Origin of the sequence: Rhodococcus sp. FH8 (assembly GCF_019266085.1) — a bacterium.
Lineage (GTDB): Bacteria > Actinomycetota > Actinomycetes > Mycobacteriales > Mycobacteriaceae > Rhodococcus_F > Rhodococcus_F qingshengii.
In genome coordinates, this window is record NZ_LPNQ01000080.1 from 575971 (window position 1) to 633641 (window position 57671).

General features: G+C 63.5%; 50 protein-coding genes and 2 pseudogenes (2 of these 52 only partly in view). 24 read left to right on the plus strand and 28 right to left on the minus strand.

Annotated elements, in window-relative coordinates:
• On the minus strand, positions 1-218 hold the beginning of the coding sequence (locus tag ATN38_RS29320) for a bifunctional 2-polyprenyl-6-hydroxyphenol methylase/3-demethylubiquinol 3-O-methyltransferase UbiG (RefSeq protein ID WP_003945692.1). Its footprint begins 553 nt before the window's first position; only the first 218 of its 771 coding nucleotides appear in the window; its start codon is at positions 216-218; its stop codon lies off the left edge, out of view.
• A 173-nt stretch (positions 219-391) separates the two neighbouring features.
• On the opposite strand from ATN38_RS29320, the gene ATN38_RS29325 reads away from it, so the two are divergent.
• Positions 392-1606, plus strand: coding sequence for a glycosyltransferase family 4 protein (locus tag ATN38_RS29325; RefSeq protein ID WP_218749209.1), 1215 nt, complete (start codon positions 392-394; stop codon positions 1604-1606).
• On the opposite strand, the gene ATN38_RS29330 is transcribed toward ATN38_RS29325, so the two are convergent.
• Complete coding sequence (locus ATN38_RS29330; RefSeq protein WP_218749211.1) at positions 1553-3292, minus strand: hypothetical protein; 1740 nt, start codon at positions 3290-3292, stop codon at positions 1553-1555. The two genes, ATN38_RS29325 and ATN38_RS29330, sit on opposite strands and share 54 nt — an antisense overlap.
• Before the next feature lie 33 nt (positions 3293-3325).
• Here ATN38_RS29330 and ATN38_RS29335 point away from each other — a divergent pair, with 33 nt between their 5' ends.
• Positions 3326-4552, plus strand: coding sequence for a lipopolysaccharide biosynthesis protein (locus tag ATN38_RS29335; protein ID WP_064688524.1), 1227 nt, complete (start codon positions 3326-3328; stop codon positions 4550-4552).
• Here ATN38_RS29335 and ATN38_RS29340 read toward each other — a convergent pair.
• Together ATN38_RS29340 and ATN38_RS29345 are read right to left on the minus strand one after the other, a co-directional pair.
• Positions 4533-5489: an ABC transporter substrate-binding protein gene (locus ATN38_RS29340; RefSeq protein ID WP_218749213.1), complete on the minus strand. Its 957-nt coding sequence runs from the start codon at positions 5487-5489 to the stop codon at positions 4533-4535. The genes ATN38_RS29335 and ATN38_RS29340 overlap by 20 nt on opposite strands.
• A 169-nt stretch (positions 5490-5658) precedes the next feature.
• Complete coding sequence (locus ATN38_RS29345; RefSeq protein WP_007734539.1) at positions 5659-6792, minus strand: DUF3068 domain-containing protein; 1134 nt, start codon at positions 6790-6792, stop codon at positions 5659-5661.
• A 216-nt stretch (positions 6793-7008) separates the two neighbouring features.
• On the opposite strand from ATN38_RS29345, the pseudogene ATN38_RS29350 reads away from it, so the two are divergent.
• A pseudogene (locus ATN38_RS29350) lies at positions 7009-8058 on the plus strand (acyltransferase family protein); the annotation flags it as partial.
• Between the two features lie 23 nt (positions 8059-8081).
• On the opposite strand, the gene ATN38_RS33135 reads toward ATN38_RS29350, so the two are convergent.
• The 4 genes from ATN38_RS33135 to ATN38_RS29370 all read right to left on the minus strand — a co-directional run bounded on the left by ATN38_RS33135 (position 8082) and on the right by ATN38_RS29370 (position 14364).
• Positions 8082-12416, minus strand: coding sequence for an alpha-(1->3)-arabinofuranosyltransferase (locus ATN38_RS33135; RefSeq protein WP_218749215.1), 4335 nt, complete (start codon positions 12414-12416; stop codon positions 8082-8084).
• A gap of 43 nt (positions 12417-12459) precedes the next feature.
• Positions 12460-12633 (minus strand): DUF2613 domain-containing protein, encoded by a 174-nt coding sequence (locus ATN38_RS29360; RefSeq protein ID WP_003945488.1) that lies wholly within the window; start codon positions 12631-12633, stop codon positions 12460-12462.
• Between the two features lie 129 nt (positions 12634-12762).
• Positions 12763-13851, minus strand: a complete 1089-nt coding sequence (locus ATN38_RS29365) for an isochorismate synthase MenF (protein WP_070162165.1) — start codon at positions 13849-13851, stop codon at positions 12763-12765.
• A 45-nt stretch (positions 13852-13896) separates the two neighbouring features.
• The gene (locus ATN38_RS29370) at positions 13897-14364 is read right to left on the minus strand and encodes a universal stress protein (protein ID WP_003945900.1); all 468 of its coding nucleotides are present in this window, start codon (positions 14362-14364) and stop codon (positions 13897-13899) included.
• Between the two features lie 101 nt (positions 14365-14465).
• On the opposite strand from ATN38_RS29370, the gene ATN38_RS29375 reads away from it, so the two are divergent.
• The gene (locus ATN38_RS29375) at positions 14466-15644 is read left to right on the plus strand and encodes a glycoside hydrolase family 3 N-terminal domain-containing protein (RefSeq protein ID WP_058039141.1); all 1179 of its coding nucleotides are present in this window, start codon (positions 14466-14468) and stop codon (positions 15642-15644) included.
• A gap of 72 nt (positions 15645-15716) precedes the next feature.
• Positions 15717-16316: a TetR/AcrR family transcriptional regulator gene (locus ATN38_RS29380; protein ID WP_003945885.1), complete on the plus strand. Its 600-nt coding sequence runs from the start codon at positions 15717-15719 to the stop codon at positions 16314-16316.
• Positions 16317-16433: 117 nt separating this feature from the next.
• Here ATN38_RS29380 and ATN38_RS29385 read toward each other — a convergent pair whose 3' ends face one another.
• Both ATN38_RS29385 and ATN38_RS29390 read right to left on the minus strand, forming a co-directional pair.
• Entirely contained in the window at positions 16434-17297 is an 864-nt protein-coding gene (locus ATN38_RS29385) for a MaoC/PaaZ C-terminal domain-containing protein (RefSeq protein WP_007734551.1), read from the minus strand.
• On the minus strand, positions 17297-18643 hold the full coding sequence (locus tag ATN38_RS29390) for a 3-oxoacyl-ACP reductase (RefSeq protein WP_003945596.1): 1347 nt from the start codon (positions 18641-18643) through the stop codon (positions 17297-17299). The genes ATN38_RS29385 and ATN38_RS29390 overlap by 1 nt, the downstream gene beginning before the upstream one ends.
• A 130-nt stretch (positions 18644-18773) precedes the next feature.
• Here ATN38_RS29390 and ATN38_RS29395 point away from each other — a divergent pair, with 130 nt between their 5' ends.
• Positions 18774-20129: an acetyl-CoA C-acetyltransferase gene (locus tag ATN38_RS29395; RefSeq protein ID WP_003945465.1), complete on the plus strand. Its 1356-nt coding sequence runs from the start codon at positions 18774-18776 to the stop codon at positions 20127-20129.
• Between the two features lie 294 nt (positions 20130-20423).
• Positions 20424-22646, plus strand: coding sequence for a VanW family protein (locus ATN38_RS29400; RefSeq protein ID WP_161120889.1), 2223 nt, complete (start codon positions 20424-20426; stop codon positions 22644-22646).
• A 4-nt stretch (positions 22647-22650) separates the two neighbouring features.
• Here the strand turns inward: ATN38_RS29400 and ATN38_RS29405 are convergent, their stop codons facing one another.
• From ATN38_RS29405 to ATN38_RS29415, 3 genes are all read right to left on the minus strand, one after another.
• Positions 22651-23634 (minus strand): LLM class F420-dependent oxidoreductase, encoded by a 984-nt coding sequence (locus ATN38_RS29405; RefSeq protein WP_007734562.1) that lies wholly within the window; start codon positions 23632-23634, stop codon positions 22651-22653.
• Positions 23635-23719: 85 nt separating this feature from the next.
• A complete protein-coding gene (locus tag ATN38_RS29410; protein WP_007734564.1) occupies positions 23720-24208 on the minus strand; it encodes a hypothetical protein in 489 nt (162 codons plus the stop codon).
• Entirely contained in the window at positions 24205-24450 is a 246-nt protein-coding gene (locus tag ATN38_RS29415; RefSeq protein WP_007734566.1) for a helix-turn-helix transcriptional regulator, read from the minus strand. Before ATN38_RS29415 ends, ATN38_RS29410 begins: the two co-directional genes overlap by 4 nt.
• Before the next feature lie 65 nt (positions 24451-24515).
• On the opposite strand from ATN38_RS29415, the gene ATN38_RS29420 reads away from it, so the two are divergent.
• Positions 24516-25088 (plus strand): nucleotidyltransferase family protein, encoded by a 573-nt coding sequence (locus tag ATN38_RS29420; RefSeq protein WP_042452576.1) that lies wholly within the window; start codon positions 24516-24518, stop codon positions 25086-25088.
• Positions 25089-25090: 2 nt separating this feature from the next.
• Here ATN38_RS29420 and ATN38_RS29425 read toward each other — a convergent pair whose 3' ends face one another.
• Positions 25091-27103, minus strand: coding sequence for a YhgE/Pip domain-containing protein (locus tag ATN38_RS29425; RefSeq protein WP_007734572.1), 2013 nt, complete (start codon positions 27101-27103; stop codon positions 25091-25093).
• A 5-nt stretch (positions 27104-27108) separates the two neighbouring features.
• The gene (locus ATN38_RS29430; protein ID WP_007734574.1) at positions 27109-27831 is read right to left on the minus strand and encodes an ATP-binding cassette domain-containing protein; all 723 of its coding nucleotides are present in this window, start codon (positions 27829-27831) and stop codon (positions 27109-27111) included.
• A 179-nt stretch (positions 27832-28010) separates the two neighbouring features.
• Here ATN38_RS29430 and ATN38_RS29435 point away from each other — a divergent pair, with 179 nt between their 5' ends.
• On the plus strand, positions 28011-28640 hold the full coding sequence (locus ATN38_RS29435) for a hypothetical protein (RefSeq protein ID WP_230793140.1): 630 nt from the start codon (positions 28011-28013) through the stop codon (positions 28638-28640).
• 85 nt (positions 28641-28725) lie between these two features.
• Here ATN38_RS29435 and ATN38_RS29440 read toward each other — a convergent pair whose 3' ends face one another.
• From ATN38_RS29440 to ATN38_RS29455, 4 genes are all read right to left on the minus strand, one after another.
• Entirely contained in the window at positions 28726-30561 is a 1836-nt protein-coding gene (locus ATN38_RS29440; RefSeq protein WP_007734578.1) for an acyl-CoA dehydrogenase, read from the minus strand.
• A gap of 89 nt (positions 30562-30650) precedes the next feature.
• Positions 30651-31283, minus strand: coding sequence for a bifunctional 2-polyprenyl-6-hydroxyphenol methylase/3-demethylubiquinol 3-O-methyltransferase UbiG (locus tag ATN38_RS29445; protein WP_007734580.1), 633 nt, complete (start codon positions 31281-31283; stop codon positions 30651-30653).
• A gap of 21 nt (positions 31284-31304) precedes the next feature.
• Entirely contained in the window at positions 31305-33788 is a 2484-nt protein-coding gene (locus ATN38_RS29450) for an FtsX-like permease family protein (protein WP_218749217.1), read from the minus strand.
• Positions 33788-34570: an ABC transporter ATP-binding protein gene (locus tag ATN38_RS29455; RefSeq protein WP_042452563.1), complete on the minus strand. Its 783-nt coding sequence runs from the start codon at positions 34568-34570 to the stop codon at positions 33788-33790. Before ATN38_RS29455 ends, ATN38_RS29450 begins: the two co-directional genes overlap by 1 nt.
• 109 nt (positions 34571-34679) lie before the next feature.
• On the opposite strand from ATN38_RS29455, the gene ATN38_RS29460 reads away from it, so the two are divergent.
• The 4 genes from ATN38_RS29460 to murJ all read left to right on the plus strand — a co-directional run bounded on the left by ATN38_RS29460 (position 34680) and on the right by murJ (position 39463).
• Entirely contained in the window at positions 34680-35918 is a 1239-nt protein-coding gene (locus ATN38_RS29460) for a sensor histidine kinase (RefSeq protein WP_179090776.1), read from the plus strand.
• Complete coding sequence (locus ATN38_RS29465; protein WP_042452561.1) at positions 35906-36547, plus strand: response regulator transcription factor; 642 nt, start codon at positions 35906-35908, stop codon at positions 36545-36547. The genes ATN38_RS29460 and ATN38_RS29465 overlap by 13 nt, the downstream gene beginning before the upstream one ends.
• A 161-nt stretch (positions 36548-36708) precedes the next feature.
• Entirely contained in the window at positions 36709-37737 is a 1029-nt protein-coding gene (locus ATN38_RS29470) for a beta-ketoacyl-ACP synthase III (RefSeq protein ID WP_003945837.1), read from the plus strand.
• Between the two features lie 97 nt (positions 37738-37834).
• Entirely contained in the window at positions 37835-39463 is a 1629-nt protein-coding gene (murJ, locus tag ATN38_RS29475; RefSeq protein WP_230793139.1) for a murein biosynthesis integral membrane protein MurJ, read from the plus strand.
• Here murJ and ATN38_RS29480 read toward each other — a convergent pair.
• From ATN38_RS29480 to ATN38_RS29490, 3 genes are all read right to left on the minus strand, one after another.
• Positions 39449-40603: an alkaline phosphatase family protein gene (locus ATN38_RS29480; RefSeq protein ID WP_042452555.1), complete on the minus strand. Its 1155-nt coding sequence runs from the start codon at positions 40601-40603 to the stop codon at positions 39449-39451. The genes murJ and ATN38_RS29480 overlap by 15 nt on opposite strands.
• A gap of 135 nt (positions 40604-40738) precedes the next feature.
• Positions 40739-41512: a VOC family protein gene (locus tag ATN38_RS29485; RefSeq protein WP_042452552.1), complete on the minus strand. Its 774-nt coding sequence runs from the start codon at positions 41510-41512 to the stop codon at positions 40739-40741.
• Positions 41513-41775: 263 nt separating this feature from the next.
• A complete protein-coding gene (locus tag ATN38_RS29490; RefSeq protein ID WP_218749250.1) occupies positions 41776-42720 on the minus strand; it encodes an alpha/beta fold hydrolase in 945 nt (314 codons plus the stop codon).
• A 219-nt stretch (positions 42721-42939) separates the two neighbouring features.
• On the opposite strand from ATN38_RS29490, the gene ATN38_RS29495 reads away from it, so the two are divergent.
• On the plus strand, positions 42940-43077 hold the full coding sequence (locus ATN38_RS29495; RefSeq protein ID WP_003945592.1) for a hypothetical protein: 138 nt from the start codon (positions 42940-42942) through the stop codon (positions 43075-43077).
• On the opposite strand, the gene ATN38_RS29500 is transcribed toward ATN38_RS29495, so the two are convergent.
• Entirely contained in the window at positions 43059-43820 is a 762-nt protein-coding gene (locus ATN38_RS29500; protein WP_042452547.1) for an SDR family NAD(P)-dependent oxidoreductase, read from the minus strand. The two genes, ATN38_RS29495 and ATN38_RS29500, sit on opposite strands and share 19 nt — an antisense overlap.
• Positions 43821-44023: 203 nt before the next feature.
• Here ATN38_RS29500 and ATN38_RS29505 point away from each other — a divergent pair, with 203 nt between their 5' ends.
• Positions 44024-44185, plus strand: a complete 162-nt coding sequence (locus ATN38_RS29505; protein WP_161120888.1) for a hypothetical protein — start codon at positions 44024-44026, stop codon at positions 44183-44185.
• Between the two features lie 106 nt (positions 44186-44291).
• Here the strand turns inward: ATN38_RS29505 and ATN38_RS29510 are convergent, their stop codons facing one another.
• On the minus strand, positions 44292-45137 hold the full coding sequence (locus ATN38_RS29510) for a hypothetical protein (RefSeq protein WP_042452544.1): 846 nt from the start codon (positions 45135-45137) through the stop codon (positions 44292-44294).
• A 108-nt stretch (positions 45138-45245) separates the two neighbouring features.
• Between ATN38_RS29510 and ATN38_RS29515 the strand changes: the two genes are divergently transcribed.
• The 3 genes from ATN38_RS29515 to ATN38_RS29525 all read left to right on the plus strand — a co-directional run bounded on the left by ATN38_RS29515 (position 45246) and on the right by ATN38_RS29525 (position 49054).
• On the plus strand, positions 45246-46481 hold the full coding sequence (locus ATN38_RS29515) for a cytochrome P450 (protein ID WP_161120887.1): 1236 nt from the start codon (positions 45246-45248) through the stop codon (positions 46479-46481).
• Positions 46478-47041 carry a TetR/AcrR family transcriptional regulator gene (locus ATN38_RS29520; protein ID WP_054826166.1) on the plus strand — a complete coding sequence of 188 codons (564 nt, stop codon included), beginning with the start codon at positions 46478-46480 and terminating at the stop codon, positions 47039-47041. The genes ATN38_RS29515 and ATN38_RS29520 overlap by 4 nt, the downstream gene beginning before the upstream one ends.
• A 99-nt stretch (positions 47042-47140) precedes the next feature.
• A complete protein-coding gene (locus tag ATN38_RS29525) occupies positions 47141-49054 on the plus strand; it encodes an alkyl/aryl-sulfatase (protein WP_042452537.1) in 1914 nt (637 codons plus the stop codon).
• A gap of 34 nt (positions 49055-49088) precedes the next feature.
• Here the strand turns inward: ATN38_RS29525 and ATN38_RS29530 are convergent, their stop codons facing one another.
• The 3 genes from ATN38_RS29530 to ATN38_RS29540 are packed head-to-tail and all read right to left on the minus strand — an operon-like array spanning position 49089 to position 51696.
• Positions 49089-49709, minus strand: a complete 621-nt coding sequence (locus tag ATN38_RS29530; RefSeq protein WP_003945756.1) for an L-threonylcarbamoyladenylate synthase — start codon at positions 49707-49709, stop codon at positions 49089-49091.
• A 26-nt stretch (positions 49710-49735) separates the two neighbouring features.
• Complete coding sequence (locus ATN38_RS29535) at positions 49736-50161, minus strand: MerR family transcriptional regulator (protein ID WP_042452532.1); 426 nt, start codon at positions 50159-50161, stop codon at positions 49736-49738.
• A gap of 35 nt (positions 50162-50196) precedes the next feature.
• Positions 50197-51696 (minus strand): SulP family inorganic anion transporter, encoded by a 1500-nt coding sequence (locus ATN38_RS29540; protein ID WP_202426971.1) that lies wholly within the window; start codon positions 51694-51696, stop codon positions 50197-50199.
• Between the two features lie 297 nt (positions 51697-51993).
• Here ATN38_RS29540 and ATN38_RS29545 point away from each other — a divergent pair, with 297 nt between their 5' ends.
• The 4 genes from ATN38_RS29545 to ATN38_RS29560 all read left to right on the plus strand — a co-directional run bounded on the left by ATN38_RS29545 (position 51994) and on the right by ATN38_RS29560 (position 55564).
• Positions 51994-53208, plus strand: coding sequence for an Ig-like domain-containing protein (locus tag ATN38_RS29545; protein ID WP_042452527.1), 1215 nt, complete (start codon positions 51994-51996; stop codon positions 53206-53208).
• A gap of 55 nt (positions 53209-53263) precedes the next feature.
• Complete coding sequence (locus ATN38_RS29550; RefSeq protein WP_218749219.1) at positions 53264-54382, plus strand: Ig-like domain-containing protein; 1119 nt, start codon at positions 53264-53266, stop codon at positions 54380-54382.
• A gap of 289 nt (positions 54383-54671) precedes the next feature.
• Positions 54672-55040 (plus strand): hypothetical protein, encoded by a 369-nt coding sequence (locus tag ATN38_RS29555; RefSeq protein WP_003945774.1) that lies wholly within the window; start codon positions 54672-54674, stop codon positions 55038-55040.
• 353 nt (positions 55041-55393) lie between these two features.
• Positions 55394-55564 (plus strand): hypothetical protein, encoded by a 171-nt coding sequence (locus tag ATN38_RS29560; RefSeq protein ID WP_007734610.1) that lies wholly within the window; start codon positions 55394-55396, stop codon positions 55562-55564.
• A 16-nt stretch (positions 55565-55580) separates the two neighbouring features.
• On the opposite strand, the pseudogene ATN38_RS29565 reads toward ATN38_RS29560, so the two are convergent.
• Positions 55581-55853: pseudogene (locus ATN38_RS29565) on the minus strand (HNH endonuclease family protein); the annotation flags it as partial.
• A 192-nt stretch (positions 55854-56045) separates the two neighbouring features.
• Between ATN38_RS29565 and ATN38_RS29570 the strand changes: the two are divergent.
• Together ATN38_RS29570 and ATN38_RS29575 are read left to right on the plus strand one after the other, a co-directional pair.
• Positions 56046-57221 (plus strand): tyrosine-type recombinase/integrase, encoded by a 1176-nt coding sequence (locus ATN38_RS29570; RefSeq protein WP_021334719.1) that lies wholly within the window; start codon positions 56046-56048, stop codon positions 57219-57221.
• On the plus strand, positions 57214-57671 hold the beginning of the coding sequence (locus ATN38_RS29575) for a site-specific integrase (RefSeq protein ID WP_080656790.1). It continues 1702 nt past the right edge of the window; the window shows 458 of its 2160 coding nt (coding positions 1-458); its start codon is at positions 57214-57216; its stop codon lies beyond the right edge, outside the window. Before ATN38_RS29570 ends, ATN38_RS29575 begins: the two co-directional genes overlap by 8 nt.

Genomic DNA, 57671 nt, shown 5'->3' on the forward strand with positions numbered 1-57671 from the left:
CCCGGACCGCCGCCCACGTCGAGGACGGTGAGACCGTCGAGGGAGCGCCCGGTGTGACCTTCGTGCAGGTCCGAGATCAATTCGACGGAGTCGCGCGCGAGCGCGCCGTAGAAGATGTCGGGCGCGGACTGCTCGTGGCGGAAGTCGCTGAGCAGGCCGAACGAGCGTTTCAGGGTTGCCCGTCGGCCGAAAATGCGGGTCACTGCGGGCTTGGTCACGGGTAGCAACTTTAGCCACTGGGGCACCCGGTCCACGAACACCGTCAGGAGCGCGGCAATACGGACGCTCGAACAGTTAGGGTGTTCGGCAGGGTTACCGGCCGGTCAGGCGGGGCATCCCGCAGGATCGCCCGAACCGGGGTGGCCACCGACCAACTCAGGGAGTAACGCACGTGCGCGAGGTTCTGTTGCTCTGCTGGCGCGATACCGGGCATCCCCAGGGCGGTGGAAGCGAGCGTTACCTCGAGCAGGTCGGATCCCAGTTGGCCGAGCGCGGTATCAAGGTGACGCTGCGGACGGCGTCGTATCCCGGGGCGCCCGCGTCGGAGGTTCGAGACGGCATCACGATCAGCCGGGCCGGTGGACGTTTCAGCGTGTACCCCCGCGCTCTGGCCGCCATTGCCGCCGGACGTCTGGGTTTCGGATCGCTCAAGGGCATCCGCCCCGACGCGGTGATCGACACCCAGAACGGCATCCCCTTCTTCTCGAAGACCGTGGCGGGTGCGCCGGTCACGCTTCTGGTCCATCACTGCCATCGTGAACAATGGCCGGTGGCAGGCAAGCTCGTCGGCCGGATCGGCTGGTGGGTCGAATCGCGATTGTCACCGCGCACCCATCGACGTAGTCAGTATCTGACGGTGTCGCTTCCTTCGGCCGAAGAATTGGTGGACCTCGGTGTCGAGCGCGAACGAATTGCCGTGGTGCGCAACGGTGCCGATCGGCTCCCCGTCGGCGTCGACGCGGGTGGATCGATCACCAGGGCCGAGCGCCCCACCATCTCGGTACTCTCACGACTGGTGCCGCACAAGCAGATCGAGGACGCACTCGAGGCCGTCGCAGCCCTGCGTCCGACGCTTCCGGGCATCCATCTCGACGTCATCGGTGGTGGTTGGTGGGAGCAGAACCTGCGAGATCGCGCCGCCGAGTTGGGAATCGGTGACGCCGTCTCGTTCTACGGTCACGTCGACGAGGCTCGTAAACATGAACTCCTTGCGCAGTCGTGGATTCACCTCATGCCTTCGCGGAAGGAAGGGTGGGGCCTGGCGGTCATCGAGGCTGCGCAGCACGGTGTTCCGACGATCGGTTACCGCAGTTCCAAGGGCTTGACCGATTCGATCGTCGACGGAGTGACCGGGCTGTTGGTCGGCGGTGAGCACGCAGGCGACGGCGACATCGCCGATCTGACGCAGGCTGCCGGCACTCTGCTCCGCGACCACGAACTTCGCATGGTGCTCGGTGAGAAAGCTCGGGTGTGGTCCGGTGAGTTCTCCTGGGAGCAGACCGGCACCGGAGTGCTCGAGGTGCTGACCGCGCACAAGGACGGTCGGTGGGTCTCAGGACTGGCCGCGCCACGCGAGTCGAATTCGGTTCTGGTTCAGTCCGACTGAGATCAGCGCGATCGCACCCATCAGTATCCACGCGAGATGCGCAACTAGGACGGCAGTTCGGGCACCGGTCGAGGCTTCCTGCGCGGCAATGTCTCCCGGTACTCGGAATAGCGCGAGATCGTCGTCGGCGAAGACCTGTTCCAAGCCGTCGAGCGTGGTTGCCGAGTTGCCGAGTTGACCTGGTGTCCCGCGCTCGATCAGTACCCATCCGACTCCGAGATCGGCCAACTGCGTAGGACTTCCGCCGGCCAGCAGTAGGTCCTCGACCCGAGTTGCCCGAGTCCCCTCGCCGCCGACAGCACCACCGGCAACCACCAGTTGGCCGGTCTGCAGAACGTCGAGGGGCAGGAAGCGTGGTGCAGGGTCGAGTACCGGCGCATCACCGCTGTAGGGGAACGCGCGGAACATTCCGGCGGGAAGCACTGCAACGTCACCGGTTTCGTCTCGCAGTTGCTCGGTCACCACGGTCCAGGACCCGGGGTAGTGCACGGGCTTCAACGCGCCGCCGACACCCCACACCAGATCCGGCAGTGCCACGATCGTCACCACGACGGCGGCAACCGAGAATGCCGGGCGGGGGAGGGAGAACCGATTGCCTGCCCACATCACCGCGGCGGCCGCAGCAAGTGCGTAGAACGGGACGGCCAGCGCGACCCACTTCTGCGCGTCACGCAGTAGACCGGCGCCGGTGAACACCTCGACCGACCATCGGCCGGCGTCGAGACCCCACGGGGTAGCGCTCATGGTCGGAGCCAGCACCGCGAACAGGGCCAGCAGTCCGAGTCCACTGACAACAGGATTCCGGCGTCGGCGCCACAGAGCGGGCATACCGGCGAACACCACGACAAGCAGAAGAACTGTTCCCACCAATGCGAAGAGTGTTGTGCGCGTGGACGGTACCGCTGCCGAGTTCCAGATACCGCCGAGACCGGCGAGGCTGCCCAGCGTCGCGAGTCCCGGTTCTGCTCGGGCGGCAAAGGCGGCGACTCCCGCCGGATCGGAACCGTCGCCTGCTGCTCCGGATACGAAGGTGGCGACCAACCACGGCGAGGCGGCGACGAGGAACAGCCCGATAGTGCCGCAGACACGCCGCATGGCCGAGGTTCGGCCTCCTGGGGTGGCTACCACCACCAGCGCGGCCGTCAGAGCGAGCAGAGCGCCGGTAGGTGTCAGACCCGCGAATGCCAGTGACGCGGCCAACGCCCACCAGGACCCGGGCGTGGCTCGGCGAACTCCGATTCCGGCACACACGATCCACGGCAGTGCGGCATAACCGGTCAGCAGGCTCCAATGTCCTTGTAACAGGCGCTCGGCCACGTAGGGGTTCCAGAGCATCACCGTCGACGCGACCAGTTGTGGACCGAGACCGGCCGTCGGCAGCAGGACGGCGACCATGCGCGCCGCACCCCAACCGGCGAGCCAGAGCGCCACGAGCAGGATGAACTTGACCACCAGTCCGCCGTCGATCACGGTGCTCAACGCTGCGATCAGCGCGTCCTGGGGAACGGCGCGGGCTGCGGCGTCGGTGAGTCCGAGGGCGGAGTCGGTCAAGTACGAGCGCGGCGTGCTGACGGCGTCGCGCAGCAGGAGGTAGCCGGGGCCGAGCAGCGGTCCGAGGATCAACAGTGCCAGCGCCAGGCTGTACGCCGCAGGCAGGTAACGGCGGTATCCGGCTTGCACTGTCATGACGCGCACGATACGTGGTGCATCATTACTGCCATGCCTCGCCAACCACTCGATCGCGCCGCCGCGGCCGGGGTCGGCATGGTTTTGGTGGGATCGATGACGGCCAATGTCGCGTCGTACCTGTTGGCATGGTTGGCCAGCCGATGGTTGGGTCCGGTCGGCTACGGAGAGTTCGCGAGTCTGCTTGCCGCCCAGTTGGTACTTGCGGTTCCGGCTTTGGCGTTGCAGACGGTGGTCGCTCGCGAGGCGGTGCGTGGCAAGAGCACAGATGCGTTGCGGTCGTTGGGGTATCGATGCACCGCGATCGTCGCCGTCCTCGCGGTGGCGCTCACTCCGGCGATGGCGTGGCTGCTCGACACCGGAATCGTGGCGTCGTTCTCGGCATTGGTGACTGCGCCCATGTTGGTTCTGCTGGCCACGGAGCAGGGGTTGTTGCAAGGACACGGTCGATTCGGCACTCTCAGCGCCGTACTGGCCGGGGCCGGGGTGATGAAAGTCCTTCCGGCAGTGATCGTTCTGGCTTTCGGCGGCGGAGCAGGCGCGGCATTGGTCGCGGGCGCGGCCGGAACTGCGTTGCTGGTGGCGATAGTTCGAGTGGTCGACCGAACCGTCACGGTGAGCGAGGACCGGCCGGTGCGTATCGGCGTCGTCTCCGTGCTCGCGGCGTCTCAGGTTCAGCTCGCGCTGATCGCGTTGTCTTCGCTGGACCTGCTGATCGTCCGCGTCGTCCTCAGTGAGTACGACGCCGGTGTCTACGCACTCGGCGCCGTCGCGACGAAGGTGGCGTTCTGGCTGCCACAGGCAGTGGGCGTCGTGCTGTACCCGAAGATGGCGAATCCGGCGCACTCGGCGCAAGCGGTTCGCTCGGCGTTGGCGGTGCTCGTCGGTATCGGCGCCGTGTTGGTTCTGGGGGCGGCGGTTGCCGGCCCGCTGGTGCCGATGCTCGTGGGCGACGCGTACGCCGCCGTGGCTCCGATGCTGTGGGCCTTCGCCCTGCACGGTGCAGCGCTAGCGGTACTCCAGGGTGCCTTGCTGTCCGCAATCGCGTCAGAACGCACGCGAGTGGCCCTTCTGGCGTGGGCAGGACTGGTTGTGGAGGCGACGGTCATGCTGGTGTGGGCGAAGACGCCGGGAGAGTTGATTGGCGTCGCCGTGGTGGTTGCGTCGACGACGGCCTTGGCGGTGTCCGTCGCCGCAGTGCGAAGTGCCGACCGCGCCCGGCCGGCACCTCACAGCGACGTCAGTTCTCCAGACGCGTGAACAAATCGTCGAAGTAGTCGAGCGTACGCATCGCGGTGTAGACGGATCCGTAGTTGATGTTCCCGCCCGTGTAGACGACGTTGTCGCCTTGTACTGCGCGGATACGGTTCCACATCGCGCGGTCGTCGGTGACGGGATCCACGCCGGGCGCGGTGGTGACGATCATTCCGTCGGCCGAGTCGAGGGCAGTCACGAGGTTTTCGGTAGAGATCTCCTTCTGTCCCTCGACCGGCCACTGGAGCTGGACGCCGAGGTCTTCGGCCACCTGTGTGGAGATGCCCTTGCGGTTGACGCCGTTGACCTTCTGATTCACGTAGTTCAGCAGCACGATCTGCTTGCTCGCCAAGCTCGGGGCGTGGCGTTCCTTCAATCCGGCTGCCTTGTCCTCGTACGCTCCGATGACCTGACGGACGTCGGGGTTCTCGGTGCGATTCAGCCAACTCGCCAGCTGATCGATGTTCTCGCGCCACGGACGCGTGAAGTCCATCGGAAGCACAGGCGCTGTCTGGCTCAACTGCTGTAGCGGCCACATGTCGGAGGCCTCACCGATGTCGGTGCAGATGATCAGGTCCGGTTCCAGCGCGAGAATTGCCTCGACGTTGACCGGTGCCTCGAACACCTGTGCCGTGGGATCGGCCGGAACCCACGGCTCGGCGGCGTCGAAGCTGTACGCGATGACCGGCAGGCCCATCGCGACGGCTGGTTCGAGGTCGAGTCTGGAGTCGATGGCGACGACGCGCTTCGGGGTGACCGGAATGTCGTAGGTTCCGAGCGAGGTCGTGACCGTGCGCATCCCGGCCGAATCGCCCTCGGTACCGGCGGACCTCGCGCAACCGGCGGCGAACAGCCCGGAGAATGCAGCCGTGCCGACAACAAATCTCCGTCGCGTCAGATCGCTGACACAGATGTGCGAACCCAGAACTGTTGATGCGGGCATGTGGCTCCTCGTGTTCGGGGTGGTCTGGACTTCCAGAAAACGCTAAGCCCGCAACCACGCGGAGGGAACGACCCGTTGCGCCAATCCGTACGCCGATCCGGCAACAAAGCCCCGAAACGCAGCAGAGCGCCCCTTCCGTGTGGAAGGGGCGCTCTGCTTACTGTCTGAATCAGTCCTTGCGCAGATCCGGACGCGGAATCACCTGAGTGTCGTCCGAGGTCCAGTCGTGCTCACCCGGAGCCGGCTCGGGCGAGCCCTGGCCGCTGGGATTCTGGTTCGTTCCGCCGTGTGCAGCGCGGGCCGGAGTTCCGCCCTTGCCGCCGCGAATGCCGAGGAAGATACCGGCGATCAGCGCGATGACGCCGAGCACACCTGCCACGATCGGGACTGTGCGGCCGAACAGCGAGAGCTTGTCCATGCCGTCACGTGCCTGCTGGACCTGGTACTCGATGGTTGCTTCGTCGAAGGGCAGCGTGACCTTGAGAACCTCGACGTCGACCGAGTCCTTGTTGCGTCCGTAGTACTGGTGCAACTGCTCCTGGCCCTTGACGACGACGCCGGTCTTGGGCTCGACCCACAGGTCACGGACGTTGGTGTACCAACGCGTCATCGTGATCGGAGTAGCGCCACCGGGAACGCCCCAGGTGTCGGCGGGCAGGCTCAGCTTGTTGGTGGGGGAGTTGACGACCTTCGACAGGTCGACGGGATCGATCGTCTGCTGGAAGTGGTACACCTTCAGACCGTTGATCTCGGTCTCTTCGACGAAGTCGATGTCCTTCGTGGCGCGAGCGTTCAGGTCGAAGTAGGGGTAGCTCTTCTGTTCCGTGTTGAACGGGAACTTGTACTGCAGACCGTCGCGGGAAACTTCTTCGGCGGGCTGGTCGCTGGACGTCTGGACGGTTCCGACCGGATCGTTGGTCGGCATCGAGCTGACGCGATCGAGCGTGACGCGGTCCAGGGTTGCGGTCAGCAGTCCGGTGTCACCCTGCTTGTCGGTACGACGGACGGTCTGGCCGGCTTCGACGGTGATGATGTCGGCGTCGGACGGGTCCTGCGTGGTGACGTAGCGCTGAGCGACGATCGGCACGTTGGTGTCGACCTGTGCCTTTCCGCCGAGGAGGGCCGCCGAGTTGAGGACGCTACCGGTGCCTGTGGCGACAGTGGTCACCTCGAGGTCGAGTGGCGTCTTCTCCAGCTTGCCTACCGTGTAGGTAGGAATGAGGATGGCGATGGCCAAAAGGAAGGCACCGAGGCCCACCAGAATGCAAGGAAGTATCCGGCTCGGCCCTGAGCGTTCCGCCATGCTGTGACTCCTAACCCGTTAAGTCTTTCGAGGTTCCCCAACCGGCACAATATGAGCTGCGCAGATCGCATGGGGCCCCCGATGGACACCATGTGTGGCAGAACACTAACAGTCCACCGGCCCGGTTTGTCGCATGAGGGCATGAATTGGCCAGGCATTTTGTTGTGAGTCCCTGGTGGTTTCCCTCAATCGGCCTGGGGTGCACACTTATCCGTGATGATCAGTTCCACGAATTCCCCTCAGACGGTCCCGCCACAGGCTCGGGGCTTCGTTCCGGCTTTGGACGGTATGCGTGGATTGGCGGCGCTCGGTGTCCTCGTCACCCATGTCGCGTTCCAAACCGGTGAAGCGCAGTCCGGCGCGATCGGGCGCGCGTTCGGTCGACTCGATCTCGCCGTAGCGGTGTTCTTTGCCTTGTCCGGATTTCTCCTGTGGCGCCCCCACGCGGCAAAGGCCCGCGGAATCGGGCAGCCGCAGTCGACCGTCCGGTACTGGATCTCCCGCGCGACGCGCATTCTGCCGGCGTACTGGGTGGCAGTGGTCCTGATCCTGCTGTTCCTGCCCGGTGCCGGCGGGGGCTACCAAGTGTGGTTGGCGAATCTCGGGTTGGCGCAGGTCTTCGTGCCGTTGACACTCACCGAGGGCCTCACGCAGATGTGGAGCCTGTCGGTCGAGGTGGCGTTCTATGTTCTGCTGCCGCTGTTCGCGTATCTGATGGTGCGACTACGCGGAAACTCGGCCCGGTTCCGGCTACCGCTTCTGCTCGGGGTGTCGGTGTTGGCGCTGACGTGGGCTTTCATTCCGATCCCGACTCCGGACGCCATTCACCACGACAACTGGCTGCCGGGCTACCTGCCGTGGTTCGGCGCAGGCATGGTGCTGGCCGAGTTGGCCGTGGGCCCGTCGACGTGGATGCATCGCCTCGCGCACCGGCGGGTGCTCCTGACTTTTGTTGCGTTTGTGGCCTTCGTTCTCTCGTGCACCGATCTGGCCGGGCCCGAAGGTCTGGTGCGGCCGGAGCCGTGGCAGTACGCGATCAAGATTGCACTCGGCGCGATCATCAGTTTTTCGTTGATCGCGCCATTGGTGTTGCGCGATCAATCGCAGCATCGATTCCTGGCGAGCCCGCTGGCGCTGGCAATCGGACGCTGGTCCTACGGCCTGTTCATCTGGCACCTGGCCGTATTGAACGCTGTGTTCCCCGTGTTCGGCATAGTTCCGTTCTCGGGCAGCTTCTTCTACGTCCTGGCCCTGACGGTCGTCCTGAGCGTCGCTGTGGCCTCGGCCAGTTACGCCTTGGTGGAGGAACCGGCGCGCGTCGCGGTGACGCGCTGGGAGAAGCGTCGCCACATCGGTGAACCGGCAAAGGGCAACGCGGCCAACCCAGTCACGACCAAGGCCACCAACATCGAGAACTGAATCGCGAACGAGTCGCCCACGTAGCCGCCCGGTGCCCGCCACGGTCCGGTCGAGAGCAGCGTGATGCCGATCATCGCGGCCACGCCGGCGGTGCCGACGAGAATGCGTGCGGTCCGCGCCGGGCCGAAGATTCGCAGCGCGGCAAGTCCGAGGATCGAGCACACAACTGCGATCGCCGCTCCCACTCCGCCGCCGATGACGGTGGCCGCCGCGAGCACGCCCACCCATCCTGCCGCGACGCTGCGCCACGGACGGGGTGGTGTGAGGGACTTGGGCTCTCGGCGCGTAGGGACAAGTGCCGCGAACAGCAGCGGGATCAGCAACACGAGCCCGCCGAATATGCCGAGGCGGTACCAACGGTCGCTGGGGAAGTCGATGGTGACGGTTCCCGCGGTGCCTGCCGGTACGATCCAGCCCTGCTGCCAACCGTTCACGACCACCGGCGTCAGCTCGGAACCGTCCGGCGCCGTGGCGATCCAACCGATGCTGGTGCTCTCGGGATTGACGATCAGCTGATCGGCGGACGAGTTCGTGACGGTGAGTTCGCGGTGATTCGCCGTCCACGCGGTCGATTCGAGCGGTGTATTCCGCTGCGCGGCTGAAGGACCGACCGCCGCCAGGTCGAGATTGTCGACCGAGAATGCGGGGCCTGGTTCGACGACCACTTCAGGCTGTCCCGCCGGCAAAGTCGCCGAAGCGTCCAGACCGCACACACGTGCCTCGACGGGTGCGCCGGTCCGAAGTTGCGTCGCCGTCGCCGTGATCGAGGTGGGGAATTGCTGTCCGGCAACCGAAATGGTCGGGCCGTCGCCACAGGTGACGGTGACGGTGCGGTTGTCGAATGAGTCCGAGCCCTGCACTCCCGAACCGGCGATCGGGGTTCCGTCGGCACCGATGACGCCGACCTCGGCGAGGCCGGTGGGCTGCGCCTGGGCGAAGCCGAGCGCCGTCTGATCGAGGACCGGTTCCCAATCGGTGATGCTCAGGACGATCTTGTCGGTGGCGAAGGGGGAGAGGGTAATTCGACTGGTTCGAGGCGTGTCGTCCGAGGGTTCGGGCAGCTCTCGCACCTGCGGCCCGTTGCCGAGATTCACCGCGACGCTGGTCGGCAGCGACGGCAGGGTGCCGAGTCCCCGGGTGATGTCCAGGCCGGTGACCAGGGTGGGCTCGGGAAGATTGAGAGTCAGCGTCGGTTTCGGGCCGCCCGGTTCTGTGGTGCTCTGCGGCGCCGACCACGTGGTGCGTGCGTCGCCGTCGGTGGCAGCGAAGGCAGATCCGCGTGTGTCGCCGATGTCGCTCGAACCCGAAGCCGTGATTCGGCCTGGGACGGCAAGCAGATCTTCGAGGGCGTTGCCCTGACGCGCTCGGACAGTCAGTGTCGGTGTAACGACTGTGTTTTCGGGCACCGTGAGCGTGCGCTGGAAGCGGCTCGGCTCTTCCGGTATCGCCATGAATGCATTGCTGCACCGCACGCGGTCGGTCGAGTCCGCGCACGCGTTGCGACCGGGGAACTCCTGGCTCAGATTCCAGGCGTTCACGGATGCGCCCGTCGGCGTATTCGGCAGGACCGTGTCGAAACGGATCGGTACGGTCTTCGGTGCGCTGCGATCGGAGAAGTCTTCGACGGAGAGTTCGCTGATGCCGAACTGTGTTCCAGGCGATCCGTTTTCGGTGTGAGTCGCTGTGATGCGTACCCACGGAGTGGTGCCGCCCGGGATCGAGACGGTGATGGGCTCACCGGGACGCTCCACCTTCACCGCTGTGCTGCCGTTCGGTGTCGAGACCTCGAGCCATTTGACGGGAGCTCCGATTGCCGCGGCACTGGTGGTCAGATGAAGCAACCCACTGGAAATCGGTGTGTCGAAGTCGATCTGCAACCACTGGCCCAGTGCGCGCTCGATGCCGTTGCTGAACCAGCCGGTGGCGGGATCGCCGTCGACCGTCGACGCGGGACTGCTCGACGGTGAAGTGCCGCCCAGCTGGGTGGCATCCGAGGCGGCGCTGGAGACGGTGATCGAAGCTCCGATCCAACGGCCTTCCACGAGAGGCGTGTTCGCAACCGGGTAGTCGGGCACCAGATTGTAGGTACGACGAGCGTCGTCGGGGGTGCGCAGGGCGGAACTGTGGTTGTCGACCTGACCGAAATCGGTTTCTCGATCGCGCGGTGTGTCGGTGACGGTGACCGAATCGACGGGCAGTCCCGCAGCTTCGGCGTCGGCGGCAAGAATCATCGGCCCGGTCCCCGGAACCAGCCCGCTTTCGTGAAGTCGCACAGACGATTCCGGCCCACCTTGTACACGCGGAACCTGGTTCAGGTCGACGGAGTACGGGCCGCTGACCGCCGGGGTGCCGTCGGGCGGGGTGACCTCGAAGATCTCGATGGCTGGGTAACCGGGACGCAGATCGCTGTCCGCGACCAGCCCTTCGATCGGTTCGGGGCTGTCGTCTTCACCGAAGTGGGCGACTCGCTTGATCCCCGGCGAGCCTTCGACCGCCTGGTGCACGAGTATCGGCCTGGCCGAGCGCGACGTTTCGCCGTCGAGGTCGTTGCGCATCACCAGGTAGTGGATGCCCTGCCCCAGCAAGGTCTGTGCGAGGCCGTCCGACGGACGTCCGTCGGCGATGAGACGTTGCACCGAATCGAGCGCTCGGATGGCGCCGGGAGGGGTCAGCGGGACCGAGTCACGTACTGCCCACGGCGTACTCGCCAACGCCTGAAGCGGTTCGTCACGCGTCAGACCCCAGACTTGGCTGCCGAAGGGCGCTCCCGGGACGACCAGGGCACGTTCGGCTTCCGATCCGGGGGAGGTGTTGTCCTCGAGCCACTGCGCTGCTTCGTTCCAGTACGAGGGGACGTCCGGATACGCACCGCGGGGAGCGAGCTTTCCCGTCCAGGCCAAGGCGGTCGAGAGGGTGAGGGCAACGAGGATCAGGCTGGTCAGTGCGACCATCGGTTCGCGCTCGGGATGGGCGAACGCGCGGCGCCATCGGGCGAGTGGAACCGATCCCGGCAGTGGCACTTTGGCCAGCAGGTGTGCGAGTCCGAGCACCAGCGGCAGACGGACCAACGGCTCGAGCTTGTGGACGTTGCGCAGCGGCGCGCCTGCCGAGTCGAGGAACAGGCGCACCGACTCCGACACCGGCGAGCTGAGTTCACCCACGTAACCCGCGGCCAGGCCGGTGATACCGACGAACAGGATGAGCGTCAGCCGGCCGCGAGCAGGCATGGACCGCATGCAGAGCCCGGCGAGGCCGGCGGCGGCAACCAGGCCGGTGGCGACGACTGCTGCGGGTTGGGTGACCAGGACGGCGCCGGCAATGCGTTCGGGGGAGACGAACGGGGTCCAACTGTCCGTGCCGCGAAGTATCTCGGCGAGCGATGCCCACTGAGTGGTGACACCGGCGGACTCGATGTAGTCGAGAAACGGTGGGCTGATCTTGCCGAGCAGAAGTAGCGGCACGATCCACCAGAGGGTGCCGAGAGCGACGAACAGCGCCCACCACGCGGTGAACGTCAGCCATGTTCGGTTGGGTTTGTGCGAGAGCCACCAGATGATCGCGACCAGGCAGGCCGCGGCGGTGGCGACGGCGTTGATCGAACCCATGAGTGCGACGGCAAGCGCGGATTGTGCGGCCAACCGCCTCAACCCCCGTGAGCGGTCAGGGAGTCCAGGGACTCCTTTTCCACGCACAGGGCCGAAGGCCAAAACCACCGGCAACAACACCCACGGCGCCAACATCATCGGAAGGGTTTCCGAGGAAATCGAACCGAGCGTGGTCAGCACGCGGGGAGAAAGAACAAAGGCAACCGCTGCGATCACGCGCGAACTACGGCTGCCGATGCCGAGAGCCTCGGCAACTCGGATGATGCCCCAGAAACCTGCGATCAGAAGCAGCGCCCACCAGATGCGCTGGGTGACCCACGGCGGAACGTTCGCCAACTCGCCGAGCGCGAAGAACGGCCCGTGCGGAAAGAAATATCCGTAGGCCTGGTTTTGAACCTGGCCGAGCGGGGCCTGACTACTCCACTGATGCGAGGCGCGTTCGAGAAAACCGAACGGATTCTGCGTCAGGTCGTACTTGGTGTCAGCGGTGATCAGACCCGGCGATTGCAGAAAAGTGAGAAGAAACGCTACGACGGAGGCGCCGAACAGCCACCGCTTCGACAGGGGCTCTGCCGACGGGGCGGTGTCTACCGAAGACACCGCTGCGTCGGCGGAAGAACGGGAACTCGCGAGGCCTGCGCTCTCAGCGGCTGCCGTACTCAACCTGGTTCAGCACGGAAGAATCTGCGTTTCCGCTGCGGTCGATCTCGGGACGAGTGTTGTCCGACGCGGCGGCCGTGACACCGAAGATGACGCCGGCACCCAGAACGGCACCGATGACAGCGCTGGCCACACCGGGGACAAGGAACTTCGTCATCGCGGATCTCCCAATTGGTCGTTAGTCGGTCGTTCGCGGTCGGACGGACTTACCGGCCCGTACGAACTGCTCGGGTCAAGGTATCACCCGCACTCGAGAATCCGGACGATTACCCTCGTGACGTGCTGGTCAGTCGAGGGTTTCGGCGCCAAGCGCGGTCAACAGAGTGCGCAGTTTCGTGGACGTCTCGTCGAGTTCGTCCTGCGGATCCGATTCGGCGACGATTCCGCCACCCGCGCTGGCCCAGGCAGTGAAGCCGTCTGCACCGATCTCGGCGCAGCGGATGGCAACCACCCAATCGCCGTCACCGGCCTCGTCGCACCATCCCACGGCGCCGCCGTAGAAACGGCGCGGCTCCTCGGTCTCGCGGATGACTTTCAGTGCCGCGTCGGTGGGTGTTCCGCACAGCGCGGGCGTCGGATGCAGCGCGATGGCGAGGTCGAGCGCAGTGGTGTCGTTTCGCAGCGTGCCGCGGATCGGGCTGGCCAAGTGCCAGACCTCTTGAGTATTGGTCAGTTCGGGAGTTGCCGGCACCGACAGATCACTGCACATCGGTTGCAGGACCTCGCGGATCCACGACGTCACGAAGGCGTGCTCGGCCAGATTCTTCGTCGAATGCAGAAGGCTTTCGCCTGCCTCGCGGTCTTGATCGGCGTCGGCGGATCGCTTGGTGGTCCCGGCCAACGGGCGACACGTCACGACGCGCCCGCGTCGACTGACCAATACTTCGGGCGTCGCGCCGACCAGGCTGTGGCCCTCGAATTCGGCTCCCGCAGCAGAGAGGTCGACGGCAAAGGTGTTGGCGACGGGATTGAGCGCCGCCATGCGTGCGGCGAGCGCGGTTGGGGAGATCGGGGTCTGCGTGCGAAGTTCCACAGTGCGAGCCGCGACAACCTTGTCGATCTCTCCACTGCGGAGGCGTCCGATCAACTTTTCCACTCGACGAAGATGCTCCGACGACGACGGGATCTCCCGGTCAACTCGGGTCGTGGGCAGGGCCTGGGGATCGCGCGGTTGCCACGGCCGCGACGCGATCGTCGCCTCGGCGGGTTCGTACAACGCCGTTGCGGCAGCGGGGTCGAAGGGGAGCGCTCCGACGATCAGCTTTGTCGTACCTGCCGACAGAGCGTTGGTGGCCGCGTCGGAGCTGTCGAAGCTGCGTCGTACGCCGCGGGTGACCACGCTGTGATCGGGGCGCGAGAGAACAAAACCGTCCATGGTGCTTTCGACACTAGTCGGCCACGGATCAGGAATGCGCGAAGGTCACTTCCCCGGAGGGACGATCAACACCGGCCGATGACTGTGACGCAGAACATGATCCGCGACGCTGCTCTGCAGTAGCGACCGCAAACCCGTGGTGCCACGGGTGCCGGTCACGATGATGTCGACGTCCAATTCGTCTGCGGTTTCGCAGATTGCAGACCAGATCGCGGATCGGCACTCGGCGCTTCTGCCTTCGACGGTCAGGCCTGCGGCCTCGGCCAGTGCGACGCCCTCGGCGAGGGTGACTTTGGCGTCGGTGTACGCGATGTCCTCGACGTCGTCGTCGGGAACCCACTCTGGTTGCATCACCCCGGACAGGCCGGACATGCGAGCGGCCTGGCGAACCATGGGCTCCCAGGCAGTGACGAGAACAGCACGATTGGCGGAGAGGAAACGCCCCGCATAGTCGACTGCACGCTTGGCGTTGTCGGAACCGTCGTACGCGATGAGCATCAGACCTTGTGGCATCACGACCTCCTCGTCAGCGGGGGAATCGGTTCTCTTCCAGGCTACCGTCCCGATGTGCCCGTGAGGGAGTGTATGGGTACCGGGTCCGTTACGGTCGAGGTATGCGGATCAAGTTTCTGAAGGCTGCAACGACCATTGCATTGTGCGGAGGGTTGGTTGCGGGATGCTCGGGCGAGAACGGGACCGCTGATCCGGTTTCGAGCGCCCCGACCAGCACCAGCACCGAGATCACGTCGACGCCTGCGGCATCGAGCTCCGCACCCGTCGCCGCATCGTGCGGTAGCGACCTTCTGGCTTCGCTGTCCCTGCGTCAGAAACTTGCCCAGCTGCTCAACGTCGGCGTCACCGGGACCGACGACGCATTGTCGATAGTCCAGAACGAGGAGATCGGCGGCATCTTCGTCGGAAGTTGGACCGATCAGTCGATGCTCACCAATCGTGAAGTGCCGCAGGTTGCTTCGGCGTCGAAGTTGCCGTTGATGGTGACGATCGACGAAGAAGGTGGACGGGTTTCGCGCGTCGCGGACATCCTCGGGCCCGATCCGTCGGCCAGGGAAACGGCGCAGACCATGACAGTGGAACAGACGTACCAGATGGCACTCGAGCGTGGACGCGGTTTGAAGGATCTCGGGATCACCGTCAACTACGCCCCCGACGTCGACGTCAGCAGCCAACCCGACGACTCCGTGATCGGGGACCGCTCGTACTCCGACGACCCCCAGACCGTGGTTGCCTACGCCGGTGCGTACGCGCAGGGGATGCGCGACGCCGGAATCTTCCCGGTGATCAAGCACTTTCCGGGGCACGGCAGCGCGTCGGGTGACTCGCACCGGGGTGAGGTGACAACGCCGCCGCTACAGGATCTGATCGCGTCGGACCTGATTCCCTTCCGCGAGCTGTCGGGAACCGGAGTCGGCGTCATGATGGGTCACCTCGAGGTTCCCGGTCTGACCGAGCCCGGTACCCCTGCCAGCATCAGCCCCGCAGCCGTTGCGTTGCTTCGCGACGGAGTGGGTTACGGCGCAGCGCCGTTCACCGGCCCGGTATTCACCGACGACCTCAGCGGAATGCAGGCGATCACCGACCGATACGATATTGCCGACGCGGTTCAGGCTGCGCTGGTGGCTGGAGTCGATCAGGCATTGTGGCTGACCACCGACGACGTTCCGCGGGTTCTCGATCATCTCGAGCAGGCCGTCGCGTCGGGTGAGCTTCCGCAGACGCGGGTCGATCAGGCTGTGGTCACAGTTGCCGCTGCCAAAGGTGCCGTGACCTGCTGAGTCGAAGTCAGGATTCGACGCGCAATCTTACCGTAGAGTAAGATCGACATTTACCCTGTGGTTGGAGGAAGCATGGCCGGCGGTACCAAGCGACTGCCACGCGCAGTGCGTGAGCAGCAGATGCTCGACGCGGCTGTGGACGTGTTCTCCGACAGGGGGTTTCACGAAACTTCGATGGACACCATCGCAGCCAAGGCCGAGATCTCGAAGCCGATGCTGTACCTGTACTACGGCTCGAAGGAAGAGTTGTTCGCGGCGTGCATTCATCGTGAAGGGCTCCGCTTCCTCGAGGCCCTCGCCCCGGCCGGCGCGCCGAACCTGACTCCGCGTGAACAATTGCGCGCCGCTCTCGAGGGCTTCCTCGGGTTCGTGGGCGCAAACCGCAAGTCGTGGATGGTGCTCTACCGTCAGGCCGTCGGGCAGCAGGCTTTTGCGGGAACCGTGCAGTCCAGCCGTGATCGGTTGATCGAGTTGACCGCGCATCTGCTCGAGTCCAGCACCAAGGATCCTGATGCCGCGCACGATTACGGGATCATCGCCATCGCGCTCGTCGGCGCCGGTGAGGCGGTAGCGGACCGGGTCGCGGGTGGGGAAATCGAAGTGGATGCCGCAGCGGATCTACTCGAATCCCTCGCGTGGCGCGGTCTGTCGGGCAAGAAGAAGTCCGAATAGCCCTCCCAGTCACATCGCGTGAACGTATCGCTCCCCTTGTTGAACAAGGGGAGCGATACGTTCACACTGTCGGGGCGGGGTCGGAAACGCACCAGCCCAACCCAGTTCAGTCCTAGGTCAGCGCAGCGTCGCAGTGACGTGCGGGTAACCCTTCTTCGGGTGACGCAGTGACAGATCCCAGCCGTCGTCGGTGCGATCAGCGTAGGCATTCAGCGTCGCCGGTAGCAGAATCGGCTTGCCGAAACGCACGCTGTAGGTGACCTTGTCCGCGACGGACCCCTCGACGGTCCGCAGAACTGCCGCGGCACTCCACATTCCGTGAGCAATGGTCTTCGGGAAACCGAAAGCCTTCGCGCCCAGAGACGAGACGTGAATCGGATTGCGGTCGCCGGAGACAGCGGCGTACTTGCTGATCGTGGTCTGGTCGACGCGGATGGTGCTCATCGGCATCGGCGGGACCTCGTCGGCCTTGGGCTCCGGACCGGGCTGGCCGGACAGGGAGGTCTTCTGCTGGTTCAGGAAGCTCGAGGTCTGTCGCCAGACCAGTTCCCGTCCCACCCGAATTTCGGTGATCACGTCGATCAGCAGGCCCTTGCGGTGCTCACGCAGGTTCTCGGCATGCACCGAGAGGTCCAGCGGTTCGCTGACGGAGATGGGCCGCAGTGATTCGATGACGTTCTCGGCGTGAACGGAGCCGACGGCGGCGAAGGGGAAGTCCTTCGACACCATCAGCTTCATCACGGTCGGGAAGGCCAAGGTGAAGGGGTACGTGATCGGCAGAGTGTCGCCGAACCGCAGTCCGGTCACGCGGCAGTACGCCGCCAGATTGTCGGTGTCGACCTTCAGTCCGGTGAGGGTGAAGGTCTGCTGTGGCACCGAGCGCGAGTTGGACTTGTTCCACGGCAACAATCCCAGTACCGCGCGGGAGTAGATGTCGAGGGTCTTCGGCTGCTCGGTGAGCGCGACGGTCTTTGTTGCCATCATGCGCCCAGGAGGCTCTGGCCGCAGACGCGAACGACCTGTCCCGTAACGGCATTGGAGGCCGGGCTGGCGAAGTATGCGACGGTCTCGGCGACGTCGACGGTCTCGCCGCCCTGCAGGAGCGAGCTCATGCGGCGGCCGGCTTCGCGGGTGGCGAAGGGGATGGCTGCGGTCATGGCGGTCTCGATGAAGCCCGGTGCGACGGCGTTGATGGTGATGTTCTTCTTCGCCAGGACGGGAGCTTCGGCGTGTACGAGGCCGATGACGCCGGCCTTGGAGGTGCCGTAGTTGGTCTGGCCGCGGTTGCCCGCGATGCCGGCGATGGAGGAGACGTCGACGACGCGGCCGCCTTCCTTGAGGGCGCCCTTCTCGACGAGGTGCTCGGTGATCTTCTGCGGTGCAAGAAGATTGACGTTCATGACCATGTTCCAGCGGCCCTCGTCCATGTTGGCGAGGGTCTTGTCGCGGGTGATGCCGGCGTTGTGGACGATGATGTCCGCTCCACCGTGACGCTCGAGGAGGTGAGCTGCGAGGACCTCGGCTGCGTCGGCTGCCGTGACGTCGAGGGCGAGGGACGTGCCGCCGACCTTGTTCGCGGTCTCGGACAGCGCTTCGCCGGCGGCCGGGATGTCAGCGCAGACGACGTGCGCGCCGTCGCGGGCCAGGACCTCGGCGATGGTGGCGCCGATACCGCGGGCTGCGCCGGTGACGACGGCAACCTTGCCTTCGAGCGGCTTGTCCCAGCTTGCGGGCGCGACGGAATCTTCAGCGCCGACGACGATGACCTGGCCGTCGACGAAGGCGGACTTTGCCGAAAGGAGAAAGCGCAGAGTCGATTCCACGCCGGAGAGTCCGGTGGATGCCTTGGGGGAGACGTAGACCAGCTGAGCGGTGGAGCCGCGCTTGATCTCCTTGCCGACGCTGCGGGTGAAGCCTTCCAGAGCGCGCTGCGCGACATGCTCGTCGACGCTCGACGTTTCTTCCGGCGTCGTGCCGAGAACGACGACGCGAGCCGACGGTGCGAGGTTGCGGATCACGGGCTGGAAGAACTCGAACAGCTGCTCGAGCTCGCTGACCTGAGTGATTCCGGTGGCGTCGAACACGAGTCCACCGAAGCTGCTGTCGTGTGCCTGAGCCGCCGGGTAGTCGGAGAGCAGTACGCGAAGTGGTTCTGCGAGTCGACCCTTGCCGCCGATGAGGACAGGTCCGGCGAGTGCGGGTTCTCCTGCTTTGTATCGACGCAGGTTCTCGGGCCTGGGCAGGCCGGCCTTCGACGCGATGAATGCGCCGGGGGCGGACGAGAGGAACTGTGAATAGAGGTCGGGAGCTCCCTTGCTGGCTGCCACGGTCCTACCTTCTGTTGTGTTTCGGGTTGTCTCTCACCGGGCAATCGAAAGAATGCGGCGATAGACAAGTAACTTACTACTGAGTAAGAATAGTCTTCAACAGGTAATCGCACCATCCTTGGAGACGCAAGTGACAAGCAAAGCCCGTTCAAATGCAAAGCCCGCCGCACCGCGCACTGCACCGGCCGCAGCCGCTGCAAATTCTGCAGGTCAGCGCCGTCCGGTTGCGATCGTCGGCGGAAATCGCATTCCGTTCGCACGCTCGGACAAGGCGTACGCACAGGCGTCCAACCAGGACATGTTCACTGCGACGCTCGACGGTCTGGTGAGCCGATTCAATCTGCAGGGCGAGAAGCTCGGCATGGTCGTCGGCGGTGCGGTGCTCAAGCACAGCCGTGATTTCAATCTCATTCGCGAGTCCGTTCTCGGCAGCGCGCTGAGCCCGTACACGTCGGCGTACGACCTTCAGCAGGCGTGTGGCACGGGACTGCAGTCGATCATCGCCGTCGGCGACGCCATTTCGGCCGGCCGCATCGATTCGGGCATCGGCGGCGGCACGGACACCACGTCCGACGCCCCGATCGGCGTCAACGATCAGGCGCGCGAGTTCCTGCTCTCCCTCAATCGCGCGAAGTCCACGGGCGACCGCATCAAGCTGCTCGGCAACGTCCGTGCGGGCATGCTCGGCCTGGAAATTCCGCGCAACGGCGAGCCTCGCACCGGCAAGTCGATGGGTGACCACGCTGCGATCACTGCCAAGGAATTCGGCATCAAGCGCGAGGACCAGGACGAACTTGCCGCTGCCAGCCACAAGAACATGGCAGCTGCCTACGACCGCGGTTTCTTCGACGACCTCGTCACCCCGTTCCTCGGCCTGACCCGCGACGACAACCTCCGTCCCGGTTCGACCGTCGAGAAGCTGTCGACGCTCAAGCCCGTCTTCGGTACCAAGCTCGGCGACGCGACGATGACGGCAGGCAACTCGACGCCGCTCACCGACGGTGCTTCTGCAGTGCTCCTCTCCACCGACGAGTGGGCAGCCGAGCGCAATCTTCCGGTTCTGGCGCACCTCGTCGATTCCGAAACCGCTGCCGTCGACTACGTCCACGGCAAAGACGGGTTGCTCATGGCTCCCACGTACGCGATCCCGCGTTTGCTGGCCCGCAACGGTCTGACCTTGCAGGACTTCGATTACTACGAGATCCACGAAGCCTTCGCTTCGGTGGTTCTGGCAACCCTGCAGGCCTTCGAGTCCGACGAGTACTGCAAGGAACGCCTCGGCCTCGACGGCGCATTGGGATCGATCGACCGAAGCAAGCTCAATGTCAACGGATCGTCCTTGGCTGCAGGTCACCCGTTCGCGGCGACCGGCGGACGTATTGTGGCTTCCCTCGCAAAGATGCTCGCGGAGAAGGGTTCGGGCCGCGGCCTGATCTCGATCTGTGCGGCCGGTGGCCAGGGTGTCACGGCGATCATCGAGCGGTAACCGCTCCACAATCTCCCCATGCGACTGAAAACTGCGCTCACCTGCAGTGATCGTCGCGAGGGGATGCGTAATCGGGGATCCGGCCACGAGGGGTGGCCGGATCCCCGAACTCTTTGCAAACTTTTTCGCGCAGGCGTGTAACGCTGCAGAATAGCTACCGATATTCATGACAGCCCCGTGTTGCTGCCTGACCCCCGACCTGGCAGCAGCGCGGGGCTCTCGTATGTCCGGATATCCTGTATTGAGTTGTCGGTGAGCGCCGCAGCGACGGTTGATGCAGCGAGGAGCCAACAGGTGAGTGACGAAGAGGGTCCGTCCGTCGAGAAGACGAACAGCGAGGACTCGTCCCTCCCGGAACAGGAACTCGAGTCGGTCGAGGAACCTCAGGCGGTCGAAGAGACCGAGTCGGTCGAGGAAACCCAGTCGGTCGAGGAACCCAAGGCCACTGAGGACACCGAGGCCGTTGTCGAGGCTGAATCAGTAGAACCTGAACCAGCCGAAGCACCAAGGCCTGTCGACGAAGAAGCAAGCGATTCCACGGAAGCGACAGTCGACGAATCGGCAAACGAGGTCACCACCGTCATCCCTGTCGTCCCAGCGGAGGACGCACCGCCGACGGAAGTGGTCGACTCGGCTCCGGCGACAGAAGCCATCGACGAGCAGACAGAGCAGTTCGAGCCCCCGGCAGTGGTGGTTCCCCCGAAGCCGCCGCGTCCCGAGTTCGTGCAGCAGTACGACACCCAGCAACTCGAACCCATCCAGCAGCAGTACGAGCCTGTTGTCCGAGAACCAGAGGTAGTTGCACCCCCGGCGCCGCAACAACCGGTGGCGCCCGCTTCGCAGTCTTCCCGCAAGTGGGTCAAACCGGCGATAGCAGTCGGCGCCATCTTTGCCGTCGCAGCGATTGCCTACGGAGTGGACATCTTCACCTCGTCCGGGAAGACACCACGCGGCACTCAGGTCGCCGGGGTGGACATCGGTGATCTCACGCCCGCCGACGCGGAGGCCACGCTGCGCGCCCAACTCGGCCCGAGGCTCGTCGAACCGGTAGCGGTACATGCAGGCGGCGTCGACTCCGAGATCGTTCCCGCGTCTGCGGGTGTGGACGTCGACTGGTCGGCGACGCTGTCGGGCGTGAACGCTCAGCCCATCAACCCGATCACCCGCATCACGTCGTTCTTCGGCTCCCGCGAGGTGCCCGTGGTGTCGGCAATCGACCAGGGTGCGTTGGATGCGTCGATGGCGCAGCTCGCGGCGAACAGCGATCGTGCGCCCGTCGAAGGTGCAGTCGTGTTCGAGAACGGGAAGGCGACTGGTGTTTCGCCCGCTGCCGGTCAGGCGCTCGAAACGCAGCAGGCGGGTTCGACCTTCGCCGCTGAATGGTCCGATGGTGGCGTCGTCGATCTTCCGGTCGACGAGGTTCCGGTGACGGTCACTCAGGCCGGTGTCGATCGTGCGCTGCAGGAGATCGCTATTCCAGCTGTCTCGGGTGACGTCGTGGTCAACGGCCGTGACGGCAAGGTCGCGACACTCGGCGTCGATCAGATCGGCGAGGTTCTGACCTTCACGCCCGACGGCTCGGGTGGGCTGACTCCGCAGTACAACACGGATGCTGCGATCAAGATTCTGACTCCGCAGTTGGCGTCGACGGAAGTACAACCCAAGGACGCGTCGTTCACCTTCGCCGGTGGCAAACCGTCGGTTGTGCCCGGTGTCGTCGGTGATCTGATCAACTGGCCGGACACGGTCAAGGAACTTCCGGTTCTGTTGGGCAGCACGGCTTCTCGGGCAACGCCCGCCGTGTACGGACCGGTCCCGCCGGCGTTGACCACCGAAGCCGCGGAGGCCCTCGGCATCAACGAGGTGATCGGCGAATTCACTACCGGTGGTTTCGAATACGCGTCTGGTGTGAACATCGGCCTGGCCGCGTCGGAGATCGACGGGGCCGTGATCAAGCCCGGTGACACGTTCTCGCTCAACGAGTACACGGGCCCGCGCGGTGCGGCGCAGGGATACATCGAGTCGGGGATCATCAACAACGGTCGCCCGGACAAGGCTGTCGGCGGCGGTATCAGCCAGCTCGCGACGACGCTCTACAACGCGACGTATTTCGCAGGTATGGAGGACGTCGCGCACACCGAGCACAGTTACTACATCTCGCGGTACCCCGAGGCTCGTGAGGCGACCATCTTCGATGGTGCGATCGACCTGCAGTTCCGTAATCCGGCGAAGACCGGCGTGATGATCGAGACGATTGCGACGTCGTCGAACATCACCGTTCGGATCTGGGGAACCAAAACTGTCGATGTCACGTCGACGACCGGCCCGCGGACGTCGCCGACGTCGCCGAACACCGTGACCTTGCCGGAGGGGCCTGGCTGTGTGGCTTCGAGCGGTGCGCCCGGGTTCACGGTCAGCGACACTCGCGTGATCACCGACCACGCGAGTGGCGCCGAGATTTCCTCGAACACCCGAACCGTCAAGTACGACCCGGTGCCGATCGTGAAGTGCGAGTAGGGAACTACTTGCCGACGAGTGGGCCGAGGGTGCGGCCCGCGAGGTCGACGATGCCTGGCTCTTCGCCGTTGGTGATCAGGTTGATCACGACGCCGTCGATGCCGTGGTCGAGGATGCGCGTCTGAACCTGCTCGGCGACGTCGTCCGGGCTGCCGACGAAATGGCGTTCGGTGGCCTTGGCGACCACGTCTTCCGGCGCCGTGGTGATGTCGAGGCCACGCTCCGCGAGAAACGTTCGCTGATGGGCGCGAGCCTTGTCGCCGTCCTCGTCGATCATCATGAACGTGAGGAAGCTGGTCTCGAGGGTTGCGGGATCGCGACCGGCTTCGTCGCAGCGTGCCGCAAGTGCTTCCATCTTGCGCGGCAGTTCCGACGGGTCGCAGATGATGTTGAGGTGATCCGCGAAGCGAGCGGCGAGGCCGAACGTCTTTTTCTCACCGCCACCGCCGAGCAGGATCGGCAGGTCGTCGCGGACGCGAGGCTCGTTGATGGCGTCCTTGACGTGGTACCACTTGCCGTCGAAGGTGGGGCGATCACCGCGGAGCATCGGCGCGATGATCTGCAGTGCTTCGTCGAGTTTCTGGAAGCGCTCGGTGAATGTTCCGAACTCGTATCCGAACGAATTGTGTTCGAGTTCGAACCAACCGGCGCCGATGCCCAGGATGGCCCGACCGCCGCTCACCACGTCGAGGGTGGTGACGGTCTTGGCGAGCATGGGCGGATTGCGGTAGGTGTTTCCCGTGACCAGTGCAGACAACTGGATGGTCTCGGTGGCCGTCGCCAGCGCGGAGAGCGCCGAGTAGGCCTCGAGCATCGGGGCGTCCGGCGCTCCGATTCCGGGGAGTTGGTAGAAGTGATCCATCACGAATGCAGTGTCGAAGCCTGCGGCTTCGGCTTCGCGGGCCTGCGCTATGACGGTGGGGAAGAGGTCCTTGACCGGACCGCCGTAGCTGAAGTTGGGCATCTGGTATCCGAGGCGAGTGCTCACCGTTTCGACGTTACTCGCGATCGGTTGACCTGGCACGATTTTACCAACTCTATGGATTCCGTTGTGCTGGGCAGACTTCCGGAAGTCAGAGAAGTTCTTCGGCCGCTTCGCGTCGCTTGGCTCGCTGCTGGTGAAGCTTGACTGCCGCGATTGCGATGCCGCCACCGACAATTCCGCCGACGAGAGCGCCGACCCAGGTAGACGATTCTTCGTAGGAATCGAATTTGAGACGCGCCATGATGCCGACTGCGGCGACGAGGTACAGCGCGATGCCGATCACGACCCGGGGGCGGTTGTAGTTGGACAATACGTAGACATCGACGTCGCACCGAAGTGCATAGATGATCGTGATCAACGAGCCGAACAACGCAACGATCAGCAGGGCGAGCGAGATCCACGCCCCTGTTCGGCCGGCGACCCAGGGCAGAATCGCCGAGCTGACGAATATTGCCCAGAAGACACTCTGGAGTCCCACCGCCGAGGCTTCGTTCCAGACGTCGCGCTGACGCTCGTCCTTGTAGAAGTCGTCGTCCAGATCTCCGACGAACCGCATTGCCTTCATCATGGTGCTCATGCCGTCTCCTCTGGAATTTCTGTGGTGAGTTCCGATTCGGGTAAGGGGAAGAGCGCTTCGACGGTGGTCCCCAGCGCCAGGGCCAGGCGAAGTGCCAGGTAGACACTCGGTGCATAGTCACCGCGTTCGACGGAGACGATGCTCTGTCTGCTCACCTGACCTGCCGTGGCCAGTTGCGCCTGGGTGAGGCCGGCGAGGCGTCGGTGCTCCCGCACGTTGTTGTCGCCGGCCTTTCCAGTCATGCAAAAAGTAAAGAATACTTGTCACTAGATGTCAAGTTTGCTTGTCATATGAGAGGCTGAAGAGCATGCGTGAACGATTTCTCGAGATCGCCCTGGCCAATCCGGTGGTCGCAACGATCGTGGATCGTGCGCCGAAGCTGGGATTGCCGGAGTGGTACCTGACGGCGGGTGGGCTCTTCCAAACCGTCTGGAATCACATCGACGGCCGTGATCTCGGCGCCGGAATCAAGGACTACGACCTGTTCTACTTCGACGCCGGCGATCTGAGCTACGACGCGGAGGACCGTGTGATTCGTTCGGCGGCAGAACTGTTCGCCGATGTGGATGCCGATGTCGAAGTACGCAACGAAGCCCGCGTGCACCTGTGGTACGAGCAGCATTTCGGGATTCCCGGCGTTCCGTTCACCAGTTGCCGCGACGCTGTCGACCACTTCGCTTCCACAACTTGCTGTTTCGGGATCACCAAGGGATCGGATGGGACCTTGGACGTGTATGCCCCGCATGGATACGACGATCTTTTCGACATGATCGTCCGCCCCAACCCGGTGCTGGCGCCGCGAGAGGTTTACGAGGCCAAGGCAGCACGGTGGCGCAGGGAATGGCCTGCACTGACCGTGGAGCCTTGGCCTGAGACCTAAACCTAGACCTCGATCGGCGGATGCAACCTGTCCATGGTCCATTGCCGATTTCGGCGTGCAGCAAGTGAACTGGCGCCGAGTGAGGCGACGAGAAGGCCGCCGAGGACGGCGATCGAGACCCACAGTCTCGAGTCGATACCGCCGACGGTGAGTTGTCGTAGCCCGTTCACCGCGTAGGTCATCGGGTCGAACGGGTGGATGATCTGGAACGGTTTCGCGGTGGTTTCGACGGGATAGATGCCGCCGGCCGAAACCAGTTGCAGCATCAGGAACGCCAGGGTGATGACGCGTCCGACGGAGACTCCGAAGATGGCGTTGAATGCCTGGATCAACGCCATGTACGTGGCGGTGATGAGCATCAGGAATCCGACGGTGCCGAGGGCGTGTGTGGGGTGCAGGCCGACGGCGAAGTGCACGACCAGGTACATCACGATCACCTGGCAGATGCCGATGAGCAATGCCGGCCAGTACGAGGCGAGGACCACTCGCAGCGCGCCGAGTCCGTTTGCGATGGGCCGGTTCTGGAGCGGCTTGAGCAGCATCCAGGTGATGATGCCGCCCACGAACAGCGCGAGGGGCAGGAAGAACGGTGCAAAACCGGTACCGAACGTGCTTGCCCGGTTCTCGTACGTCTCCTGTAGTTCGACCGGGCTGGAGAGGGTTTGAGCGGTTGCGGTTCGCTGCTGATCGCTCCAACTGGGGACCTGACCGGCGCCCTCGGTGAGTTTGGTCGCGAGTTCGGCAGACCCGGCACGGAGTTGCTCGGTGCCGTCTGCGAGTTTGGCTGCACCATCGGAGAGTTGAACGCTTCCGTCGGTGAGTTGAACCAGTCCACTGCTGAGGGTTTGAGCGCCGTCGTTGACTTGCTGACCGCCGTCACGCAGCTGTACCAGGCCGTTGCGGAGTTCACCACCGCCGTTGGCCGCGGCGCTGAGCCCGGCTCGGAAGGTGCTCGACGGATCGTCGAGTTGGTAGGCGAGTTGTTGTGCACCGCTCTTGAGTTCGCCCAGTTGGCCCATGGTCGCTTCACCGAAACCCTGAGTGCGCAGCATGTCCTGGGCAGGCGCGAGGGCATTGGCGATCTGTTGGCTGACGGGATCCGGGTTCAGTCGAAGGCTGGCCACTGCCTGCCCGACCAGCTGTGCGACGTCTGCTTGTGTGTTCCCGAGGACACTCAGTTGGTCGACGACCTGGGTGACGCCACCACTGAGTTGGCTTGCGCCGTCGCCAAGTTGGACAGCTCCGAGATCGAGCTGCCCCAGACCGTCGGTCAGTGCGAGGACGCCGTCCGTGGCGGTGTTGATACCGGTCGAGAGTTGCGCTGTACCGCCGGCAAGAGTGGCTGCACCGTCACGTGCGGTAACCATGTTGTCGGCCAGAGTTTTCGAGCCCGACGCCAATTCGCCGGCTCCGGCGTTGGCAGTGTTCACTCCGGCCGAGAGCTGGAGCGCTCCGTCGGCGGCCTGCTTCAAACCAGCACCCGCATCGGTCAATCCGACCAGAACTGTCTCGACGGACTGCGCGCCGATCTTGTCGCTGACCTGACTGAGGACCTGCTGGGCGGCGTTTTGGCCGATGATGGTGCCGAGGTAGTTGTTGACGTCGTTGAAGGTGAACTGCAACTGAGCTTTGTGGGGGTCCTTGGTCGTCGGGGAGGCGACGGCCTCGCTGAAATTCTCAGGCAATGTGAGAGAGAAGTAGTACGTGCCGTCCGAGACTCCCTGAGCGGCTTCCTGCTGCGAGACCAGGTGGAGATCGAGCTCACCGGAATCGAGCAGCGCTTGGCTTACCTCGTCGCCCGCGTTGAGCTCCTGACCCTGCACCATCGCGCCGCGGTCGGTGTTGACCAGCGCGACGGGGACCTTGTTGACCTCACCGAACGGATTCCAGAACGCCCACAGGTACATCGCGCCGTACAGCAGTGGCATCAAGATGATGGTGACGAGTGCGATCCTGGGCATCGCGCCGCGGGAGAACCGCTTGAGTTCGGTTCCGAGAGACATTCCAGCGAGCATCGCGGTTACCTCGCCCCTTCTTGGTCGGGATTGGTGACTTCTTGGAGCAGGGTGACGGCATCGATGGGTGATCCGTCTGGCAGCGGGTTGACGGTCGACGCGATGATGGTCTGGTAGCTCCCCATCTCGACGAGTCGCTCGACGAGGTACGCACGTTCGGAGTCGCGCCGCACTTGTTCGAGATCGTCGACGACAAGCAGGGCCGGCTTTTTCGTGTTCGCGACGGCGATACGCAGCAGGATCGCCTCGAGTTCCCCGAGATCGCTGACGTACCGGCCGAGCGCAGGTAACGGATGATCGCCGAAGACGGGAGCGCACACCGCTTCGAGTTCGCGGTCTCCGGCGCGTCCGATGAGCTTGTACCAGGGCGCATCCCAGCGAATTTGTTCGGTGATCAGATCGCGGACGGTGACGGATTCGGCAAGCTCGTCGATGTCCTCGAACCCGGCGACCCCGGCGATCTCGAAGATCTCGCGGGGACGCGTTCGACCGAAGACGGACAGTGAGCCGGAACTGGCTTTCATTCGTCCGCTGAGTGTCAGAAGTAAGGACGTACGTCCTGAACCGGCCGAGCCTTCGAGGATGGTCACACCGCCCGCACGAATCTCGAGATTGACGGGTCCGAACACCGGCCCCCATGGGCCGTCGAGCGCCAAGTCCGTGGCGGTCAATGCCAGGTCAGGGGCGTAATCGGGTTGTGCGTGCTCTGGTGCGACCACGATGATCACCTGTCTGTTGATCTACTCGGCCTGCGAAAGAACCGAGTGCTGGTTCAGTGGACGTTCGTGCTCACCCAATCACATCGGTAGCGGGCGAGCGGTCCCATGAATGGGATGTGTCGGACACGTTCGACAACTTGAAGACCGAACGGTATGTATTCTGTTGGAAACGGAACGGGGGAGTCGAGGTGCCGGTTCGTAGACGCGGTATGTGTGCGTTACTGGTCATGGCCACCCTGTCGGTTGTCTCCTGTGCCGGCGAGCGCGAGTCGCCCCCGTTCGTGTCGAGCGAGAGGCTTTTCGAGTTCACCGGTCGCAATGTCGGACCCGTGACCGTTCCGCCCTTGCCTTCCGATCGGCACGAGTCCGAAGCAGCGCCGTACGGAGCCATCACCCTGTCCGGTGGGTGGAGCGGCGCAGCCAATGTCTCGCTGCCCGGATCCGTCACGTGTTTCGAGCACAACTGGGCGGATTCGCTGCCCGCCGGTCACCGCCAGTGGGCCTACGAGGTGCACACCAGTTCCTTTTACGAGTACGACGGCGGCGGCGAATATCCGGGACGTGATTTCCAGTTGCAGGTCTACGTGAACGAAAAACCGGAACCAGGTCAGTCCGGGGCGACGATGATGTTCTCGGATCAGAGCGGACAGTTCGTGTCCTTCGGCGGCGGCGTCGACAATTCCATCGAAATCGTCAGTTCTCCGGACCGCAGGCGCGTGGCGCTTTCCCTGGTGGGAACGGCGGCACGGCCCGGCGAACAACCGACGACGTCCGTACTGTCCGCACAGATCAGTTGCCCGACCGTCGAGCGCAGATGACCTCGGATTCCATGGACTGCTGAGCATGAAAATGCCGGCCCCGAAACGTTCTCGGGACCGGCACTTTTCATGAATCAGGAACGAATCAGAATGCTGCTTCGTCGATCTCCATGATGTCGTTCTCGGTGTTCGCGATGATCTCGCGTGAAGCGGTGAGCTCGGGCAGGACGTTCTTGGCGAAGAAGGAAGCGATGGCGACCTTGCCCTCGTAGAAGCCCTTGTCCTTGTCGGAAGCGCCGTTGTCGAGTGCTGCGAGAGCGATCTCGGACTGGCGGAGCAGCTGCCAGCCGATGAGCAGGTCGCCGACGGACATCAGGAAGCGGACGGAGCCGAGGCCGACCTTGTACAGCTCGGTGGGCTGCTCCTGAGCTCCCATGAGGAAGCCGGTGAGCGTGGCGGCCATGGCCTGGACGTCTTCGAGTGCGGTGGCGAGCAGTGCGCGCTCCGCCTTCAGACGACCGTTGCCGGCTTCGCTGTCGATGAAGGTCTTGATCTGTCCGGCAACGTGAGCGAGCGCGACGCCGCGGTCACGAGCGATCTTGCGGAAGAAGAAGTCCTGAGCCTGGATGGCCGTCGTGCCTTCGTACAGCGAGTCGATCTTGGAGTCGCGGATGTACTGCTCGATCGGGTAGTCCTGCAGGAAGCCGGAGCCACCGAGGGTCTGCAGGCTGTCCGTCAGGTACTGGTACGCACGCTCGGAGCCGACGCCCTTGACGATCGGGAGCAGCAGGTCGTTGACGCGGAACGCGGTGTCCTTGTCTGCGCCCGAGACGAGCTGGGCGACAACCTCGTCCTGGTGAGCTGCGGTGTAGAGGTACACCGCGCGCAGGCCTTCGGCGTATGCCTTCTGCATTGCCAGGCTACGACGCACGTCGGGGTGGTGCGTGATGGTCACGCGCGGTGCTGCCTTGTTGGTCATCTGGGTCAGGTCTGCGCCCTGCACGCGCTGCTTGGCGTAATCGAGAGCGTTGAGGTAACCGGTGGAGAGGGTGGCGATTGCCTTGGTGCCGACCATCATTCGAGCGTGCTCGATGACGTCGAACATCTGGGCGATGCCGTTGTGGACCTCGCCGACCAGCCAGCCCTGTGCGGGGATGCCGTGGCCGCCGAAGGTGACCTCACACGTGGCGGAGACCTTCAGGCCCATCTTGTGCTCGACGTTGGTGACGAAGACACCGTTACGCTCGCCGAACTCTTCGGTCTCGAAGTTGAAGTGCGTCTTCGGGACGAAGAACAGGCTCAGGCCCTTGGTGCCCGGTCCGGCGCCTTCGGGGCGAGCGAGAACGAGGTGGAAGATGTTCTCGAACAGGTCGTCCGAGTCGGCCGAGGTGATGAAGCGCTTGACGCCCTCGATGTGCCAGGAGCCGTCGTCCTGCTTGATCGCCTTGGTGCGTCCGGCACCGACGTCGGAGCCGGCGTCGGGCTCGGTGAGGACCATCGTGGCGCCCCATCCTCGTTCGACGATGGTGGCGGCCCACTTCTTCTGCTCTTCGGTGCCGTTGTTGAACAGCACGTCCGCGAAGGCGGGTCCGGCCTGGTACATGTGCGCTGCAGGCTGTGCGCCCAGGATCAGCTCACCGATGGCCCACACGACGGAGCGGGGAACCGGCACGCCGCCGACCTCTTCGCTCAATCCCATGCGGTACCACTCGGCATCCCACAGAGCCTTGAACGACTTCTTGAAGGATTCCGGAAGTGCAACGGTGTGCGTCTCGGGATCGAAGACAGGGGGGTTGCGGTCCGCATCGGCGAAAGATTCGCCAAGCGGTCCCTCGGCCAGGCGTGCGACCTCTGCCAGCATGTTGCGGACAGTGTCGGCATCCAGGTCGCCCCAAGCGCCTTCGCTCAGTGGCTTCTCCAGTCCGAGAACCTCGAAGAGGTTGAACTCCAGGTCCCGAACGTTGCTCTTGTAATGGCCCATGTCTTCTGCTTCTCCCAGTGAGGTGGTGCGGTCCAGCACTCCTAGTACCGCCCGAAGTTTATTACTCGTCGGTAACTTAATACATGTTACTAGCCGTTCTTTGCATTGCCAACACCGGATTTGCGTCCGATGACAAGCGCGTCGACCGCGATTCCCGTTTCGGTGTGCCTGTGGGGATTTCCGGCGATCTCGAACTCGAGCTTTCCGCGGAACTCCTGCATCAATTCTTCTGGTGTGTAAAGGATTTCGGGATCTTGCGGCCCGCCGACGCCGTAGTCGATGTTGCTTCGGTCGTGACCCAAAATCATGAGGATTCCGTCAGGTTTCAGAGAATTTATGGCACGGTTCACAACCAGGGTGCGTTGTGGTGCGGGCAGATGAAGGTAAAGAAGCAGGGCCAAGTCGTATCCCTGCCCGTTCCTCGAGGCGTAATCCGCGACGGTGACGTCGCCGCATCGGTAGTCGAGCCGGTCGAGAACCGATCGGGGCGAGCGGGCCGCGATCGTGCGGGCTTTCTCGATCGCGACGGCCGAGTAGTCGATCCCGGTGACCTCCCAACCGCGGGTCGCGAGCCACAACGCGTTACGGCCCTCGCCGCACGCCAGGTCCAGTGCCTGGCCGTGGGGGAGGGCCGTCGCGTATTCCACCAGCAGTTCGTTGGGAGGAGCGCCCCAGACGAGCTCGGTTTCTTCGTACTTCTTGTCCCAGGCCGCCGCATCCATAGATGACGACGGTAGTGCCACTCAGTGGTTACGCACTCCGTCCATCGGGTTCTTGCGTAGAGCGGCGCGCGTCGGGATCGCGATGGAGACAAATCCCAGAACAGCGGTCACCGCGACGATGGAACCGTAGATCGCCGGTGAAATCGCCGGGATCGGCTGCCCGGACACCGCTACGGCAATGCCCATCAGAGGCGGCAGGGCGATCAGTGATCCGACCACGATGGCGATTCCCACCACCATCAACGACTCGATGCGCATCATTGCTCGGACCTGCCTCGTCCGCGAGCCCACCAGTTGAAGGAGCGCGAACTCGCGGGAACGCTCGGCAGTGGCGGCGACCAGGGTGTTCACGACTGCGACTGCGAGATAGCCGAGCAGGACGAGGACGGCGAGGATGCTGACCCACGACTGCATACGACGCTGATCTTCGCCCGCGGCCCCGAACTGGTCCTGGTTCATCGCGGCGATCGAGGGGAACGAGCGCAACGACTGCTGGACTTCGGCCGACCGTCCGGGTTCGGCAGCAACCAGAACGGTGTCGATCAGAGCGTCGGTGGAGTGCTGACGCAAAGTCTCGATCGGCATGGTCACGTCCCCGAATCCGAGGCCGCGACCATATTTTGCGACGACCATGGGATGTACCAGTGTTCCGTCACCCAGATAGAGGTCGACGCGCTGGCCTACCTTGGCTCCGAGGGTGAAGGCGCCGTCTTCGCTCACGGCAACGGTATCGCCGGTCAGAGCGCTGAGGTCGCCCTCGGTCACCGCGAGATCGAGGGTCGCGTCGGCGCTGGCGGCGTCGATGCCCTGGGCCGCGATCGCGCTGTCGGCTGAGCCGCCTTCCTCACCGCTGGGTACCGGGAGGACTTGACTGCGGACCACCGGGTTTGCCGCACTCACTCCGGGCACCGATGCGATCGACTCGAGGAGCGAGGGAGCGATACCGGCTGGTGCGCCGACGATCAGGTCGGCGGTGACGCCCTTGATCGACTGGTTGGTCGCCTCGGCGGCGACGGTGCTCTGGCTGAAGAACTGCACCGAGCCGAGCGCGATTGCGAGAGCCAACGGAACAACCGCCGACGAGAGCCGTCTCGAATTGGATTCGGCGTTGGCGGCAGCGAGAACTTTGGACGCCGACCCACTGCGGCGCAGCGGACCGCCGATCACCTTGATGATGCCGCGCACCAACAAGGGGCCGAGCAGCGCGACCGAGAAGATCAACAACAGTGCGCTCGAACCGGCTCCAGCGGCCGCCACGCTGCCGGGCAGGAAAGCAGGGAGGACGCAGGCGCTGAGGCCGGCGGCGCCGAAGATCAGCCCGGTGACGATGCGTCCGCGGCTCAGTTTCGCCGGGCCGCTTTCGGATTCGCGAAGCGCTTCGACGGGGTCGAGCTTCGCCGGTCGTCGTGCCGCGATCGCCGCTGCCGCGCGGGCAGTGAGTACGCAGATCAGGAAAGCTGCGATCGCCGGAAGCGGGCTGTAGGCCAGCGCGAAATCGGTGGGCATGACCCCGGCGTCGGCGAACTGTGCGCCCAGCACTCGGGCGAGCAGGTATCCGGGCACCGCGCCGAGAGCTGCCGCCGCAGCAGCAACGAGCAGCACTTCACGTCCGATCATGACGTGCACTTGCCGCGTGGTGGCCCCGATTGCCCGCAACAGAGCGAACTCTCGGCGCCTGGCGTTGATCGAGAGCGACAGCGTGCTGGAAACGACGAACATACTGACCATCAACGCGAGACCGGCAAACGACGCGCAGAGCACGATCAACTGCGTCCGCGCAGCACCGGCGTCGAGGAATTCGATGCCTCCGCGTGCAGTGCCGGTCGAGACCTCCGCACCGGTTCCGGCGAGTGCATCGCGGGCGAGAGCGGCAGCATCCACGCCTTCGGGAGCGATCAATCCGACTGCGGTGACAGCGTTCTGGTGCGGCCACAACCGTTCGGCCTCTGCGTCGTCGAGGAAGACGAGTGCCGGACGGTCGGGTGACGGCACCGAAGCCGAATCAGCTGTGCCGACGACGGTGTACTCGTCCGTTACCGCGCCGTGAGCCAGCGTGATTCGCTCGCCGAGCGCGGCGCCCGTGGTCGAGACCACCTCGTCGCGGCTCTGCGGAGCGCGCCCCTCGGTGAGCGAGTACGGCGCCAATTGTGCTGTGTTCCAAGGATGTGCATCGAGTACGACGCCCTCGGCGGTGCTGACGGGGACGGAGATGTCGGGAACCACGGTGACATCGAGTGCGTCGAGCTTGCGGACCGTATCGCCGGCGAGGAGAACTCGCTCGGCAAAGGGCTGATCGGCGTCTTCCTTGACCTCGAGCGCCTGTGGCGCACTCACGATGGCGTCGGCACCGGCGTAGAGATGTGGTGAGACACCGCCTCGCACTCCCGATTCCAGCAGCACACCCAGACCGCAGGTGAGGAGCGCTGCGCAGAATACGGAGACGAACACGGCGACGAGACCGGAGCGATGCGCTTTCAGGTGCGCAAAGGTGTGCGCTTTCATCATCACCAGTCCCCGAGGTGTGTCATGCGCTCGGCGATCTGCTGCGGGGTCGGGCGGTCGATGTGCCCGACAAGTTTCCCGTCGGCGAGGAACAGCACACGATCGGCGTACGACGCGGCCACCGGGTCGTGCGTGACCATGACGATGGTCTGGTCGAACTCGGCGGCTGTCCGGCGCAACAACTCCAGAACCTGCTTGGCGCTACGGGAGTCGAGGGCGCCGGTCGGTTCGTCGGCAAAGAGTGCGTCGGGGTGGGTGACGAGGGCGCGTGCGATGGCGACGCGTTGCTGCTGACCGCCGGACAACTCGGAGGGTTTGCGCTTGCGGTGCGATCCGAGTCCGACGGATTCGAGGACGAAGGTCAGGTACTGCTTGTCGGCTCGTCGCCCGGCGAGGAGTAGGGGGAGCGTGACGTTCTGCTCGACGTCGAGAGCGCCGAGCAGGTTGTAGGCCTGGAAGACGAAACCGATGTGATCGCGACGGAAGATGCTGCGGGCCTTCGGCTTCAGCTGTGAAATTTCGGTATCGCCCAGCCACACCGATCCGCTGCTCGGTCGGTCGAGGCCCGCGGCGCAGTGCAGGAAAGTGCTCTTACCTGATCCGGACGGGCCCATCACTGCGGTGAAGGTGCTGCGCGGCAGAGTGAGGCTGACGTTGTCGAGGGCGGTCACGGCGCCGCGGCCGTTGCCGTAGACCTTGCTGACCCCTTCTAGTCGCACGGCAGATGTTCGAGCTCCCGTGGCACCAGGGGCCGGCGAGGCGAGGACCGAGTGTCGATTCTTCATGGGAAGAACGCTATGGAGATTCGGCATTCGTCGACATCCAGCAGAGTCCCGAATCAATGGTGTAGCCAGCTGTAGTGGATCGTGCGGTGTGGTGCGGCATGCTGGGGCAGTGAAGAAGAGAACCAGGGCTGCGGTGTACGTGCTCGTCGAGGGCGCGGCAGCTGTGGTTTCCCTGTTCTTGCTGATGGTCGGTCTCATTCTGTTGTCGCTCTCGATTCTGATCGTCGGCTGGTTGCTGTTGCCGTCGTACGTGCGAGTGCTCCGGTGGTGGGCCGGCCTGGCTCGCAAACGCACCGCTGCGTACACCGGACGCCCTGTTCTGCAGCGATACCCACCGATGCCCAGCAATCCGACATTCGGGGACTGGAGCCGGTTCCTCACCGATCAGTCGACGAGGCGCGACGCGGCCTGGTTGTCGATTCATGGTCTGGGTGCTTTCGTCGCGGCGATGCTGACCATTGCTCTGCCACTCGGTGCGCTCAATGCGATTGCCGTCCCGCTGTACTGGCAGCAGATGCCCGCCGGTGAACCCGTCAACAACCCGTACCCCGTGACGTCGTGGCTGGGCGCTGCCGGAATGCCGTTGATCGGCATCCTGTACTTCCTGATCGCGTGGTGGTTGATCCCCGCGATGGCGAAATGGATCAGCTGGTCGACCACGACTTTGCTTGCGCCGGATACGCGTTCGGACCTCTCGAAGCGCGTCACCGCCCTGACGGCCAGCCGCGCTGCGGCGCTCGACGCGCATTCGGCCGAACTCAAGCGCATCGAGCGGGATCTGCACGACGGAGCGCAAAACCGTCTGGTCGCGGTGGTGATGATGTTGGGGATGGCCGAGCGGTCGTTGCAGAACAATCCGGACCAGGCTCTGCCACAACTGCATCGGGCCCAGGATGCGGCCACCGAGGCGTTGAGCGAACTCCGGACGTTGGTGCACGACATCTACCCGCCGATCCTCGACGAGTTGGGTCTGGAGGGCGCGATCTCGGCGCTCGCCGGGCGCTCCGCCGTGCCCTGCGTACTCGAGATCGACGAGCTCCGCCGTGCCCCGGCTGCCGTCGAGGCTGCTGCGTACTTCGTCGTCGCCGAGGCCTTGACCAACGTCGCAAAACACAGCGGAGCCCGCAGGGTCACCGTCACGGCACGGACGGAGACGTCGGACGACTCGTCGGGTGAGACGATGCTCATCGACGTGATCGACGACGGTCACGGCGGCGCGAACGAACGCCCGGGCGGCGGCGTGGCGGGTATTCGACGCCGGGTCGAGGCTTTCGAAGGAACCGCAGTATTGGAGAGCCCGGAGGGTGGACCGACAACGATGAGGGTGGAACTACCGTGCGGATTCTGATTGCCGAGGACGACGCTCTCCTGCGAGAGGGGCTGGCACTGCTGCTCCGCGGAGAGGGCTTCGAGGTGTCTGCCGTCTCCGACGCCGCACAGTTCCTCACGGTGTTCGAGGAGACAACCCCCGACGCCGCGGTGCTCGACGTCCGGATGCCTCCTACTTTCACCAACGAGGGACTTCGAGCGGCGATCGAGGTGCGCAAGCTTCGCCCGGGCTTTCCCGTCCTGGTCCTTTCCGCGTACGTCGAGGATCGCTACGCCGGTGAATTGTTGGCAGGAGGCGCCGGCGGGGTCGGGTACCTGCTCAAGGAACGGGTCGGGAAGGTAGCCGAGTTCGTCGACGCATTGAACCGGGTCGTCGACGGTGGAACGGTGATGGATCCCGAGGTCGTATCCCAACTGATGAGCCGTCGACGCGCCGACGATCCGATCAGATCGCTGACTCCACGCGAGTCCGAGGTTCTCGGACTGATGGCGGAGGGGCTGGGAAATCAGGAAATCGCCAGGAAACTGGTCGTCAGCGACACTGCTGTGAGCAAGCACATAGGAAATATCTTCGCAAAACTCGGCCTGTCGGCTTCCGAAAGCGGGCATCGTCGTGTTTTGGCAGTTCTAGCTCATTTGCGCGCCTGATCGTGGATCTGGACTACATACCTGACCGAAGCGTAATGTGAGCCCGCCTCATGTTGTTGCCGTGATCGAACGGTGACCTGAGAGGCAGGGGCTTATGTCCTGTACGTAACGTGTGATGTCGAATGCGCGTCATCACCAGAAACCAACGAGGAGATCGATCAATGGGTAAGCCGATTGCCAGTGTGGCCGGAGGTCGGCAGTCCGTCCTTCTCGGGCTCGGCGTTCACCGCCCGGAGCGAGTCGTGACCAACGACGAGATCTGCGAGCTGATCGATTCCACCGACGAGTGGATCCAGACGCGATCGGGTATCAAGTCGCGCCGGTTCTCCGGCGAAGGTGAAGGCATCCTCGCGATGTCGATCAGCGCTGCCCGTAAAGCACTGGACGTCAGCGGCATTGCACCCGAGCAGATCGGCGCCGTGATCATCGCGACGTCGACGTGGGACCTGCAGACTCCCCAGGCTGCGTCCATCGTCGCCCACGAACTCGGCATCAAGGGTCCGGCTGCATTCGACGTCGCGGCAGGCTGCGCCGGTTTCTGTACCGCTCTTGCAGTGGCCAGCGACCTCGTTCGCGGCGGCACGGTTGATCACGTACTCGTCGTCGGCGTCGAGTTGATGAGCGAGGCCACCGAGCCCACCGATCGCAGCGTGCGCTTCATCTTCGGTGACGGCGCAGGCGCAGTTGTCGTCGGCCCGAGCGATACCGTCGGAATCGGCCCGGTCGAGTGGGGTTCGGACGGCAGCCAGTCCGACGCCATCGTTCAGGAGCCCAGCTGGCTCGACTACACCAAGAACCCGACCGGACCTCGTCCGTGGATCAAGATGGCCGGCACCGCGGTGTTCCGCTGGGCTGCCTTCGAGATGGGCAAGGTCGCCACTCGCACCCTGGAGAAGTCGGGGCTGGGTATCGAGGACATCGACGCTTTTGTGCCGCACCAGGCAAACCAGCGCATCAACGAGGTCATCGCTCGCAGCATGAAGCTGCCCGAGGGCTTCCCCGTCTCCAACGACATCGCCGAGACGGGCAACACGTCCGCGGCCTCGATCCCGCTCGCCATGGAGCAGATGCTGCGCGACGGCCAGTGCAAGCCGGGCGACAAGGCATTGCTTCTCGCCTTCGGTGCGGGCCTGTCCTTCGCCGGTCAGGTTGTCGTCATGCCGCCGTTGGCTGGAGCAGAATCCGCCTGATTGTTCCTTTCGCAAGGGCGCCTCGAACCCACGGTTCGGGGCGCCCTTCCGTTTCCGTCCGGATCGTCGAACGTCTGCGATGTGGCACTCTGGCGAGATGGTCGAGAACGTGGGGGAGTCCGAACGGGAGTCCGAACGTAATGGTGTGACGGGCGGCAGCTTGGCGAAGATGGGCGGGCAAGTGGCGCTCGCCAGCACGGTCAGTCGGATCACCGGCTTCGTCCGCACCCTTGCCCTTGCCGCGGTCCTGGGCATCGCCCTCGTCAGTGATGCGTACAACGCGGCCAACAGCTTCCCGAACATGGTCTATCAGCTCCTCCTCGGCGGGATTCTCGCCAGCGTCCTGCTTCCGTATCTGACGCGGCAACGGAGCCGTGGGCGGACGCTCGAACGAGAGCAGACGCAGCGCGTTCTCACCGTCGGAGCGCTGGCTCTTGCGCTCGTGACGGTAGTGGCCGTGGTGTGCGCGCCGCCTCTGGTCTCGGCCGTGATCGATGATCCGGCTCAACGAGAGCTCACGACGCTCTTCGCGTACTTGCTTCTTCCGGAGATCTTCTTCTACGGCGTCACGGCGATGATGACGGCTGTGCTCAGCGTTCGATCGGTATTCGGCGCGCCGGCCTGGGCACCGGTGATCAACAACGTCGTCCTTCTGGTGACGGTCGCGGTCTTCCTGTGTATCCCGGGGCCGGTGGCTCTGACTCCCGAGTCGATGACCACCGCGCAGGTTCTGGTGATCGGTATCGGCACTCTGCTCGGGATCGTGGCGCAAACCGCCGTCGTTGCTCGAGCGCTGCACCGCAACGGGTTTCGGTGGCGCCTTCGCGTGCGCGTCGTACCGCACACCTGGCGCCCGGTGCGCGTCGGGGCGCCGTTGCTCGGCTGGGTACTTGTGTACGTCGTTGCCGGCCAGATCGGTGTGTGGGTGACGATGAAGGTCACTCTCTCCCGTCACGTCTACTCGATGTACACGCACGCGGATCTGCTGTTTCAAGTGGCGTACGGCATCCTCGGTGTGTCGTTGTTGACGGTGCTGATGCCGCGGATCGCCAGGTCGGTTGCTGCGGGTGACGACGTCGGCGTCGTATCCGATCTCGGCCGGGGAGCCCGGTATTCAGTGGTGGCGCTGATTCCGGTCACTGTGGCGCTCATGGTGTTCGGTCCCTCGTTGACCACCTTGATCTTCTTCGGCCGGGTCGACGGCAGCAGTGCCCGGTTGATCGGGACGGCCGTTGCGGTCAGTGCATTCGGGCTGGTGCCCTTTGCGATGGTCATGCTTCAGCTGCGAGTGTTCTACGCCGACAACAACACCCGAACTCCCGCGCTGATCGCCCTGGTGATGGTGGTCGCCAAGACTGCGCTCGTCCTTCTTGCGTCACTGTCGGCGAGTGACGAAAGGCTGGTCCTGGCCGTCTGTGCCGCCGGCTCGTTCTCCTACGTGTGTGGAGCGGTACTCGGCCACATCCTTCTTCGAAAGCGATACGGGCTGTTGGGATTCCGTCGCGTGCAGGCCACCGTCGGAAGGATTTCGGCGGCGGCAATTCTGGCAGGTGGTTGTGCGCTCGCTTTGGTGGTGGCGGTTCAGAACCGAGTTCCCGAGCCCAGGCTTGCTGCTGTTATTTCATTGTCGGCGGGTGCGGCCGTCGGTGCCGTCGTCCTGTTGGGTGCATGCAAGGTCGTCGGTGTTCCCGAGATTCGCCGGGCGCGAACCCTACTGCTGTCCTGAGGACAAGAGCGGTACCAGCAGTTCGTCCGGAGTGAGGGCGCCGTGCTGTCCACGGAGTCCGGACAGTCCCGATTCGACAGATCGACGTACGACGGCCACGTCCCCGGACGCAATGGCGATGACATCACCGATCCGGCCGTGATACTCGGAATGCACTGCAGGCCCGAACAATCCTGCGACTATGCCCTCGGACCTCGTCCCGATCCACATGCGGTCACCCAGTTCGGCGCGCCAGCGGTCCGCAACATCTTGTGCAGCGCCTTCTCGGGTGTGGATGTGACGACATCTAGGTTCACCGGCAAGAGCGAGTACATCTTTGGACAGAATCGGAGTGTTGTCGAAGTCGATCTTGTTCTCGTCCGACACGTCGACCATTCCGTGGTCTGCCGTCACCAGCAATCTCACGTCCGGACCGAGAGCCGCGGCGAGTTGCTCGACCAGTCGATCGACCAGCATCAGTTGGAAAATCCACGGCTCGGACTCGGGTCCGTAGACGTGGCCGAGTGCATCGATCTCGCTGATGTAGCAGTACGTGAACGTGCGGTCGGCAGATTTCGACGCCGCCACGGTGCGAGCGAGGAGGTCTCCGTATGCCTGGATTCCGGCGAACTGGGCACCGCGCATCCCGGCACGGGTGAGGCCGCTGCCGTCGAACTTCGACGGTACGACGGTTGTAACGGTGATGCCGGCTGCGGCGGCGCGATCGAACGTCGTGGCCTGCGGCTGCAGGGTTTCCGGGACGATGGAGTCGGTCTGAGATTCCTTCTTGCCCGCGCTGTGCCAACCCAGCCAGTTGAACACCGAATCGGCTTCTTCGACGTAGGACTGGTAGCCGGTGATGCCGTGCGCTCCCGAAGGCAGACCGGTCCCCAGTGAGACGATGCTGGTGGCCGTCGTCGTGGGGAAGCCTGCCCGGATGGGCGTTCCGATCAGTGAATTCAGGAATGGTGCGTGTTCGGCGTTGCGGGCGAGCAAGTTCGCGCCCATCCCGTCTACCAGCAGAATTACGGTCTTCTTGCTGGGCTGTAGATCGAGACGGTTCGCTTCGCCGCTCACTCCGAGAGAAGCGAGTACCGACGGCGCAAGCGTCGACAGAGTCGGCTGCGAGTACACATCGAGGAGAGGGGCGGGGGCGGGCATCCCATGAGATTAGGCGTTGGACGCAGAAAACTGCATACCTTCTGGGCGAGTGTTCAAATCTGTGCGGTCAAATCCGGACTTTCCAGATGATCAGCGCGCAGAGACCGCGGACCGGTGCGGCCTCCGCGCGGAGATTCATTCCATGATCGTGGAGATCTGGAACTTGGCACCTAGTGGATCGGCCACCGACGCGAGACGACCGAAGGGCGTGTCCTCGGGATCGCGCAAGACGCTGCCGCCGAATTCGACGACCTTGGCGACGGCCGCATCGGTGTCGTCCGCCCCGAAGTACACCTGCCAGAACGACGGCGCCTCTGCCGGGAGGAACGAGCTGGCATCCATCAAACCGGCGACGACGGTGTCACCCTGCTTGGCCTGTGAGTACCGGAACTCGTCGCTGTCACCGATCGACTCGTAAGTCCAGCCGAACACGTCGGTGTAGAACGGCAGGACCGCGGCGTAGTTCTTGGACAAGGTCTCGTGCCAGACCGGCGCTCCGGCCTCGCCGACCAAACCGAAGCCGTGATGCTGATCTGCCTGCCAGATGCCGACGACGGCACCGGCCGGATCGCCCACGATCGCCATGCTGCCCTGAGGACCGACCTGCATCGACGGCATCATGATCGTTCCGCCCGCGGCTTGGGCCTTGGACGCCGACGCTGCCGCATCAGTCGAGGAGATGTAGGTGGTCCACACGTTGCCGTAGGGGTTTCCCTCCTGCTGGGGTCCGAGCCCGGCGATGGGCTGCCCGTCTTTGCTGAAGATCGCGTAGCCGCCGTACTGCGGGTCGTCGTTTGTGTCAGCCTGCCAGCCGAACACGTTGGTGTAGAAGGATTTGGCAACCTCGGTGTCGGAGCTGGTGAGGTCGATCCAACAGGGTGTTCCGTCGAGCGCTGTGCGTGCGGGCATCTGAAAACTCTCCTTAACCGAAACGGATACACAAGCAGGGGACGCGGAAATGCTTGGCCGAGGAAGGCCTGAATCTCACGCTACGCGCGTACCCCGACACATCCCCAGGGTTCGAGAGCTTTGGGGTATGTGACCGTTTCGCGTTCCCCGGTGGACCGGACCTGCCAACGCAGACGACCGCCGAATCGTTCTTGATACTCCGAAGTTGATGGGGCACTTGCTCGATCGGCGAGGCCGTTCCGCGGGTGTAGTGCCGGTACGTGTCAGCTCCTGATCAGCCCCGTGCGATCGAGCCACGCGAGCGCATGACGGGTGAACTCGTCCGGAATCTTCAATTGTGGGGTGTGGCCGGTGTCGCCGAGAATGATGGTGGTCCAGTGTGGATGTGCAGCAGCGGCTGCCCGTGCGGCCTCGACCGGGACAAGCCGATCGCGATCGCCGTGCATCAGGAGCGTCGGAGTCGTGATCTCTCGCAATGTCTTTCGATAGGAGGCAGGACGGGCGAGGGTCATCAGCAGTGACCGTGCTGCCTGAAGGAATTCGGCATCCTGGGTAGGTTCGTTGCGGCGAATCGCCGTCAAGGCAGCGCCCGCGTCGAGGACCGCGGGGTCGGCTCGCGTCGGATCGGCAAAACACAATCTGGTCATCTGAGCGGCCAACTGCCGGTCTGACATCTTTCGGCGTCCGAAGCCGAGAACCTGCTCACCGACGTAAGGCATCGAGTAGAGCGCGAATTGGGCGGCGACGGTCAGATCGGGAAGTTGGACGGGCAGGGGGAGCGCCGGATCCACCAGCACCAGGCCGGCGACTGATTCGGGACTGGCATGGGTCGACATTGCCGAGACCATTCCGCCCATGGAATTGCCGAACAGGACGGCGGGCTCACCCACCACTGTGTCGAGAAAGCGATTCAGAAGTACTGCGTTGGCGTCGACGCCGGTGTGTCGCCCACGGGCAGAGGTGAGTCCGAATCCGGCGAGGTCAAGTGCGTACACGCGCGTGCGCGCCGCCAGCGCCGGTGCCACCCGCACCCAGTTCAGGTGCGAGCCGCCCAGACCGTGAACGAGCACGATGGGCGGCGCTCCGCTGGGACCGCCGAAGTCGATCCAGTGAACGTCACCGCCGAGATCGGTGATGTTGCTTGTCCCGCCCCACGGGTGTGTGAGGGTGCTTCCGTCGGTGAGTTGGGCCGAAACAGCGGATTCCATACCTGCCAGGATGCACCGAGGTGTCGTCGTAGTCACGCACGCGTTCCGGTTCGGGATCCGAATATGTGTCATCGATCACGGATTCTCAAGAAGCTCAGGAAACGGGCAAAACGGAATTTGACTGGTGTTCAGCACTTTTCGAGGCTGTCGCCGCTTTCCGACGGCCGTGGCGCGCGTCCGGCGGAGGTCGGTTCGGGCATACTGAAAACCATGTGGTGGATGGTCGGGCTCATAGTGCTGGCCGCGCTGGTTTTGGCATCCGTTCTGGTCGGTTTCGTTTTCCGCCGCCCGATCGCCGAAGCCAAGTCGGCGGTGCTTGCCTTCGACGACGCCAGCTCTCAGCCCCAGCGCGACTGACCACCGTCGAGCGGAATTGTTGCTCCAGTCAGATACGCGGCATCCGGGCCGACCAGGAAAGCCACCGCGGTTCCGATGTCCGTTTCGCAGTCGCCGATCCTCCGTAGCGGAATCCCGGCAACAAAGGCGGCAGCCTCTTCCGGGCGTGCATCTGCCCACCGCTGCAGCCCCGGCGACGACGCGTGGGGAGCAACCGCGTTGACCCGGATCCCGTCGACGCCCCATTCGCATGCTGCCGCGCGACTGAGGGCTCGGACGGATTCCTTCACGGCCGCGTAGCCGCCGTAGCCGGCAGCGTCCCAGCGGACGGCCACGGAGCTGACCATGTTGATGATTGCCCCGCCGCCGCGCTCCTTCATGAACGGGTAACAGGCTTGCATGGTTCGCAGAGTCGCGACGGGGCCGGACGTCAATCCGTCGGCAAGGCGCTCCGGAGTGAGGTCGAGGACGTTGCCGAGCGGGTTGAGGCTGGCGTTGTTGATCAGAATGTCGACGCCGCCGAACAGTTCCACCGTTCGCGCCACGGCTCCGGTGATGGAATCCGCGTCGGCGATATCCATGAGCACCGGTTCTGCACGGCCTCCGCGTTCGGCGATCTCGTTACATGTGACGACGAGTTTCGACTCAGTGCGGCCCGCGACCGCGACGGAAGCGCCCTCCTTGGCGAGCGCAAACGCAACTCCCTGGCCGACGCCTTGCCCTGCGCCAGTGATCAGGGCCACTTTTCCATCCAACTTGCCCACTGCTGTTCTCCTGCTCGTCATTCAACGGTTCCCGAAGCGTTGTCCGAATCGCGCATTGTTACTCGTGGGTTCCCGCTGGATGAGATGTGAGTTACGTCCCACTCAGTGGCGCCGCTTCAAATTTCGGTCGTCTTACGTATATTGTGAGCGCCGTTACACACCGTACGCGCGGACCGCGTAAATACCATGATGAGGAGCTAGACATGGCACAGACTGGAAGTATGGATCCGATCACCGCAGGCAACCTTGCTGACGGCGCAAAGATCCTTGCGGGACTCGCAGGCATCATCACCGGCATCGCAGCTATCGCGACGTTCGCTGGTGCAATTGGCAACGCTGGCAGCACCGCCGCACCCAAGGCTTGATCTGCAAGTTTTACGCTCCTTTCGGCCCGTGTCCTGAAGGTATTGCCTTCGTGGACGCGGGCCGGAGGTCTATCTGTACCTGAATACCTGTGTCATGCAGGCACATTCATTCTTGTGATGTGTCGATCGTCGCCGGCACATCCACGCCTTCTTCGTAGACCTGGGGTCCGAAGTTCGGCAACGGAGTGTAGTCGAGTATCGCCTCCGAACCGCGGTAATGGCGGAAGTAGAAGAGCGATCTGTCCGGCCGCACCAGGCTGTCCGGTTCGCTTGTCTTCCATCCCCAGTGGACGTCTGCTCGCAAAATCTCCGACAGCCTCAGTATGTTCTTGCAACCATGGCTCTGTAGCCCAAGGCATTTCAATTCCTCGACGTCTCGCAATTGCCCGTCGCGCGTCCACCTGGATTCGTAGACCAGAGCATCGAGAACGACGCGGTGCGAACCCGCTTGAGTAACGCCGGCAAGTAGAACCTCCCAGTCCAATCCTGGTGCGTGTTGGAGGTATTCGTCGGCGTCGATGAATGCTGCCCATGCCACGGTGTCGCGGTACCGGCTCACGTAATCGACGTACGCCTCTACCTGTCCGTGCACGATCCGACCGTCCGCGTCGCGCGGTTGCCAGTCGACGATCGTCACCGGAAGGTCGTGCAGTTCTTTGCGGAATGCGACCTGAACTTCACTGTCCGACATCGATCGGGTGAAGGCGCCGTAAGAGTTGCCTCTCTTGTCCTCGCTGCGGCCGTGCCAACGGTTGAGGCTGAATGCGCTTGTCTTGCGGGTGGACCCGACGGAACCGGTGTTGTCGTAGAGAACAACCTCCCAGCCTTGCTCGATGTGGTGCAGGCACCAGTCCCTGATGAAGGGGAGATGTTCGCGGGGGAGCAGGACCGCAACCACGGCGCGGCGCCCGGCGTCAGAGCTGTTCGGATGATTCTTCGGATCCGTGATCACCCGACACACGATAGTGCTCTGCGTGGATGCGAGTTACTCAATGCTGCTCGTGGGAACGGTTGATCGTAGAACGTTGACACATTCGGCTATTTGTCTCATAGTCGAGTCATGACAACTTCTGTGTCACATTCGCCACGGTTTGTACCTTCCACCGGGGAGTCCTGGCGTTCGCCCTGGGCCATGTACGACGCATTGCGCGAGAACGACCCGGTGCACAACGTTGTGCCGGAAGCTGCGCCGCAGGACGACTACTGGGTGCTCACCCGTCACGAAGACGTCTACAACGCCGCTCGCGACTACGAGACGTATTCGTCGGCAAAGGGATTGACCACTGTCTACGGAGAACTCGAACAGATCGGGATGCAGGACAATCCGCCGTTCGTGATGCAGGATCCGCCAGCGCAGTCGGAGTTCCGGCGCATGGTGTCGAAGGGTTTCACTCCGCGTCAGGTATCGGCGGTCGAGCCGATGGTTCGCGAATTTGTCGTCGAACGTATCGAGGCGCTGAAAGCGCGTGGCAGCGGCGATATCGTCGTCGAGCTCTTCAAACCGTTGCCGTCGATGGTTGTCGCACACTATCTGGGTGTGCCGGAATCGGACCGTGACCAGTTCGACGGCTGGACCGAAGCCATTGTCGCTGCCAATTCGGCAGGTGGCGTGGCCGCGGCAGCGACGACGGCGCAGGCCGCCACCGGTGAGCTGATGATGTACTTCGCTTCGCTGATCGAACGCCGCAAGGTCGAACCGGGTGACGACACGATTTCGCACCTACTCGCCGCTGGACTCGGTGAAGACGGCGACATGTCCGGCCTGCTGTCGATTCTGGGCTTCGCCTTCACCATGGTGGCCGGTGGAAACGACACCACGACAGGAATGCTGGGTGGTTCGGCGGCGATGCTGACCGAACGCCTCGACCAGCGTCAGATCCTGCTGGACGATCCCGCATTGATCACCGACGCGGTCGACGAGTTGCTTCGACTCACCTCACCGGTCCAAGGACTGGCACGCACCACGACGCGAGATGTGGCCTTGGGTGGCAAAGTGATTCCGGCAGGACGTAAGGTTCTGCTGATGTACGGTGCGGCCAATCGTGATCCCGAGAAGTACGGACCCGACGCGGCGGAGTTGGACGTCTTGCGTCGACCGCAGAAGATCCTCACCTTCAGCCATGGCGCCCACCATTGTCTGGGCGCATCGGCAGCTCGAATGCAGGCGCGAGTTGCTTTGGAAGAGTTGCTTTCCCGGATTCCCGACTTCCATGTCGACATCGACGCGATGCAATACGCGCCGGGCAACTACGTGCGCCGTCCGCTCTCGGCTCCGATGTCGGTGACTCGGCCATGAGCAACGACTGGCTCGGCGAGGGGCGCGCCTTGGCGGCAGCCGAGAAAATCCTCGACAGCGCGGCACAATTATTCGTCGCGAAAGGCGTCAACGCGGTCGGTATGGCGGAGATAGCCTCTGCTGCAGGATGTTCCCGGGCCACCTTGTATCGGTACTTCGAGAATCGGCAGGCTCTTCACATTGCGTTCGTTCACCGCGAAGCTCGCAGGCTGGGAACTGCGATCGCGGAATCGGTGGCGACCATCGACGATCCGAGTGAGCGTCTGGAGACGGCCATACTCACTGCAGTGTCCGCGGTGCGTAGCACTCCGACGTTGGCTGCATGGTTCACCCCGGGTGATGCGAGTCTTGCCGGTGAACTTGCCAATTCATCCGACGTCATCAACGGACTTGGTGTCGCGATGCTCGGTGAACTCGGAGCAGGCACAGCGTCGCGGGCGCGCTGGATCGTGCGAGTGATTCTCTCGCTGCTCATGGTGCCGGGGGCGGACGAGAACGACGAGCGGACGTTGGTGCGTGAGTTCGTCGTTGCGCTGTTGATTGCTGGACGGGCCACCTGATCATCCCTTCCGGGTGATGCGCGAGGGCTGCGTGGGGATCGAGGATGAACCGATATCCCGACACAGGTCACCGCGAGTTCCCGAGGAGCGTAAGAGAAGATGACTACACCGTCCGAACTCGACCCCAAGCCCGCCACCGAAGCGACTTGCCTGGCAAATGCCCAGGTTCTCCGTGACCTTCCTTTCGACGACACCTTCGACTTCGAACTGATTTCTCGAGGTCTCGTGGCACCGCTCATCGATGGCGGACTGGTCAAAGGTGACAAAGGGCAGTTCATCTTCTCGTACGACGCCTACGGGTTCGCCGACGGCGATGCACCGGATACCGTCAACCCGAGTCTGTGGCGCCAAGCCACTTTGATGGGAAAGGGCGGTGGACTGTTCAAGCTGGCTGATCGTCTGTACCAGGTGATCGGCCAGGACTTGTCGAACACGACGATCATCGAGGGCGACACCGGGTTGATCATCGGTGACACTCTGATGTCCGCGGAAACAGCCGCTCTCGCGCTGGAGTTGTACTACCAGCACCGCCCGAAGGTTCCGGTCAAGGCAATCATCTTCACGCACTCCCACGGCGATCACTTCGGCGGTGTCAAAGGATTTGTCACCGACGAAGAGATCGAGTCCGGTGCCGTAAAGGTCTACGCACCAGACAGTTTCACGGAGGAAGCGATTTCCGAGAACGTACTTGCCGGCACGGCGATGACACGTCGCGGAATGTACATGTATGGATCGTTCCTGCGTCCGGGGCCACAAGGGCAGGTATCCGGTGGTCTCGGCCTGTCCACTTCGCACGGCACCTCGACGTTCGCCGTGCCTACCGACGTCATCACCGAACCGGTGCACGAAGAGGTCATCGACGGTGTGCGCGTGACGTTCATGCTCGCGCCGGGAACCGAAGCGCCATCCGAAATGCTCTTCTATTTACCAGATTTCAAGGCGCTCGGGTCAGCTGAGGACGTCACGCACACGATGCACAATCTATACACGTTGCGCGGCGCCAAGACTCGCGACGCCAAAGCGTGGTCGCACTACGTGCGTCTGGCAATGGAACTGTTCCCCGACGTCGAAATCATCTTTGCGCAGCATCATTGGCCCACGTGGGGCAACGACAAGATCTTGAAGCTGATGTCGGATCAGGCAGATCTGTACAAGTATCTGCACGATCAGACGTTGCGCCTTGCCAACAAGGGACTGACACCGGTAGAGATTGCCGACCAGATCGAGGTACCCGACGCGATCGGAAAGCAGTGGTACAACCGTGGGTACTACGGCTCGCTCAGTCACAACGTCAAAGCGATCTACACCTTCTATCTCGGTTGGTTCGACGGCGTTCCCGCTCACCTAAATCCCCATCCGCCGGTGGAGAACGGCAAGCGCTACGTCGAAGCCGTCGGCGGGCCGGACGCACTTCTGACCAAGGGCAAGCAGGCGTTCGACGACGGAGACTACCGCTGGGCCGCGGAGTTGGTGAACCATCTGGTGTTCGCCGATCCGAGTAATCAGAAAGCGCGAGAGTTGTTGGCGGACACGTACGAACAACTCGGCTACCAAGCCGAGAACGGTACGTGGCGCAACTTCTACCTGGTCGGAGCGATGGAATTGCGGCATCCGCTGACGCCGATGCCGTCCAACAACCCCACTGGCCCGGCCGTGGTCGCAGTGATGCCGCTCGAGCAGATGCTGGACTTCTGGGCAGTTCGCCTCGACGGTCCCAAAGCGGCCGATGTAGACCTGTCGTTGCGATTCGTGTTGTCGGACACCGCGGACAACGTCCTGGTCACAGTGCGCAACGGCGTGCTGAACTACGACATGGACAAGGCAGATGTTTCGGCCGCCCTGACTCTGACCTTGACCCGTGCCGTGTTCAACGAGGTGTATCTCGGAACGACCTCGCTCACCGAATCCATCAAGGCCGGAACGGCAAAAGCTGTGGGAGATCAGTCCGAACTGGAGACGTTCATCTCGCTGCTGGAGGACTTCGATCTGTGGTTCGATATCGTCACGCCGTGACTGGCCGACTCCATGATGTGGCCCGGGCGGGGGATCATTCGAAACGAGAAGGATCTCCCGCGCCGACCCGCACGATTTCGGGAACACCGGACGAATAGTCGACGACTGTGGTGGGTTCGGTTCCACAGTCACCCGAGTCGATGACGGCGTCGAGTTGGTGGTCGAGTTCTTCCTTGATCTGCCAGCCGTCCGTCATCGGTTCCTCGGCGCCGGGCAGGAGAAGGGTGCTGGAGAGGATGGGTTCACCCAACTCTTGCAAGAGTGCCCGCACTACCGGGTGGCTGGGGATACGCACTCCGACGGTCTTCTTCTTGGCGTGTGCCAGCCGACGCGGAACTTCCTTCGTGGCGGGAAGGATGAACGTGTACTGCCCAGGCGTAGCCGCTTTCACCGCGCGGAACGCCGAGTTGGTGACGTGGACGAAGTGCCCGAGCTGCGCGAAATCGGCACAGACCAGCGTGAAGTGATGGTCCGAACGCAGATGACGGATCTCGCGGATCCGATCGGTGCCCGAGTGATTGTCCATTCGGGCGCCCAGGGCGTAGCAGGAGTCGGTGGGGTAGGCGATGACCGCGTCGTTGCGCAGCATTTCGACGATCTGGCTGATCGCGCGCGGCTGCGGGTTTTCCGGGTGAACGTCGAAGTATCGGGCCATCAACTCAGCTTAGTTCAGCTTGCAGATCACGAATGCCGTTCACCGTTGAGACTGTGGTCGGCGAGCAAACCCGTCAGCTCTTCGGCGTAGGCGAGTTGCTTACGTAAGTGTGTGCAGCTTTCTTCCGCCCGGGTGTGGCAGTCGGTGACGAATTCGGTTGCAGCGGTGCGCGTTGACGCGTCCGAAGCTTCGTCTCTGAGCACTGCCAGAGAATCGAGAAGTTGTTTCATTTCTTCGAGACTGAATCCGAGCGGCTTCATTCGTCGGATTACCAGTAGCCGTTGGACATCGGCCTCGGTATAGAGGCGGAATCCTCCGGCGCTCCGCTCGGACGGAGTAACCAGACCGACCTCGTCGTAATGACGAATCGTCTTGATCGACAGTTCGGTGCGTTCGGCAACCTGTCCGATCTGCATGTTCGGCCCTTGGCCCGCATGTTCCGGCTCAGACATCACTCCCACTTTCCTCGCGCTTGGCTTCCATACTCTCAGTGACCGTCACCCAGGCGACCGGACAGGCGCAGGTGGCGCTCGGCCGATGCGTCGTCGAGCCCCACGATCTCGACATTCTTGCCTCTGGCCGCGTACTTGGTGGTGATGGCGTCCAGTGTCGCGACGGTCGACGCGTCCCAGACATGAGACTCGGACAGATCGATGACAATGTTCTTCGGGTCGCCGGCGTAGTCGAACTGGTAGATCAGATCGTTGCTGGATGCGAAGAACAGTTCGCCTCGAACCGCATAGACACGGGTGTCCTCGTCCGGATGCGCGACGTCGATCACTTCGGTGAGATGCGCGACGCGGCGGGCGAAGATGACCATCGCGGTGATCACTCCGATGATCACGCCGTAGGCAAGATTGTGGGTCGCGACGGTGACTGCCACGGTGACCAACATGACCGCTGTCTCGCCGATCGGCATGCGGCGCAGGGTCTTCGGATTGATGCTGTGCCAATCGAAAGTGCCGACCGAGACCATGATCATGACGGCCACCAATGCGGCCATGGGAATCAACGCCACGACATCGCCGAGGCCGACCACGAGTATCAGCAAGAACACGCCCGCCAGGAAAGTCGAGATTCGAGTGCGAGCGCCGGAGACCTTGACGTTGATCATGGTCTGGCCGATCATCGCGCACCCTCCCATGCCCCCGAAGAAGCCGGTGACGATGTTCGCGACGCCTTGGCCCCACCCTTCTCGGGTCTTGTTCGAGTGAGTATCCGTGACGTCGTCGACGAGTTTGGCCGTCATCAACGATTCGAGGAGTCCGACGAGCGCCATGGCCAATGCGTACGGCGCAATGATCGACAGTGTGTGCATGTCCAGGGGGACGTCGGGGAACAGTAGCGTCGGTAGGCTCGACGGAAGCTCGCCCTCGTCGCCGACGTTGGGGACATCGAACGCGAAAACGACTGTGGCGGTTGTCAGTAGAACGATTGCCACCAGTGGAGCCGGGACGGCGTTCGTCAGTTTCGGCAGGAATACGAGTATCAGAAGTGCGACTGCAAGGAGTGGGTAGACGAGCCACGGAACATCGATCAGGTGGGGGAGTTGGGCGATGAAGATCAAGATGGCGAGTGCGTTGACGAATCCCACCATGACGCTGCGCGGAATGAAGCGCATCAACCTTGCGACGCCCAGGAGGCTCAGCACGATCTGGAGAAGGCCGGCCAGAAGGACTGTCGCAATCAGGTAGTCGATTCCGTACTCGCGCGTCAGTGGAGCGACGACCAGTGCGACGGCGCCGGTAGCTGCGGAGATCATTGCGGGTCGTCCGCCGACGACGGCGATGGTCACTGCCATCGTGAACGACGCGAACAGTCCTACGCGCGGATCGACGCCGGCGATGATCGAGAACGAGATCGCCTCGGGAATCAGTGCCAACGCCACGACCAGTCCGGCCAAAACCTCCGTTTTGAGACGGTGAGGTGACCGGAGCGCGGCCCGAACCGAATTGTCGTTGGTGGATGAAGCGATGGTTACTGCCATGAGATTCCGTCCTGACGAGGTTCTCATACTCTACCCTCCTGTAAGGGTAGAGTATGAACGGAGTTCTCACTACGGCGCGGATTTCGGTCGAATTGCGTTTCCCCGCAGTGAATCTCGAATCGCGAGATTGATCGAGAGGGGCAACGCTCGCGGTGGCGGTCAGATGTGACGACCAGTAACCCTTACCAAGTATTTACCTACTGTGTGGTTTTTGTTTATTGAAAAAGGGTCAACTCGCGCGCTGGCTCCGTTACAGTTCGGCGGCAAACGTCAATCAGGTTGTTCCGAGAGGACATCATGTCAAAACGCCTACTGAATGCTGCGCTCCTTACCGGCCTCCTTGCCGGTGGAGCCGCTGTGGCCGTGATTCCGGCAACCGCGGCGCCCGTTGCAGAAACCACGTCGACAACGTTCCAGGTCACGTGCCGCGCAGTTCCGAGTGCGTTCTCCGGTCCTTCGTCAGACGGAAAGCCTGCTACGGTGCGGGTTTCGGCTCCTGCGGTAGTCGCGCCAGGTCAGGTCTTCGACATCGACGTGGATCCGGGTAGCGTCCAGATCCCGAACGATGTGAGCGGCGCAAGCGTCAAGAAGATCTCGCGTCTGAAGATTGATCTGCCGATTCCGACCAACGCGGAGTTCGTTTCGGCGACGGTCACCGATCCGGGCAATGTTATTGCCGGGAAACCTGCTTCGGTGATTCGTGTCAACGAAGACGGCACTCCCGCAGCGGACGGTCCGATACTCCGGTTGTCCGGCGCAAACGAAGCGATCGGCAACAGTCCGTCATCGTCGTCGGGTGCGCACGGCGGGCTTGCGATCAATGCTCAGTCCGGAGCCGAGACCAACATCGTCTTTCCGAAGATCAGAATCACCGTGAAAGCCGGGCCTTCCGGCGCAGTCGACACCAATGTCCGGACTTCGGGTGCTGCAGGTACTTTCGGTGGGCCGGAGTCATTTTTGACCTTCCTCCCTCAGGTCAGTCACTGGCTCGCGGGAACCATCTGGGCGCCCACATCCTGCTCGCCGCGCGACGGTGAGACCGGCCCCCTCAATGCCGGTGCCGGCGCCCTGGCATCCACGAAGATCGACGGGGACCTGGGGCCCGTTGATCCTGAGCCAGGCGCGGACATCGTGACTAAGCTCGAAGGACCGGCCACCGCCGCGACCGGTACCAAGGTGTCTTTTGCTTCTCACGTCGATCCGGAAAACGCAACGGGAACAGTACAGTTCATGGTCGACGGCAAACCCGTCGGTGACCCGCGGCCGGTGGTTCGTGGTATTGCGCGCCTGGATCTGACCTTCGGTAAGGCGGGTACCAAGTCCGTGACTGCAGTATTCACCGCCACCGGAGACGAGGCGAAGTACACGTCGGCGGCACACGTACTCACGGTGACCGGTGACACCACAGGTCCGGTCGATCCCGACCCGACCGATCCGGGCACTCCGGGTGGTCTCGGCAGCCTCGAGTCCGTTCTGCCGCAGTTGCCGACGGGTTCGCTCGGTGGCAAGTGATCACGGTCCTACCTCACTGAACTTTCAATGGCCGAGTTCTTCTGAAAGGCAACACATGAACCCCCGCACTCTGGCAGTTTGCGCTGTCGTACCAGCACTCGCGGCCGGACTCCTTGCTGTGTCCGCGCCGGTGGCAGCGGCTTCCGATACCGTGACGCGGACAGTTTCCTTCGAACACAAGTGCCGGGTCGACGGCGCCACCGATTGGGATTCGTCGTTCTCCGACAACATGGAGGTAACGGCGCCCACGTCCGTGCGTCCCGGCGAACAGTTCACAGTGAAATTGCATCCAGGCACCATGCGTAGTTCGGATTCGGACACCGGTCGTATCAAGTACGACATCGCACTACCGCAAGGGGCAACCCTGGTTTCGTACTCCCTCGTCGGTGATTCGTCGTCCAACTTGACCGGCGAGACTGCGGTGCTGCTCCGGGTGGGCGCAGACGGAAACGCAAACCTGGCGGGTGAGTACCTGCGAATTACCGGTACCGGCAACAAGACAGTCAACGACGGTCCGAGCGCGAACGACAACAAGCCCAAGGAAGGGCTGCAAGTCAAGGCGAACACGGACTTTCGTCTGCCGGCAGTCGAATTGAAACTCGAAGCTCGGTCCGACGAGGGAAATGCGACGACGCACCTGCGCGCCGGGGCGACGAGCCCGAGCATCAAGATCAAAGACACGAGCATGAGTTTCGGTGAGTCCCGGTGGGTCAATGCCGCTGGGTATTGTGTTGCTGCGGGGGAAGGACGCAACGCCCTCTCGACTACCGAGGTCTTCACGACCAACCAGACCGAGACGATGGTCGCTGTCGCACTGGAGGCACTGACGGGCGAAGACGTCAAGATTGCGGCGAGTATCGACCCGAACCCGGGTGAGGGACCGGTCGAGTTCTTCGACGGCGATACGAAGATCGGCAGCGCCACAGTCGATTCCAATGGCCATGCAGAACTGGTCTGGCCGTTCCGCGACCAGGGCGAGCATCGCATCACCGCAAAGTTCTTGGGTACCAAGAAGTTCAGTTCTTCGGAATCTGCGGACAAGACCGTGACCGTCACCGTGCCTGGTGTCATCGTCGTCGAGCCGGTGGATCCGACGGAACCGGAAACTCCTGGTGGAACCGGAAGCCTCGGGGACATCTTCTCGAAGCTGCCGACGGGCTCACTCGGAGGCTGAGTCACCCAAACGGCAGGGGAGCGTCGACGTTTCGGCTCGAATGCGGGTGTGTGATCGAATACTGGAATGACAGGTTCGAATCATGCCGAGAGCCGCAACGCCGGCGTTCCCAGTTTTTCTCAATGGGAGTCTCCGTCACGGAAATCGGGCCAGAACCACAAAAAGGTAGCTCACCAAAACTCGTGCCCTTTTACTACCGTTAGTTGAAGAACTGCGCGAACCGCGGGTTCTTACATCAACAATCCTTCGAACTCGCCGCTGCGGTTCAGGTATGAACAAGGTAGGGAAAATGCGCAAGGTTAGTTTGCTCGCGTCCGCTGCAGCAGTAGCTGTCGGTGTGGCAATGATCGGGACGTCTGCGGCCTCAGCAGCGCCGGGAACGATTCCCGGTCACGGGCTGTTCGACGTGCCGTGGGAGGTGTTGCCGGGAACCTACACGACGTCTGGGCCCGTATCAGCTGACATGCCGTGCATATACGGCCGAGCAAAAGTCGACGGCGATGGTGAATTGAATGTCCTCGAGTTCGAAAGCACCCTCGAACCGGCGACAGTCACGATTCTCTTGACGGATTCTCGCTTCACCACCGCATATTGCTCTGATTGGAAGCGAGTGTCGTCAGTCGGATCGTTGGATCTCGGATCACTTTTCGGGTCATAGACGTCGCCGCTCTGATTCCAGATGGGCCTCTGGCCGTGGCCACGGACCTCTGCTATCTCGGCTAACGCTCGCCTCGCGGATGTGCTCGTTCGTCTCGAGTTTCCGACCACTCGTCGCATGAGTCCATGACCAGGGACTTTAGCCCTCGGTAATTACCTACCAATCGGTATATTCTGCGAAGGTACGGACTTCGTGAACCGATGTGAGTTGGCTCCGGGGGACGTGCCGGCCTCGCAGGACCGCCCGCAAAGTCAGCCCGGTGAGGCCACCGGAGTTCGCGCATTTCGACAGATTGCCGCTGGGTCCGTCCGCTACGAGGGGAGCGGACGGACCTGACAGCACGAGAGAGTGCCATGCCTGAACGTGGTCAAAGCAGAGTGGACGCGGGGATCATTGCCGTCGTCGCAGTCATCACCGGTGTGTTCGTCGCACTGACCGGTCACGGTCTGGTTGCAGCGCTCGCCACCGTAGTGGGCCTCGCGCTCGGAATGGCGATTGTGCGGTATCTGATCAAGGGCCGCTGATCACCGCAAGAGTTCAGCAGGTCGCGAGAATGTCTGCGATGGTGTCGTGTTCGGCTTGGGTGACCCACAAACCGTATGCCGCTTTGACTTCCACTTGAGCAGTCACGTACTGGCAGCGGTAGGCCTTGTTGGGTGGCAGCCAGGTCGCCGCGTCGGAATCCGACTTCTTCTGGTTCGTGGGCCCGTCGACAGCGCGCAGGTTTCGAGGGTCGTTGGCCAGATTGGTTCGCGTCTGTGTATCGAGCTGTTGTGCGCCCTTCTGCCAGGCGTCCGAGAGTGCGACTACATGTAATCCGTAGCTAGTAGGTAGTGCCGTTGACATCATCCTGGGCTTCCTTCCACGGATTCGGGATATGTGGGCGACGGTGTTATCTGCAGGCAGCGAGGTACGCCGATGACACCGCCGACACGCACCGTTCGGGTGCATCGAATCAGGCAGGGTCGGGCGTAGCTTCGAGTTCAGGCGAACGGGAGCGGGCTGATGGCTACAGCGCAACGTGTCACTCTCAGCGACGGTGCAACGACCTGGACGGTGATCGACAGATCGTTCGGTCTCGTTGAGCCGGTCGAGGCATACCTCGAGTACGGGCGGCAAATCGACTTCCGGCCGAACACGACCCGCGCCTACGCACAGAGCCTGGCCCAGTGGTGGTCGTTCCTGGAAGTGACCGGCACATCGTGGGATGCGGTGAAGCTGCACGACTTCGGCGACTTCATCTCTGCCCTGCGCTACGGCGAGCTGGACTCGCCGGTCCGCGAACTCCGCCCCCGACCGACGCTCAGCGACAGCACGGTGAACCTCCGCATGCGCGCGGTGATGAGTTTCTACCGCTACCAGGCCGACAGCGGAACAGACGCTGCGCCGTTCCTGTGGAAGCAAGCCCAGGTCCGATCGGGCCGCTACCTCTCGTTCCTCGAGCACGTGGCCAGGCGAGCGCCGCAGAAGCGCGCAACTATCCGAATCCGCGCCGCCCGCAAGGCCATCCCGGTTCTGACGCCGACCACGATCGACGCCCTCCAAGATGCCGAGGCCAGCTACGACCCGGTGCTCGAGGAGTGGCGAGGTGACCTGCGATATCGGTTCCTGTGGGCAGTCCTGGCGGAATCGGGCATGCGGATCGGTGAAGCCCTCTCGTTGCAGCACCGCGACTGGATCACCGGGATCGGTGGCAAGAGCGCCCGGGTCGCGATCGTGAGCAGGGTGCACCCGCACGGCCTGTCCGCCAAGTCCGGGGAGCGCGAGGTCCACATCGGGTCGCGGCTCGATCGGCTCTACGCCGACTACGTGTGGTGGCTGTGCGATCGAGGCGCCGATGTGGCCCTCGATGATTGGGACAGCAGCTACATCTTCTGCAACGTGATGCGGAACCCGCTGTTCGCGCCGCTGCGCACCGAGTCGGTCTATGCGCACCTGCGCTCGATGAAGCACCGCGACAACGACTTCCCGAACCTGATGACACCGCACTGGTTTCGGCACACCCACGCCACTGCGCTGTTGCTGGCAGGGAGCCCCGTCCACACCGTCAGTCGCCGCCTCGGCCACGCGAGCGTGCAGACCACGATGAACATCTACGGCCACGTCACCGAGGACGCCGAGCTGGCCTCGGTAGCGAACTGGCGCGAATACGTCGCCGGATGGGAGTATCCGAATGCTTAGCCCAGCAACAGATCCCGCAATCACGTCCTGGTCGCGCAGCCCCAAGAGACTGCACCAGATCGATCCGGGCTTGGCACTAGCGGACATGTTCGACCTCACCATCGCCCGCAGGCTCTGGGACTCTCTGCCCGAAGAATGCCGCAGCGATCACTTCGACAAGAAGACGATGCCGGCGCACTACCGACCGGCGATCCGCGAAGTAAACGTCGGTGGGGGCTGGACCTCCTGCTACCTGAACTTCCGCGGTTTGCCGGAGCCGATGACCTGGGAAATCGCCTGGATCATTCATCGGCGTATCGAGCTGGGTCACTTCGTCCGCGTCATCGAGACGAATGCCGTCTTCACCCTGCTGCGCGCCGCGATGCATCACGACGACGAGTGCCGGTCGGCGCAATCGCTGCTGCACCGTTCGCCGGACGAGTGGGTGAGATCCGCACGGAAGGCTCAGAT

Coding starts and splice junctions, on each gene's coding strand:
- ATN38_RS29455 (WP_042452563.1), bottom strand. CDS start 34,570: ATGAAGAATCGACACTCGGTCCTCGCCTCGCCGGCCCCTGGTGCCACG.
- murJ (WP_230793139.1), top strand. CDS start 37,835: ATGGTCGAGAACGTGGGGGAGTCCGAACGGGAGTCCGAACGTAATGGT.
- ATN38_RS29415 (WP_007734566.1), bottom strand. CDS start 24,450: ATGACTGGAAAGGCCGGCGACAACAACGTGCGGGAGCACCGACGCCTC.
- ATN38_RS29485 (WP_042452552.1), bottom strand. CDS start 41,512: ATGCCCGCACGCACAGCGCTCGACGGAACACCCTGTTGGATCGACCTC.
- ATN38_RS29525 (WP_042452537.1), top strand. CDS start 47,141: ATGACTACACCGTCCGAACTCGACCCCAAGCCCGCCACCGAAGCGACT.
- ATN38_RS29370 (WP_003945900.1), bottom strand. CDS start 14,364: ATGCCACAAGGTCTGATGCTCATCGCGTACGACGGTTCCGACAACGCC.
- ATN38_RS29425 (WP_007734572.1), bottom strand. CDS start 27,103: ATGCTCGCTGGAATGTCTCTCGGAACCGAACTCAAGCGGTTCTCCCGC.
- ATN38_RS29490 (WP_218749250.1), bottom strand. CDS start 42,720: ATGGAATCCGCTGTTTCGGCCCAACTCACCGACGGAAGCACCCTCACA.
- ATN38_RS29440 (WP_007734578.1), bottom strand. CDS start 30,561: ATGGGCCATTACAAGAGCAACGTTCGGGACCTGGAGTTCAACCTCTTC.
- ATN38_RS29450 (WP_218749217.1), bottom strand. CDS start 33,788: ATGATGAAAGCGCACACCTTTGCGCACCTGAAAGCGCATCGCTCCGGT.
- ATN38_RS29385 (WP_007734551.1), bottom strand. CDS start 17,297: ATGGCAACAAAGACCGTCGCGCTCACCGAGCAGCCGAAGACCCTCGAC.
- ATN38_RS29555 (WP_003945774.1), top strand. CDS start 54,672: ATGCGCAAGGTTAGTTTGCTCGCGTCCGCTGCAGCAGTAGCTGTCGGT.
- ATN38_RS29340 (WP_218749213.1), bottom strand. CDS start 5,489: ATGCCCGCATCAACAGTTCTGGGTTCGCACATCTGTGTCAGCGATCTG.
- ATN38_RS29545 (WP_042452527.1), top strand. CDS start 51,994: ATGTCAAAACGCCTACTGAATGCTGCGCTCCTTACCGGCCTCCTTGCC.
- ATN38_RS29495 (WP_003945592.1), top strand. CDS start 42,940: ATGGTCGGGCTCATAGTGCTGGCCGCGCTGGTTTTGGCATCCGTTCTG.
- ATN38_RS29410 (WP_007734564.1), bottom strand. CDS start 24,208: ATGAGCACCATGATGAAGGCAATGCGGTTCGTCGGAGATCTGGACGAC.
- ATN38_RS29470 (WP_003945837.1), top strand. CDS start 36,709: ATGGGTAAGCCGATTGCCAGTGTGGCCGGAGGTCGGCAGTCCGTCCTT.
- ATN38_RS29345 (WP_007734539.1), bottom strand. CDS start 6,792: ATGGCGGAACGCTCAGGGCCGAGCCGGATACTTCCTTGCATTCTGGTG.
- ATN38_RS29540 (WP_202426971.1), bottom strand. CDS start 51,696: ATGGCAGTAACCATCGCTTCATCCACCAACGACAATTCGGTTCGGGCC.
- ATN38_RS29330 (WP_218749211.1), bottom strand. CDS start 3,292: ATGACAGTGCAAGCCGGATACCGCCGTTACCTGCCTGCGGCGTACAGC.
- ATN38_RS29380 (WP_003945885.1), top strand. CDS start 15,717: ATGGCCGGCGGTACCAAGCGACTGCCACGCGCAGTGCGTGAGCAGCAG.
- ATN38_RS29515 (WP_161120887.1), top strand. CDS start 45,246: ATGACAACTTCTGTGTCACATTCGCCACGGTTTGTACCTTCCACCGGG.
- ATN38_RS29535 (WP_042452532.1), bottom strand. CDS start 50,161: ATGTCTGAGCCGGAACATGCGGGCCAAGGGCCGAACATGCAGATCGGA.
- ATN38_RS29365 (WP_070162165.1), bottom strand. CDS start 13,851: ATGGACGGTTTTGTTCTCTCGCGCCCCGATCACAGCGTGGTCACCCGC.
- ATN38_RS29570 (WP_021334719.1), top strand. CDS start 56,046: ATGGCTACAGCGCAACGTGTCACTCTCAGCGACGGTGCAACGACCTGG.
- ATN38_RS29560 (WP_007734610.1), top strand. CDS start 55,394: ATGCCTGAACGTGGTCAAAGCAGAGTGGACGCGGGGATCATTGCCGTC.
- ATN38_RS29505 (WP_161120888.1), top strand. CDS start 44,024: ATGGCACAGACTGGAAGTATGGATCCGATCACCGCAGGCAACCTTGCT.
- ATN38_RS29480 (WP_042452555.1), bottom strand. CDS start 40,603: ATGCCCGCCCCCGCCCCTCTCCTCGATGTGTACTCGCAGCCGACTCTG.
- ATN38_RS29520 (WP_054826166.1), top strand. CDS start 46,478: ATGAGCAACGACTGGCTCGGCGAGGGGCGCGCCTTGGCGGCAGCCGAG.
- ATN38_RS29445 (WP_007734580.1), bottom strand. CDS start 31,283: ATGGATGCGGCGGCCTGGGACAAGAAGTACGAAGAAACCGAGCTCGTC.
- ATN38_RS29335 (WP_064688524.1), top strand. CDS start 3,326: ATGCCTCGCCAACCACTCGATCGCGCCGCCGCGGCCGGGGTCGGCATG.
- ATN38_RS29550 (WP_218749219.1), top strand. CDS start 53,264: ATGAACCCCCGCACTCTGGCAGTTTGCGCTGTCGTACCAGCACTCGCG.
- ATN38_RS29360 (WP_003945488.1), bottom strand. CDS start 12,633: ATGACGAAGTTCCTTGTCCCCGGTGTGGCCAGCGCTGTCATCGGTGCC.
- ATN38_RS29375 (WP_058039141.1), top strand. CDS start 14,466: ATGCGGATCAAGTTTCTGAAGGCTGCAACGACCATTGCATTGTGCGGA.
- ATN38_RS29530 (WP_003945756.1), bottom strand. CDS start 49,709: ATGGCCCGATACTTCGACGTTCACCCGGAAAACCCGCAGCCGCGCGCG.
- ATN38_RS29420 (WP_042452576.1), top strand. CDS start 24,516: ATGCGTGAACGATTTCTCGAGATCGCCCTGGCCAATCCGGTGGTCGCA.